This window comes from Caulobacter sp. HJHS_5, from assembly GCF_056683955.1.
This window is the reverse complement of the sequence record NZ_JBWZNC010000003.1, coordinates 384,974-436,071: the sequence shown is the minus strand read 5'-3', so window position 1 is coordinate 436,071 and position 51,098 is coordinate 384,974. Positions and strand designations below refer to the sequence as shown.

Genomic DNA, 51,098 nt, shown 5'->3' with positions numbered 1-51,098 from the left:
TGCTTCGCCTCGAAGGCCGGCGGCGGCGGAGGCGGCGGCGGCGGGGGAGGCGGAGGCGGCGGGGGAGGCGGCGGCGGCGGGGGCGGCGGCGGCGGGGGCGGCGGCGGGGGCGGCGGAGCCGCGAACGAATACCGCAGGCCGACCGTCAGCGACGAGTCCGCGTAGGAGCCGGTGAACAGGCCCGGCTGCAGCGCGGCCGAACCGGTCGACTTGAAGCTGAATTCGTCGCCGTCGAGATAGCGATAGGTGACGTCGACGTTCAGCTTGTCGGTGGCCTTCCACGACACGCCGGCGAGGGCCTGGTAGGCGAACACCGTGTCGTCGTCGTCGACGGTCAGGTTCTGGATCGCCGGGTTGGTCGGGCTGATGACGCCCGGGACCTGGGCGAACTGGCCCGAGATGTCGAACTTGCCGCGGTTCACGCCCATGCCGAGGCCGACGAAGGGGTTGAACGTCGAGTCCGGGGCGAAATCGTAGATCAGGTTCGCCATCAGGGTCGTGGAGTCGATGCTGCCGCTGGGGCTGCCGCAAGCCGGAGCGGCCGCGGTGCGGACGACGCCGGGGGTGCAGAGGCCGGTCGGCAGCGCGCCGTTGGCCGGGCCGCGGACGCCATCGATGTCGCCGGGGCGGTAGCCGAGTTCGGCTTCAACGCGCCAGTGCGGAGCGAAGCGATAGCCGCCACGCACGAAACCGGTCCAGTCGTCCTCGGTGGAGAAGTTCCACTTGTAGTTGGCGGTCGAGTCAGCCTCGACGCCTTGCATGGTGTGCCAGCCGAGATCGACGGCGCCGTACCAGCCGATGTCCTGGGCGGACGCGGTCGAGGCCGAAGCCGCGACGGCGGCGGCGAACGCCGCACCCGCGAGAAGTTTCAGTTTCATGGTGAGAAAAGCCCTTTCGCCCACATCAAACAGCCTGACGGCTTAGTTTCGGTTATAAACAAGGTGCGCCAGGCGCAAAAGTGACCGCGAGGACACAGTCTGTGTTTTCCCGGCCTCGGTCGGTCAGCGGAAGCCGATTTCCCATCTTCACCCCACAGTTCTTACCGAACGGCGAAGCGGTGATCGGTTGATCCACGGATCTGCTCATACAGCGACTTACGCCCAGCGCCGCGTCGCGCATTGGACGCGACGATCGACCAGACACTGATTGTATGACGTCGTGTGGACACCCCATCCCCCGGCCAGCCCACCGAACGATTGCGGTCAGGCTTCAATTGAAGCCGCTAATGCCGCGGAACGGCTTTAGTTCCGAAAAAAATTACTGCGTTTGCAGGCGATCTCGGGCGCGGCGACCCCTGGCGCCCAGGGCGTCGGGACGATTTAACGCCTTTCGGTATTCATCGCGCCGTTCGTGGATCGAGGCGATGACCAGGCCCATGGGCGTTCCGATATCGACAAGAACCGCCTCGGAAAGCTGCAGCGACGCCTCGATGGTTTCCGGCACCGCGTCGGTGGCGCCGAGTTCGTAGAGCCGCTTGGCGTGGCGCGCGTCGCGGGCGCGGGCCACGACCGTCAGGTCGGGCCGGGCCTCGCGGGCGGCGGCGACGATGGCCTCGGCTCCCTCCGGGTTGTCCATGGTCACCACCAGGGCGCGGGCGGTGTCGAGGCCGCAGCGACGCAGGAACTCCACGCGCGTGGCGTCGCCGAAGAACACGTCGTGGCCGGCTCGTCGCCCGGCCTCGATGAGCTTGGGATCGCGCTCCGCCGCCACCCAGGGGATGTCGTGGCGGCTCAGCATGTCGCCGACCAGCTTGCCGACCCGGCCGTAGCCGACGACGACGACGGCGTCGGCGGCTTCGGCGCCTTCGGCGTCCGCCTTGCCCTCCGGCGCCTCGCTGGGCGCGGCGCCCTCGGCCGGGCGGCCGGCGACACGGGCCCCGGCCATCGCCAGCAGCGGGATGCAGAACATCGACAGGGTCGAGGCGACCAGGATGGTCTGGCCAAGGCCGCGTTCGACGATGCCCTCGCCCATGGCCGTGTTCAGCACCACGAAGGCGAACTCGCCGCCCCCCGCCAGCAGCAGGGCGCTCTCCAGGGCCGGCCGCCAGCCGACCTGGAACAGACGGGCCAGCACGAAGATCACCGTGGCGTTCAGCGAGGTCACGCCGAGGGCCGTGGCCAGCACGGGGATCGGCTGAGCCACCAGCAACGAGAGATCGAGCTGAATGCCGACCGAGACGAAGAACAGGCCGAGCAACAGGCCCTTGAAGGGCTCGATGGTCACCTCGACCTCATGGCGATATTCGGTCTCGGCCAGCAGCACCCCGGCGATGAAGGCCCCCAGGGCCATGGACAGGCCGGCCGCGGCGCTGAGCAGGCCGGCGCCGATGACCACCAGCAGGGCGGCCGCCATGAACAGCTCCTCGCTCTTGGCCTTGGCCACCGAGCGCAGCATCGGCCGCAGCATCAGGCGGCCGAACACCACCAGGGCCGCGAGGCCGAGGGCGGCCGGCAGGAAGCTGAGCAGCAGCGTCGTCCACCGGAAATCGCTCTCCTGGCGGCCGAGCAGGGCCAGGGTGATCAGGATGGGAGCGACCGCGAGATCCTGAAACAGCAGCACCGAGAAGGTGGTGCGGCCAGCCTGGGAATGCTGCCGTTTCCGCTCGGTCAGCAGCTGCATGACGATGGCGGTGGACGACAGCGCCAGGGCGCCGGCGATGGCCGCCGCCGCCGCCAAGGGCTGGCCCAGCATCCAGGCCCCGCCGCCGATGGCGAGGCCGCAGATGGTCACCTGCAGGCCGCCCAGGCCGAAGACGAAACGCCGGAGCGCGCGCAGCCGCTCCCACGACAGCTCGAGCCCGATCATGAACAGCAGGAAGACGACCCCGAACTCCGCCAGCTGGGTGATCTGCTCCGGGTTGTCGATGGTGAAGGAGCGCAGCCAGGGGAAGGCGCCGCCGAGGGCGCCGAGGCCGAACGGACCGAGCGCCACGCCGGCCCCGAGGAAGCCCAGGACGGGGCTGATCTTCAGACGCTTGAACACCGGGACGACGACGCCCGCCGTCGCCAGAAACAGGACTACGTCCTTGTAGTGTTCCGCCTGAACCTCACCCGCCATGCCGCCTCCCTGCCCGTCGAAAGCGACTATGGGGTCGCCTGTCGCCTTGCGAAACCCCCGGCGGATGCGTATGGGCGGTCACATGAACGTCAGACAGACGTCATCGCGAGCGCTTTCGACCTGGGCGGCGACCGTCGCCCTGATCGCCGTGCTGTTCCAGGCCCTGGCCAGCGGGGCGATGGCCCACACGGTCAATGACCGCGGCGTCACCCTGATCGTCTGTTCGGCCCAGGGCGCCAACGCCATCGTCGTCGACCCCGACGGTCAGGCTCGCGTTGAGAAGGCCGACCAGGCCGAGAAAAGCAGCGACAAGACCAAGACCAAGTCGGGCCTGCCCTGCCAGGATTGCGTGGCCGCGCCCGCCGCCGCCCTGCCCCCGCCCGACCCCGCCGCCGCCCTGGTGCGCTACGCCCGCCAGGCCGACATCTGGCGGCGCGTCTCCGACACCGTTCACAGGCAGGCCCGCGCGCCCCCGCGCCCGCCGAGCCGCGGACCACCGACCGTCTGAAGCCTGACCTTTCGCCGCGGCCCGCCTCAGGCCCGCGCCTTGTCACGTCTTCAGGATTGCTCCTCCATGACCGCCCCTATCCGCCGCGCCCTGCTGGCCGGCGCCGCGCTCTGCGCCATCGCCCCCACGGGGGCCTGGGCCCAATCGGCCCCCATCGTCGACTCCGTGATCGTCACCGCCGCGCCAGATCCGGAAGACCCGCCGGTCGTCGGGGACGCCCGCCGCCGGCTTTCCGAGACGCCGGGCGCCGTCTCGGTGATCTCGCAGGAAAGCTATATTCGCCGCGAAGCCCTGGCCCTGGACGACATGCTGCGCGACGCCCCGGGGGTCTACGCCCAGCGCAAATGGGGCGGCGACATCCGCATCTCGATCCGCGGCTCCGGCATCGGCAACGCCAACCATAATCGCGGCCTGCTGCTGGCCCAGGACGGCGTGCCGCTGAACGACGCCGACGGCTATGGCGACAGCCAGGTCACCGATCCCCTGCTGACCCGTTACGCCGAGGTCTATCGCGGCGGCAACGCCCTGCGCTTCGGCGGCGCTCTGCTGGGCGGGGCCATCAACATGGTGACGCCCAACGGCCGGACGGCCGGGTTCGACAACCAGCTTCGTCTCGATGGCGGCTCGTTCGGCCTTCACCGCGAGAACCTGCAGCTGGCCCGCCGCGACGGCGACTGGGACGGCTTCGTCGCCCTGACCAACCAGAGGCAGCAGGGCTGGCGGCCGCAGAGCCAGCAGAACATCCAGTTCGCCTCGCTGAACCTCGGCCGCAATTTCGGCGACGAGCGCGAGGTGCGCCTGATCGTCAACGGCTCGAACATCAACCAGGAAATCCCCGGCGTGCTGACCCTGGCGCAATTCCGGGCCGATCCCCGACGGCCCGCGCCGGCCAACTACGCCAACGACCAGGGCCGCAACCAGCGAGGTTTGCGCACCTCGCTGCGGACCACCTGGCGGCTGAACGAGGCCCTGCTGTTCGAGGGCGCCGTCTATGGGACCTGGAAGGATCTGGACCACCCGATCTTCCAGGTGATCGATCAGGAAAGCCGCAACTGGGGCGGGTTCGGGCGGCTGAGCTGGAAGGGTGAGATCGGCGGCCTGCCGGCCGACGGCCATGCCGGGCTGTGGCTGCGGAAGGGCGATCTCGACAGCCACTTCTTCATCAACGCCAAGGGCGCGCGCGGCGCCCTGCAGTCGATCTCCTACCAGAACGCCGATGCGACCGACGTCTTCGCGGAGGGACGGCTGTTCGTGCTGCCGCGCCTGGCGGTGATCGGCGGGGCGACCTGGGGGACGGCGGGGCGCGACTATACGAGCGTCGCGGTCCCGGGCGTCGCAACGACTTTCAACCTGAAGGCCGCGAAGACCTACGACTGGCTCGCCCCGCGCGTCGGCCTTTTGTGGGAGGGGGACGACGGGGCGCAGTTGTTTGCCAACCTGACCCGCTCGGTCGAGCCGCCGAACTTCAACTCGATGTCGCCGACCAATGTGGGCTTCACGCCGGTGCGCGCGCAGGAAGCCTGGACCGGCGAAGTGGGCGCGCGCGGCCGCAAGGGGCCGTTCACCTACGACGTCACGCTTTACCGCGCCCATCTCGACGGCGAGATGCTGCAGTATCAGCCAGGCATCGCCGGCCCCGGCGGAACCGTGCCGGCCGCCACCTTCAACGCCGACAGGACGGTGCACCAGGGGCTGGAGGCGGCGCTCGACTGGCGGATCACCCCCGCGCTGCGCCTGCGGCAGACCTATACCTGGAGCGACTTCCGCTTCGACGGCGACGTGCAGTACGGCGACAACCGCCTGCCGATCGCGCCGGAGCACTTCTATCGCACCGAGCTTCGCTATGAACACGCCGCCGGCTGGTTCGTGGCCCCGTCGCTGGAATGGTCGGCCTCGGACATCTGGGTCGACTACGGAAACACGACCAGCGCGCCCTCCTACGCGGTGTGGAACCTCAACGCGGGCTGGACGGTCAACGAGTGGCTTTCGCTGTTCGTCGATGCGCGTAACCTGTTCGACAAGGCCTATGTCTCCAACGTCCAGGCCGCCGCCCCGACGGCCTTGCCCGCCGGAGGCTATTACTGGCCGGGCGACGGGCGGGCGATCTACGCCGGGCTGACGGCGTCGTTCTGAGGGCGAGCGCGATGACCGACACGCCTGTTTCCGTTTCCGGCGCCGTCTATCGGGCCTTCTGGCGCTGGCACTTCTACGCCGGGCTGCTGGTCATGCCGGTGCTGATGCTGATGGCCCTGACCGGCGGCCTCTACCTGTTCCGCGGCGCCATCGACGACGTGGTCTATCGGCCGCTGATGTTTGTCGAGGCGCGGGCGGCCCAGGCCTCGCCCGACGCCTGGGCCAAGGCGGCGCTGGCCGCCGTGCCCGGCCGTCTCGCATCGGTGACGGCGCCCGCCGACGCGGATCGCCCGGCCAAGCTGGTGGTCGAGACCCCGGCGGACGGCCGGCGCGCCGTCTATGTCGACCCGCACGACGCGCGAGTGCTGGGCGACATTCCCGACGGCGGGGCGATGGCCGTGGTGAAGCGGGTGCACAGCCTGGATATCGCCGGGCCGGTGTTCAACATCGGCGTGGAGATCGTGGCCGGCTGGGCCATCGTGATGGTGGCCACCGGGGTCGTGCTGTGGTGGCCGCGCGGGGGAAAGGGCGGCGTCGTCACGGTGCGCGGCGCGCCAGGCAGCCGGGTGTTCTGGCGCGACCTGCACGCGGTGACCGGCGTGTTAATCGGCGCCGTGATCGTGTTCCTGGCCGCCACCGGCATGCCGTGGTCGGCGGTCTGGGGCCAGCAGGTGCGCAGGATGACCACCGAGGCCGGCTGGGGTCGCCCGGCCGCGCCGGTCGCCGCGGCGGCCGGGCATGAGGGCCACGAAGGTCATGAGGGTCACGATGCGTCGCCGCCGGCAGTGCCGTGGGCGCTGCAAGAGACGAGCCTCGCCGCCAGCGCGGCGCCCGCCTTGCCGCTCGGGACGATGATGGGCCACGTCGAGGCGCTCGGCCTGCCGCGACCCTATACGCTGACCATCCCCAAGGCGCCGGGCGCGGCCTGGTCGGCGGCCTACATGCCCGACAAGGTGGAGGCGACCCGCACCCTCTATCTCGACGGGGCGACGGGCCAGGCAGTGGCCGACATCGGCTACGATCGCTTCGGGCCGGCGGCCAAGACCATCGAATGGGGCATCGCCGTGCACCAGGGCCAGCAGTTCGGCCCGATCAACAAGCTGGTCATGCTGGCCGGCTGCGTCGGCGTCTGGCTGCTGGGGATCTCGGCCCTGACCATGTGGTGGAAGCGCCGTCCGAAAGGCCGGCTGGCCGCCCCGCCCGCCCCGGCCGACAAGCGCGGCTATGTCGCCCTCGCCGCCGTGGTGATTCCGCTCGGCCTGCTCTATCCGCTGGTCGGGGCCTCGCTCGTCGTCGTCCTGACGCTCGACCTCGTCCTTCGCCGCCTCATCTCGGGACGGCCCAAGCCCGTGGAGGCGCAAGCCTGATGCGAACCCTGCTGATCCTCGCCGCCGCCGTCTGCGGCCTCGCCGCCTGCGCTAAGGCCGATGCCCCCCCCGCAGTGCAGGCGCTGGACCCCTGGTGCCGCCCGGCCCCCGCCGGCGCGCTGTCGGCCGCCTGCTACCTGACCCTGACCAGCAACGGCGACGACCGGCTGGTCTCCGTCGCCAGCCCGGCGGCCGAGACGGTCGAGGTCCACAGCATGGACATGACCGGGGGCATCATGCGGATGGGTCCCCTGAAGGACGGGCTGAAGCTGCCGAGGAACAAGGCCGTGGCCCTGACGCCCGGCACGGAGCACGTGATGCTAATCGGCCCCAAGGCCGAGGTGGCCCTCGGAACCAGCGTCAGCCTGACCCTGACGTTCGACAAGGCGCCGCCGCTGACGGTGACCGCTCCGGTGCGGCCGGCCGTGCTGCCGGGCGGTTAACGCAACCGGCGCGCGAGCGGCCATCAGGCTTAACGCCGAGGGCCGTTACGGCAGCGCTTGTTTTTGACTTGAGGCCTTAAAACGCCAAACCCGCCGCGGGGGATAATCGCGGCGGGTCCGGCTGTTTTGCGATCATTCGATCCAAGCGGGCGTTTCCTCCCCGAAACGCCGAAGAACCGAGCTCTCTGTCGGGCTCTTTTGTCCTTCTGACGGGATAGAAGCGTCAATTACGCGAGGCTGTCAACGCCTCAAACCCGCTTTTCACAAGGGGTTGATGCAAAAACGACGCTTTATTGACACACCCGGCAGAAATCACGGTGAATTTCACCACGTTTCTCTGACGACCGCGTCAATAGTCAGCCGACGGCGGTCCGCAGGGCCAGTTGCGCCGGCGAATCGGCGGCGAAAACATAGTCGGGACGGCTGACCGCCACCGGCTCGACCCCCGCCGCCGCCAGGGCGAAGGTCAGGTCGAAGAGGTCGTCCTGCGAGGCCATCACCCCGCCCGAGCGGCGCACGGCCCCCCGTGCGAGGAAGGGCGCGATCGGCGCCTCGGCGTCGGCGTCGCGGCTGGCCGGCCACGAGAGGCTGGCCAGGGTCTTGGCGCGGGCGCGGGCTTCCACAACCCCAAGGAGGCGCCGCGCCTGGGCCAGATGCGCCGGCGTCCAGGCGGCCGTCAGCGAGGCGGCGAGCTGCGCCTGGCTTTTCAGGATCACGCCGTCGCCGAGAATCTTCAGGCCGTTGGCGACCAGGGTCGCGCCGGTGGTGGTGATGTCGACGATGGCCTCGGCGGCGCCGGCGGCGGGGGCGCCCTCGGTGGCCCCGCTCGACTCGACGATGCGATAGTCGGCCAGGCCATGGCGGGCGAAGAAGCCGCGGGTCTGGGCCAGGTATTTGGTGGCGACGCGCAGGCGGCGGCCGGTGCGCGCGAGATGCGCGTGCGACACCGCGTCGAGGTCGGCCATGGTGTCGACGTCGAGCCAGCTCTTGGGCACGGCGACCACCAGGTCGGCGCGGCCGAAGCCGAGGGCGCGCAGCAACAGCACGCGCTGCTCCAGCTCGCCCGGCTGCTCGCGCAGCAGGTCCTCGCCGGTGACGCCGAGGTGAACTTCGCCGTTGGTCACGCCCGAGGCGATGTCGCCGGCCGACAGCAGGCGGACCTGCACGCCGGGCAGGCCGGAGAGCTCGGCGGTGTAGCCCCGCGCGCCCCCGGTCATCTCCAGCTTGAAGCCGGCGTCGGCCAGCCAGGCCTCCAGTTGCTCCTTCAGCCGCCCCTTGGACGGAAGGGCGAGGATCATCGGGTCGTCAGTCATCCCTCGCCTCCCACGGCGAACGCGCGCGCCGGGCGCACCATGCAGCCGACGGCGCCGCCGGCTCCGTTCTCGGCTCCGAGCTTGGTGAGCAAGCCGTCGTAGCGGCCGCCGGCGGCCAGCGGCTGCTCGTCGCCGAGCGCGGCGCTGCGCACCTCGAACAGCACGCCGTCGTAGTAGCCGAACTCGCGGCCAAAGGCCGTCGCCAGCGTCAGGGCCTCGACGGGGACGCCGAGCGCGGTCATGCGGGCGAGCCGCGTGCGCCAGGCCGCCGCCGCCGCCGACAGGGCCGCGCCCTTGTCGCCGGCCAGGGCCTCGATGGCCGCCAGGGCCGAATCGGGACGATCGGAAATGGCCAGGAAGGCGCGGACGGCCTCGGCCTGGGCGGCGTCGAGGCGGCCGGCGCGAGCGCCCTCGGCCCGCTCGGTCAGGCGATGCACGATCTCGGCCGGTCCGCGACCGCCGACCGGCTCGACGCCGGCCAGGGCCCACAGTTCCTGCAGCACGCCTGTCGCCTCGGCCTCCGGCAGGCCGGACAGGAGGTCGGCGAGACGGCTGGGGCGGTCGGCGCCCTCGGGGGCGTCGCCGGGGACGTTTTCGGCCAGCTCGGCCTTCATCAGGCGCGGGCGGGCGAAGGCGCGCTTCAGGCGGGCGGCGAGCGGAGCCGCGAGGTCCAGGCTGTCGACGAAGGCCGCGAACAGGCCGACGTCGCCGAACAGCATCGACAGGTCCCGGCGGCCGCCGGCGGCCGACGCGCGCCAGGCCAGGGCGGCGATCTCGGCGTCGCTCTCCACGCGGGTCGCGGCGTCGGTCCCGGCGACCTCATAGGCCTCGATGCCGATCTGCAGAAACTCCTCGGGCCGGTCCGAACCGGGCGGGGCCACGCGGAAGGCCTTGCCCTCATAGTAGTAGCGACCGGCGGCGGCGCCCGACGCCAGGTGCTGGCGGGCGACCGGCAGGGTGAAATCGGGCCGCAGGCAGGCGTCCTCCGCTCCCTCGGCCGAGACGGCGAACAGGCGGGCGCGCATCGCCTCGCCCGCCAGATCGAGCAGCAGGCCGAGCGGCTGCAGCACCGGCGGATCGACCGGCGCGGCGCCGGCGCCCTGGAACGGCGCGCGGACGGCGGCCAGGGCTTCGGCGGGAATCGGCGGTTCGAGCCTCATTGCTTGTCCCCGACAATGCATTTGACGGCGGCGATCATCTCGCCGCGCGGAAGGGTCTGCTGGCCCGGACGCTCGGCGCGCCAGGCGGCGTTGTCCTCGACGCCGGCGGCGCCGGCGCGGCCGAGGTCGAGGTCCTTGATGGTCACCGAGCCGGCGGCCAGCTCGTCGTCGCCGACGATGATGGCGGCGGGCGCGCCGCGGCGGTCGGCGTATTTCATCTGCGCCTTCATGCCGGACGAGCCGAGGTAGACCTCGGCGGCGATTCCGGCCGCGCGCAGTTCGCCGGCGATGGCGAAGTAGTCGGCCATGCGCTCCTGGCTGAAGGCGATGACCACCACCGGGCCCCGGGCGTCGGCCGCCGGGGCGCGACCGGCGGCGGCGAGCGCCGCGACCAGGCGCGAGACGCCGAACGAGAAGCCGGTCGCGGGCGTTCGCTCGCCGGTGAAGCGGGCCACGAGATCGTCGTAGCGCCCGCCGCCGCCGATGGAGCCGAAGCGCATCGGCTGACCCTTGTCGTCGACGGTCTCGAGCAGCAGCTCGGCCTCGAAGACGGCGCCGGTGTAGTACTCAAGGCCGCGAACCACGGCCGGATCGAAGGCCGCGCGGTCGACGCCGACGCCCATGCCGGTGAGGGCCGCGTCGATGCGGGCCAGCTCCTCCAGCCCCTCGTCGCCCTCGGCCGAGCCGCCGATGACGTCGGCGAGACGGTTGAGCACCACCGAGCGGTCGGCCCCGCCGAGGCCGGCTTGCGTGAAGGCGATCACCGACTCGATGGCCTTGGCCCCGAGGCCCGCGCCCTTGGTGAAGTCGCCGCTCTCGTCCTTGCGGCCCTCGCCGAGCAGCAGGCGCACGCCGTCCGGACCCAGGCGGTCGAGCTTGTCGACGGCGCGCAGCACGGCCAGCTTCTGACCGGCGGTCTCGACCCCCGCCGATTGCAGCAGACCGTTGAGCAGCTTGCGGTTGTTGATCTTCAGCACCGCCTGGCCGCGCGGCAGGCCGGCGGCCTCCAGGCCCTCGGCGGCCATGGCCACGATCTCGGCGTCGGCCTCAGGGCGGGCCGAGCCGACGGTGTCGGCGTCGCACTGGATGAACTGGCGGAAGCGGCCGGGGCCGGGCTTCTCGTTACGCCACACCGGACCGAAGGCGTAGCGGCGGAAGGGTTTGGGCAGGGTTGTCCAATGCTCCGCAGCGAAGCGGGCGAGGGGCGCGGTGAGGTCGTAGCGGAGCGCCATCCACTGCTCGTCGTCGTCCTGCAGGGCGAAGACGCCCTCATTCGGACGGTCGCTGTCGGGCAGGAACTTGCCGAGGGCGTCGGCGTATTCGAACGCGCCGGTGTCCAGCGCCTCGAAGCCGTAGCGCTCGTAGACGGCGCTGACCGCCTCGAGGATCGCCCGCTCGGCGCGCAGCACGGGCGCGCGCTTGTCGGCGAAGCCGCGCGGGGCGCGGGCCTCGGGGCGGAAGGTTTGGGCGGCGGTCTCGTCGGTCATGTCAGCGTCAGGTCCAGGAACTCAAGCGGTGGACGGGCGCCGATGCGGGCCCCGTCCGTCAGGCGGGGCAAAGGGTCGGTCTCGGCGGCGCTCAGGCCACACGGTCCCGGCCCGAGCCCCAGCGGGTCGGGTGGCAGTGGCCATGATGGTGGTGGCGAGGCGCGCACATGCGGCGGGCCTATAGCCGATCCGTTAAGGTGAGGCTACCGCTTCAGCCGATCGATCATCGCGGTGGTGGAGGCGTCGTGGTCGAGGCGGTCGCCGCCTTCCAGCTCGCCGAGCACGCGGACAGCCAGGGTCTTGCCCAGCTCCACGCCCCACTGGTCGAAGCTGTTGATCCCCCAGATCGCGCCCTCGACGAAGGTCTTGTGCTCATAGAGGGCGATCAGGGCGCCGAGGGTCTGGGGCGACAGGCGCTCCAGCACCACGGTGGTCGAGGGGCGGTTGCCGGTGAAGGTCTTCTGCGGGGCGAGGATGTCGATGGCGGCGGGCGTCAGGCCCTTGGCCCTCAGCTCGGTCTCGACGGCGTGCAGGCTCTTGCCGACCAGCAGGGCCTCAGCCTGGGCGACGACGTTGGCCAGCAGCTTCTCGTGCATGCCGGCCGGGCCTTCGTCGGAGCGGGCGACGGCGATGAATTCCAGCGGCACCACGTCTGTACCCTGGTGCATGGCCTGGAAGTAGGCGTGCTGCACATTGGTGCCGGCGTCGCCGAACACGGCGGCGGCCGAGCCGCGGGTCAGCCACCGGCCCTGCTTGTCGACGCTCTTGCCGTTCGACTCCATCTCCAGCTGCTGCAGGAAGGACGCGAGGCGGCGCAGGCGGTGCGAATAGGGCACGACCGAGCGCGAGGCGCGGCCGAGGCCGTTGCGGTTGTAGATCTGGGCCAGGGCCAGCAGCACCGGCGCGTTCCGCTCGAGCGGAGCCGAGGCGAAGTGGGCGTCCATCGCCGCGCCGCCGGCCAGGAAGCCTTCGAACACGTCCCAGCCGCAGGCGACGATCAGCGACAGGCTGACGGCCGACCACAGCGAATAGCGGCCGCCGACCCAGTCCCAGAAGCCGAACACCCGGGCTTCGTCGATGCCGAAGGCGGCGGTCTTATCCAACGCCGTCGAAACGGCGGCCATGTGTTCGCCCGCCTTGTCGGCGCCGACAGCCCCGGCGAGCCAGGCGCGGGCCGCCTCGGCGTTGGCCATGGTCTCCATGGTGGTGAAGGTCTTGGAGACGACGATGACCAGGGTCTCGGTCGGATCGAGATCGGCGGTCTCCAGCGCGAACTCGGCGCCGTCGACATTGGCGACGAAGCGCACGTCGATGACCGGCTTCAGCGGCTTCAGCGCATCCCACAACAGGCGCGGACCGAGGTCCGAACCGCCGATGCCGATGTGGACGATCGAGCGGAACGGGCGGCCCGTGGCGCCCTTGAGCTCGCCGTTGCGGACCTGCTGAGCGAACGCGGCCATGCGGCGGCGGACGGCCTCGACATCGGCCATCACCGGCTGGCCCTGGGCCTGGATGTCGGCCGTGGCGGCGGCGCGCAGGGCGGTGTGCAGCACGGCGCGGCCCTCCGAGGTGTTGATCGCCTCGCCGCCGAGCATGGCTTTGCGGGCGCCCTCGACATCCGCCGCCCGGGCGAGATCGAGGGCCGCGTTCAGCCCCGCCCCGGACCAGGCCTGCTTCGAGAGGTCGAGGGTGAGGCCGCAGGCTTCGATGGTGAGGGTGGCGAGCCGGTCCGGCTCGGCGGCGATGAAATCCTCGATGCGACCGGCGCCGTCGGCCTTGGCGGCGGCTTCAAGGGCGGTCCAGGCGGCGTCGAGGTCGGGCATCGCAAGCTCCACAGTAAGAGGTCGTTCACCATGTCGGCCGTAGCAAACAGGCGATCCAGCGTCTCGTCGCAACGCGTTCGGCGACGCGGACCATTACGAGGCCAGTCTTAGCAAGGATAGGTCAGATGTCTTGTGACGCCGTCGCGGTCGCCGCCACAATGTGGTTCGCCGCCTTCTCCCCCGCGCAGCAGACGCCCGCCGAACAGGCGCTGGGCGTGCAGCCGGCGGCCGTGATCCAGATCGCCGCCGCCCCGCCGAAAATCTCCGGCGAGCCGATGTATCGCGACATTGTCAAGCAGGCGAAGAGCCTGAAGGGCCAGGTCGACGCCTACATCAAGGCCAGCGCCAAGGCCGATCCCAACGCCGCCGCCGGGGCGCTGGCGGACTTCGACGGCTTCAAGGCCAGGATCGGCGTGCTGGCCGAAACCGACATGAAGGGCCACCTGGACCTCGCCGCCCGCAACCTCGACGGCGACCTGAAGTGCATCCTGCGCGGCATCGCCCAGGACCTGCCCAAGCGCCTCGACGAGGTGGCCGCCGCCAAGGACGCCCGCGCCCAGACGGCCGCCCTGAAGGAGATGGCCTATCTCCTGAACGACAACGTCGAGGTGATCACCGCCCCGCCGGCGCCGCCGGTCTAGGCGACCTGCGCGACGCCGCCTTGCGCCCGGAAGGCGTCGCGGCTATCTAGTTGCGAATAGTTCGCAATTAAGAGCGAGAAGCGTCGCAGGACGCGCGCCCGATGACCCATGCCTTGTCGCCGCCCCTGGAGGAGCCGACGCGCTCGACCCTGCTGGTCGAGGTGATCCGTTGCTGGCGGGCCGCCGGTGACGCCGGCCAGGCGGTGCAGCCGCGCCTCAGCGCCCTGCTGCATCGCCATGCGGGTGAGATGCTGGCCCCGGTGTTCGACAGCTTGCTGAGCCTGTTCGAGGCGGCGCTCGGTCGGCGTCTCGCGGTGGGGGTCGCCGGGCAGGTCTCGGAGGACGAACGGCTGGTGCTGGGCCTGCTCGACGGCTCGAAGAAGCAACGCGCCTGCATCGACTGCAGCGAGGGCGCGGCCAGCGCCCTGAGCTGCGCCGTCTGCTCGACCCGGGTGATGATGGCGATGGCGCTTTAGTTCGAAAGTGTGACCACAATACCATTCGTCATAGCCGGCCTTGTGCCGGCTATGACGGCAGAGGGGTGAGGTGGTGGCCCCCCACCCTCACCCCGCCGCCGCCTCCTTGATGGCCTTGGCCACCAGCCCGTCGGTGAGCAGCTGGGGCAGGACCTTCGGTGGTCCGCCCTTGGCCGGGTAGACGAGATAGAGCGGCACGCCGGCGCGGCCGTGGGCGGCGAGTTCGGCGGCGATCTCGGCGTTGCGGTTGGTCCAGTCGCCCTTGAGGTAGACCGCGTTGGCGGCGGCGAAGGCGTCGGCGGCGCGCTTGGTGGAGAGGGCGACCTTGTCGTTGACCTGGCAGGTGACGCACCAGGCGGCAGTGAAGTTGACGAACACCGGACGGCCCTGCGCCTGCAGTTCGGCGACCTTGGCGGGGCTCCAGGCTTCCGAGGGCAGCTCGGCGCTTTCGGCGGCGGCGGTCTGCGTTCCGTCGGCGACGGCCGGGGCCGCGTAGCCCCCGACGGTGACCCCGGCGATGGCGAGGACGAAGGCCACGGCGGCGAGGATCGAGAGGGCGAGGGTCGGCTTGCCCACGATCCGGCGGGCCTGCACCAGCCCGAACACCCAGGCGGCGAAGGCGGCGAGGATGGCGGCGCCGAGCAGACGGGCCAGACCCGTCGGCCCGCCCTGCTGGGCCAGCACCCAGACCAGCCAGGCGGCGGCGGCGTACATCGGGAAGGCCAGCACCTTGCGCAGGGTCTCCATCCAGGCGCCGGGCTTGGGCAGGCGCTTGAGCAGGCCCGGCGCGAACGACAGGGCGGTGAACGGCGCGGCGAGGCCAAGGGCCAGGGCCAGAAACACCGAAAGCGAGACCAGCGGCGGCTGGGTGAGGGCGAAGCCGATGGCTCCGGCCATGAACGGCGCGGTGCAGGGCGCGGCGACGACCACGGCGAGCACCCCCGTGAAGAAGGCGCCGGCGAGACCGCCCTTGGCGGCGAGGCCCGAGCCCGCGTCCTGCAGCGAGGTTCCGATTTCGAACACGCCCGAGAGGTTCAGCGCCACCAGCAGCATGACGATGGCGAGCACGGCCACCACCGCCGGCGACTGCAGCTGGAAGCCCCACCCCACCGCCTGGCCCGCCGCGCGGGCGGCCAGCAGGGCGCCGGCCAGGACCAGGAAGGCGGCAACCACCCCGACCAGGAAGGCGAGGCCCTGGCCGCGCACCGCGCCGGGCTCCTCATGGGCGTGACCCGCCAAGGCGGCGGCCTTCAGCGACAGCACCGGGAAGACGCAGGGCATCAGGTTGAGGATCAGGCCGCCGAGGAAGGCGAGACCCAGGGCGAGACCGATGCCGAGATCGGGCGCGGCGGGAGCGGTCGCGGCCTTGGGCGGGATGACGCCGAGACCGGCGGCGGAGGCCGGAAGCGGGCCCGCCTCGGCCGAGATCTCGTGGGCCTGACCGTCGATGACCACCACGCCGGCGAGGCTCGCCGGGGCCGGCCCCTGGCGGAACGAGAAGCCGGGGCTGAGGCTGAGGGTCAGGCCCTCCGGGCCGCGCTCGGCCTTCTGGACGGCGGCGTGGTCGATCACCGCCCCGTCGAACGGGAAGAAGTAGGCGTCCTGCACCTTGGCGCCGGCGGCGGCCGGGCCGGTGAGGGCCAGCTTCACGGCGGTGGGGTCGGCCGCGAAGACCGCCGTGAGGTCGCCGACCTTGGGCGCGGCGGCCAGGGCCTTGGCGATCTCGTCGGCGGCGGGCGCCTTGGCGGTCGAAGGCGTGGCCGTGACCGGCAGGTCGAGGGTGAGGGTCACGTCCTCGGGGACGCAGATGTCCGAGCAGACGAGATAGGCGATCTCGGCCTTCAGGGTGACCGGACCCGGCCGGGCGCCGGCCGGAATCTCCAGCGGCACGGGCAGCAGGACTTCGCCCTCGAAGCCGTAGTTCATCAGCGGGCCGACCGGCAGCCTCGTCGGGGCCGGCCAGACGATATCGCCGGCTTTCCAGCCGGCCGGCAAGGTCCAGGCGATCTTGGTCGCGTCGCCGCTGTCGCCCGGGTTGCGCCAGTAGGTATGCCAGCCCTTCTGGATCTTCTGGCGCAGGGCCACGATCACCGTCGAGCCTGGAACCGCCGAGCCCTCCTGGGCGACCAGTTCCGACTCGATATGACCGCTGTTGACCAGGGCCGCCGCGGCCGGCGTGGCCAAGAGGGCCAGAAGAACGAGCGGGGCGGCGAGCAGCCGCGTGAGCAGACGGGGGATCATGCGCGCAACATAGTCAGTTACGATGGCGCGCGCGAGGCGGCGCTCGACAAGCGTCGCCGCGCGCTCATGATCGACGAATCGACCCACGGAGCCCGTTCAGCCGCATGCCCGCGCCTTTCGACGACATTCAGATCGGTCAGGTGGTTTCGCTGGGAGTGGCGGCCGTGGAGCCGAAGGCCCTCGACGCCTTCATCGCCGCCTTCGCCCCCGGGTGGGATGCGGCGCGCGGCGCGCCGGACGCCTTCGTCTTCGCGCTGTGGACGCGGCTGGACGGCGAGGCCTCGGAGCAATGGCCGCAGACCAAGCGCCTGGGCGTCGACGCCCTGCGCTGGGCGCGCAATCCGCCCCCGGGCGAGCTGCTGCGGGGGCGGATGACGGTGATGGGCAAGGACCCGGTCGGGGAAGGCAAGGGCGTGGTGATCGCCCAGCACGACCTGCTCGATGAAGCCGGTCGCCTGGTGTTTTCCTGCCTGACCCGCTCGGTGTTCGCGCGGTAGCCCGAGCCGCCTTAAGCGTTGTTCGCCGGGGCGGCCTTGGCCGAGGCGATGGCGATCAGCTTGTCCCAGTTGTTGAGCGACAGCAGGTGGGCGTAGATCTGGCCCAGGGCGCCGTTGTCGCGCAGCTCGATGAACTTGTCGGCCGGCAGCTTGCTGAGCTTTTCTTCCGAGACGCCCCAGAACTCGGCGATCAGCTGCGGCTGGCCCGGCTGGCCGTTCGGCAGGGTCGGGGTGAACTGCGACTGGGTGCGCTCGAGCAGGTCGAGATCGGTGAGCAGCTTCACGAAGCTCTCGGTGCGGCGACGCTCGGTCTCGAAGTCGTCGCAGAACTTGATGGCGTTCTGGGTGTATTCGGTGGGCTGGCCCTTGTCGTCGAACAGGGGCTGCTCGCCGCCGTCCTCGACCAGCAGGTCCGAGCCGCGGTCGATGCAGACGATCATGCGCTGCTGGCCTTCGTCGTTGGCCAGCACGAACGGATAGCGGCGGATATAGGCCGGGATGTAGGCGCCGGTGGTGTAGCTGCCATCCTTGCCGGCGAACAGGCTCTCGCCCGCGTTGAGGCCCAGCACGCCGACCGGGGTCTTGTCGTCGCCGACGAAGATGATCGGGAAGGAGCCCGAGGCGTTGGCGAATTCGGTGACGGTGAGCGGCGTCATGTGGCCCTCGGCGGCGAAGCCGTAGGGGCGATCTTCACGGCGCAGGCCGAGCTTGCCGTGCTGTTCGACGCTGAGCGGCTGCGGGGCCTTGTAGAAGAGAACCGTGCCGGTGATGGCGTCGTCGGCTTGGGCGGGCGTGGTGGCCATGGCGATAACTCTGGATCGGTGACGGCGCCCCGCGGGCGGCCAAGGATCGGCGCTTCTAGCCGATCCCTGGAACGGCGGCAAACCCCGGCGGCCGCTAGAGCCTTTTAGGGCCAGATGGAATCATCTGGCCCGTTGAAAAAGGCTCTACTTTCTAATGTTTAGAGCGCGCCCGGGCGGGTTAACCGCGCACACTTAACCCTGGCGCGCTCTAGAAGCGGTACGCGACCCCGGCGCGGAACGAGCGGCCCGGCGCCAGGACGATATCCTTCAGGAAGGACACGTGCTCGCGGGCTTCCTCGTTGGTGAGGTTGCGGATGTCGGCGAACAGGCGGACGTCCTGATCCGCGAACGGCTTCACCGAGGCGGTAAGGTTGACCAGGGTGTAGCTGTCGGTCGGCAGCTCGAACTCGGCCAGGCGATCGGCCTTTTCGACGTGGCGGACTTCCAGCGTCGTGTTCAGGCGATCGGAGGCCCAGGCCAGGCGGCCGGTCACGCCCGGCGGCGGGCTGCGGGCGGGCGCCCCGAGATCGGTTTCGCCCCGCACCCAGTCGTAGGCGGCCTCGGCGCGCAGGCTCTTGTCGCCGGAGCGCCACAGGGCGTAGCCGGCCTCCAGCTCCAGGCCGGTGAACTTGGCGTCGGTCTGCACATAGCGGAACACCGGCAGACCTTCCTCGGGATCGACGCCGCCGGTCGGGCGCTGGTCGATGAAGCCATCATACTTGGCGCCCCAGAGATGGCCCTCGAGGTTCAGGCGCTCGCCGGTCCAGCGGGCGGTGGCCTCCAGCGAGACCACGATTTCGGACTTCAGGTTCGGATTGCCCAGTTCGAACCCGCCGGTGCCGGGGTGCGGCCCGTCTGCGAACAACTCGAACTCGGTCGGGGCGCGGCCGTTGCGGGACAGGGCCAGGGCCAGGAAAGTGCTCGCCGTCGGCTTCACATAGCCGCCCAGCGAGGCGGAAACGTTCTCGAAGCTGCGGCTCTGGGCGGTGGTCGCCCAATCGACGCCGAAGTCCTGCGCCACCTCGCTGGTCTCGCGCCCCGCGAGGCTGGAGGACAGCTTGCGGCGATCGAAGCGGATACCGCCGTCGACGCCCCAGGTCTCTCCGTCGTAGCGCTGCAGGGTGAAGACGCCGGCTTCCTCGATGTCGGTCTCGGGCACGATGGCCTCGTCGCCGATGGCCTGGAAGTTCCGCTTCAGCCCTTGAAGGCCGACGGCGCCTTTCCAGCCGTCGCGTTCCTTCTGCACCAACTCCAGCCGACCCTCCTTGCCGTCGGAGAGGAAGGTGGTGCCCACCTCGCCGTCTTCCCGCGAGACTTCCGAGTGATCGTACTCGGCCTTGCCGGCGGAGAAGCGGACGGTCTCGAACGGGCCGAGATCGAGGCTGTACTGGCCGCGCAGGTCGTAGCGCGTCTGATTCATGTGGATGCCGACCGGGCCTTCGGCGTCCGGATCGATGGGGGCCAGGATCTGGGCGTAGGGCACGCCGTATTCGGTGGAGGTCTTGCGGGCGGCGACGCCGATGAAGCCCTTCTCGCCGATGTAGGAGACGCCGGCCCCGTAGGTATCGACCTCGGTGTCGCTGTTGCGCTGGGTCTTGGAGGGGTCGCGCTCCAGGCCGTCGGCGGTCGCCAGGCGGCTGGAGACCGGGACGCCGGGGATCTTGTAATCCTCGGTCTTGCGGTGATCGCCGTCGAGCGAGAACACCAGCGGGCCGGCCGCGAAGGTGAGGCCGCCGCCGACGGACGCGCCGTCGTCGACGGTCGAGCCGGAAGCGGTGATACGGCCTTCGTAGCCCTTGTCCGGCGCCTTCTGCGGCACCCGGTCGTCGATCACATTGACCACGCCGCCGATGCCCGAGCCGCCGTAGGCCAGGGCCGAGGGGCCGCGCAGCACCTCGATGCGCGAAGCCTCCGCCGGGTCGGAGGCCACCGCGTGGTCGGGCGACAGGGCGCTGGCGTCGATCTGGCCGAGGCCGTTCTGCAGCACCAGCACGCGGGGACCGGAGAAGCCGCGGATGACCGGGCGGCTGGCGCCGGGACCGTTGGCGCTGGAGCGCAGGCCCGGCAGGGCGGCCAGCACGTCGCCGAGGCCGGCGGGCGGCGCCGTCTCCAGGGTTTCGCGCTTCAGCACGTCGACGCTGGTGGTCGCGGTCTCCAGCGACACCGCGTAGGGCGCGGCGGTGACCACCACCTCGGCGACCGTGCCGCTGTGCGAGCTGCCGGCCGTGTTGGCGCCCTGGGTCTGGGCATGGGCCGCGCTGGCGACGGCGCAGGCCGCGACGGCGGCGAACAGCAGGCGACGGGAGGAAATGGACATGGCGACGACCCCAAGAAGCGGATGCCGACGTGTTATGAGATAACATTATAGGGCGCAAGCCCCGATCAATCTCTAACTTGAGCCAGGTAGTCCGCTGCCTGCATTTCCTGCAGGCGGGAGACGGTGCGCTCGAATTCGAAGGCGCCGTCGCCGGCCGGATAGAGGGCCTCCGGTTCGCCCGCCGCCAGGACGACCAGCTTGGCGCCGGCCTCGTAGAGCGCGTCCACCAGGGTGACGAAGCGCTTGGCGGCGTCGCGGTTGGCGGGGGTCAGCAGCGGCACGCCTTCCAGGAAGACCGTATGAAAGCGTTCGGCGAGGGCGAGATAGTCCTGCGGCCCCAGCGCCTGGGCGCAGAGGCTGGCGAAGGCGGCGCGGACCAGGCCGCCGGCGGCGCGCGGCAGCTGCAGCTTGCGGCCCAGCACCTCCAGGGTCGCGCCGGTCTCGGGCTGGCCGTCGAGCATCTCGGCCCACAGCTTGTCGAAGGCGGCCTCGGTCTCGCGGTTGACCGGCGAGAGCCAGACGCGGGCGCCCTTCAGCCGGTCGAGGCGGAAGTCCTTCGGCCCGCGCACGGCCACCACCTCGAGGTGGGCCTTCAGCATGTCGATGAAAGGCTCGAAGAGCTGGCGGTTGAGGCCGTTCTTGTAAAGCTCGTCCGGCGGCCGGTTGCTGGTGGCGACCCAGGTGACGCCCTCGGCGGTCAGCGCCTCGAACAGACGGCCGAGGATCATGGCGTCGGCGATGTCGGTGACCTGGAACTCGTCGAAGCACAGCAGGCGCGCCTCGGCGGCGATGGCCGCCGCCGTCGGCGGGATGGGATCGTCGCCCTTGGCCTGGCCGAACCGGGCCTTGCGGGCGGCGACGTCGCCCTTGCGCCAGGCGTCGATCAGCCGGTGGGTCTCGGCCATGAAGACGTGGAAGTGGATGCGCCGCTTCTTCTTCACCGGGGCGCTGTCGAAGAACAGGTCCATCAGCATGGACTTGCCGCGGCCGACCGGCCCCCAGAGGTAGACCCCGCGCTGGGCCTTGGCCCGACGGAAGAAGCCGGGCTCGCCGGCGCCGTTGAGATCGCCCTCCAGGCGGGCCAGGGCCTCGACGGCCGCCGCCTGGGCGGCGTCGGGCCGGATGTCGCCCTCGGCGAGGCGTTGACGATAAGCGGTGCGGACGGAGGTGGACATCGAGGTCAGGCGTTAGCGCGACCCGGCCGCGCGGAAAAGTCGGAACGGCGCCGGCGAACGGGCCGTTGGTCAGGCCTCACTCGAGGAGACCCGCCATGGCCGACCCAAAGTCCCACGACGAAGACCGCACTTTCGATCCGTCCACGCCCGAGACCAACCGCAGCATCGACCAGGGAAACGGCGTCGGCGCCCGCGAGCTCGACCGCCAGGCCAGCCCGACCGAGCGCACCGAGCAGGACCCCTTCAAGGAAAAGCAGGAGCGCGCCCAGCAGGACACGCAGGACCTGCCCATGCCCGCCGGCCAGAACGACCTCGCCTAGGCCTTACGACCCGGGCGCCAGCTCCTTCATGACCCGATCGTATTTCACGCCCTCGCGCCAGGCGAAGGTGCGCATGTTCCCCGCCTTGTCCCACCAGATCAGGGTCGGATAGGCCAGCGTCACGCCATTGGCTCTCAGCAGCGGCGTGAGGTCGGCGATCATCTTGCGGCCGGCCTCGACCACCGCCGTGCGGGCGATGTCGCCGTCGGCGGGCGGGATGCCTTCGGCCCGCCAGCCGTCGATCGGCGTGGCGTCCCAGCGCTCGGAGAGCGCCCAGGAGCGGTTGATCCACAGCTCGGCCACCGTGGCCCGCTCCACCGGCGTCGACTTCGGCACGCCATTGTGGTCGGCGCGGGCGATCTCGATCAGGCGGGTGTCGACCTGGGCGGCGTGCAGGCGCGGATAGTAGGTCTTCTTGAAGACGATGCAGTCGGGGCAGGAGCGGAAGCTGATCATGTAGAGCTTCGGCCCGGCGAGCTTGGGCGAGACATAGCCGGCGCCCTCGAGAATGCGGGTGATCTCGGCCTGGTTCTTGGTGATCGTCTTCGGCCGCCATCGCAGGTCGGTCTTCCACCACCACCAGCCGCCCGCGGCCACGAGGCCGATGATCAGGATGGCCAGCACCCAGCGCCCGAAAATCTTCATGCGGTTCGTTCCCCTGGCCTCGGCCCGTATCAAGCCTGACTTACCATCCGCCGCCGGCCTCATGCTAATCAAGGGCGGATGCACATCGTCGACGAACTGATCGCCGAACGCGCGCCGAGCCTGTCCGGCTCCCCGACCTGGCCGCTGCTGCGGCCCGCGCTCTACGCCCTGCTCGGCTACGGCAAGGCCCGCGCCATGGCCGACGCCGTGGCCCCGATGGATGGCCGCGCGGCCTTCGACCACGTCTCGCGCCTGCTGGACCTGAAGGTCGAGGCGACGGGGCTGGAGCGCATTCCGCGCCAGGGGGCGGCGATCCTGGTGTGCAACCACCCGACCGGCATCGCCGACGGCTTCGCCCTGTTCGACGCGGTGCGGCCGATCCGGCCCGACGTGATCTTCTACGCCAACGCCGACGCCCTGCGGGTCGCGCCGCATCTGGGCGACAGCGTCATTCCGGTGGAGTGGGTGGAGGCCAAGCGCACCCGCGAGAAGATGAAGTTGACCCTGGCCGGCACCCGCGCGGCGCTGGAGGCGGGCCGCGCCCTGGCGATTTTTCCCTCCGGCCGCCTGGCGCGGGTCGAAGGCGGCGTGCTGACCGAGGAGCCGTGGGCGGGCACGCCGATCTCGCTGGCCCGCAAGTACGACGCGCCGGTGCTGCCGATCCACATGAGGGGGCCCTACTCCACGCTGTTCCACCTGTTCGACAAGGTCTCGCACGAGCTGCGCGACATCACCCTGTTCCACGAGATGCTGAACAAGCACGGCGGCCGCTTCACCCTGACGGTCGGGCCGCCGATCGCGCCGGACGACCTGCCCGAGGACATCGCGCCGTTGCAGGCCTATGTGGAGCACACCCTGCCCAAGCATCCCGACCAGCCGTTCGCATGAGCTCCAGCATCTTCCTGGCCGACGAGGCCGCCACCGCCGACCTCGGCCAAGCGCTCGCGGCGCATCTGCGGCCGGGCTGGGCGGTGTGCCTGCGCGGGCCGCTGGGAGCCGGCAAGTCGACCCTGGCCCGCGCCCTGATCCGCGCCCTGACCACGCCGGACGAGGAGGTCCCGAGCCCGACCTTCACCCTGGTGCAGGCCTATGAGGGGACGATCCCGGTCAGCCACTTCGACCTCTATCGGCTGAACTCGCCCGAGGAGGCCTATGAGATCGGCTTCGACGAAGCGCTGCGGGACGGCGCGGTCATCGTGGAGTGGCCGCAGCGGCTGGGCGAGGCGCAGCCGGCCGACCGGCTGGAGGTCGAGATCGAGCCTGAGGGCGACGGTCGGCGGGCGAGACTGACGGCGTTCGGGGCTTGGGTCGGGGTGGAGCTCTAGGGCAGCGGGCCGATCGAGGCGGCGAGGACGGCGTACCATTCGGGGCGGGTCCACCGCACTTTCCAGACCTCGGCGATCTCGGCGATGCGCGACGGGGTCTGGGCGCCGACCAGGGGGATCGGGCGGGCGGCGTGGGCCATGATCCAGCTGTAGGCGGCGACGGCGCGTGAGACGCCGGCTTCCCCGGCCTTCACGTCGAGGGCCTCGGCCACCGCATTGGCGTAGTCGTCGCGCGGACTGGCCAGGCGGCCGCCGGCCAGGGGCGACCAGGCCAGCACGGTCATGTCGCGGGCGATGGCCTGGTCGAGCACGCCGTCGGTCATCGCCTGGGTGCGGACGGCGGAGAACTCCGGCTGACAGGAGACGATGGGCAGGCGCAGGTGGGCCGCCAGCGCCTCGACCTGGCGAGGCGTGAAGTTCGAAACCCCCACGGCGCCGATCTTGCCGGCCGCGTGGGCGTCTTCCAGGGCGCGGGCGGTCTCGGAGGGGTGGGTCAGGACGTCCGGGCGGTGAATCTGCCAGAGGGCGACCTGCTCGACGCCCAGGCGCCGCAGCGAGGCCTCGATGGCGCCGGTCAGGTAGTCGGCGCTGGAATCGTAGGGCCAGCCCATGCGGATGCCGCCCTTGGTGGCCAGCACCATGCGGGCCTTGAGGCCGGGCTCGGCGGCCAGCACCCGGCCCAGCAGGGCCTCGGCGGCGCCGAACGGCTCGCCGTTGTCGGGGCCATAGATGTCGGCGGTGTCGAACAGGGTGACGCCGGCGTCGAGGGCGGCGTGCACGCGGCCGGCCGCGGCGGCGACATCGTCGCCCGCGAAACGCCACATGCCCCAGGCGATGGAGCTGACCTCGGGACCGCCGGCATGGAGCGGACGGGTCGGCGAGGGCGGGGCGATGGTCTCGGTCACGGCGGGGCTCCGGAAAGGCGCCGCGCTTGATCGCATAATCGCCGCGGCCGTCCAACGGCGCTGGCCTCGGAGTCGGCGGGTGGTAGAACCGTGCGGGGCAAATCAGTCGAAAGGCGCTGCGCTTTGAGTTCGGACCGCGAGGCCCTGAAGGCCGCATTTCTCGAGGCCAACGGCTTCGGCGACGCCCGCCGCGAGCCGCTGGGCGGCGACGCCTCGACCCGCGCCTACGAACGCCTGCATCAGGACGGGGAAACCTACATCTTCATGGATCAGCCTCCGGCCCTGGAGAGCGCGCCCTGCCCGCCGAACGCCACCGCCGACGAGCGCCGCGCGGCCGGCTACAACGCCCTGGCCCGGCTGGCGGCCGGGCGCGTGGACGCCTTCATCGCCTGCGCCCTGTACCTGAAGGGCCAGGGGCTTTCGGCCCCCGATATCCTGGCCGCCGATCCCGGCGCGGGGCTGGCGGTGCTGGAGGACCTGGGCGACGATCTGTTCGCCCGGCTGCTGTCGGCGGAGACGGCCGACGAGGCCGAACTCTACGACGCCGCCATCGACGCCCTGCTGGTGCTGCACAAGAAAACGCCGCCCGCCATTCTGCCGCCCGGCTGGCCGCTGCTGAAGTATGACGACCTGGCGCTGGAGACGGCGCAGAACGTGTTCGTCGAATGGATGCCGAAGCTGCACGAAAGCCTCAACTTCTCGTCCAAGGCCCTGGCGGAATGGGAAGCGATCTGGGCCCCGATCCGCGCGCGCGGCGAGGCCGGCGCCACGGTGTTCTGCCACCGCGACTACCACGCCGAGAACCTGATCTGGCTGCCCGAGCGCAAGGGCGCCGCGCGGGTCGGGATGCTCGATTTCCAGGACGCGGTGCTGGCCCACCCGGCGTGGGACCTTTCGATGCTTCTGCACGACGCGCGGCGCGACGTTTCCTCGGCGCGCGAGGCCGAGAGCCTGGCGCGCTACCTGAAGGCCCGGCCGGAACTCGACGCCGACGCCTTCCTCGCCGACTTCCATGCGCTGGGCGCGCTGAACGTGGCGCGCATCCTCGGGATTTTCGCCCGCCTGGTGACGCGGGACGACAAGCCCCGCTATCTCGCCTTCATGCCGAGGCTGTGGGACTACCTCGACCGCTGCCTGGCCGACCCCAGCCTGCATGACCTGAAGCTGTGGTTCGAGCGCCATGTGCCGGAGACGGCGCGATGAGCGGCGTCGTTCCCAAGACCGCCATGGTGCTAGCCGCCGGGCTCGGCACCCGGATGCGGCCGCTGACCAACGACCGGCCCAAGGCGATGGTCGAGGTCGGGGGCAAGGCCCTGATCGATCACATGCTGGACCGGCTCGGCGAGGCCGGGGTCGAGCGGGCGGTGGTCAACGTCCACCATTTCGGCGACCTGCTGGAAGCGCACCTGGCGTCCCGGACTGTCGCACCGCGCGTGGAAATCTCCGACGAGCGCGCCGCCCTGCTCGACAGCGGCGGCGGCATCAAGCACGCCCACGACCGGCTCGGGGAGGAGACCGCCTTCATCGCCAATATCGACAGCGTCTGGACCGAGGACGGCGCGCCCGCCCTCGCCTCGATGGCTGAGGCCTGGGACCCGGCGGCGATGGATTGCCTGCTGCTGCTGGCCCGCATGGAGGCGACGCTGGGCTTCGACGGCCCGGGCGATTTCTTCATGGACGACGACGGCCGCCTGACCCACCGGGGCGCGGCGCCCAGCGCGCCCTACGCCTTCATCGGCGTGCAGATCCTCAAGCCGGGGGTGATCTACGCCGAGCCGGAGGACAGGTTCTCGATCTTCCCGCTGTGGATGCGGATGGCCGCCGAGGGGCGGCTGCACGGCGTGGTGCTGGACGGCTTCTGGATGCACGTGGGCGATCCCGCCGCGCGGGACGCGGCCGAAGCGCGGCTGCGGTGACGGCGGAAAGCGACCGGGGGGCAGGCTTCCTCTCGAAGCCGGGGCGGCGCTGGTTCAGCATTCCGGCGCATCGCCCGTTCCTGACCGACCTGGCGCTCGGCCTGCGCGAGGCGCTGGACGACGACGCGCTTTCGCAAGCCGTGGTGCTGACGCCAAACCGACGGGCCGCCCGCGCCCTGGCGGAGGCCTTCGTGGCCACGGCCGCCGGAGGAGCGATCCTGCCGCCGCAGATCCGGGCGCTCGGCGACCTCGACGAAGGCGAGCCGCCGTTCGAGCCGGGCGACCTGGCGCTGGATCTGCCGCCCGCCGTTTCGCCCTGGCGGCGGCGGTTCGAACTGGCCTCGATCTGCGCCGAGCACGCCCATCGCCTGGGCTACGAGCTCGGCGGCCCGGCCGCGCTGGACATGGCCCAGGCCGTCGGCGGCCTGTTCGACAGCCTGGCCATCGAGGAGGTGGAGGCGACGGGCCGCATCGTCGCCTTGGCCGAGGCCGACCTCGCCCAGCACTGGAGCCGCTCGGCCGATTTCCTGGAGGCGATGCTGGCCGCCTGGACGGCGCGGCTGGAAGCGCTGGGACGCGTCGACGTCTCGGTGCGCCGGGTCGCCCTGCTGCGCGGCCTGGCCGGGCAATGGCGCGAAAAGCCGCCGCACGGCGCGGTGGTGGCGGCGGGCTCGACCGGCACCGCCCCGGCCACGGCGGCCCTGCTGGCCGTGATCGCCGACATGCCGAAAGGCGCCGTCGTGCTGCCCGGACTCGACGAAGGCCTGGCCGACGCCGCCTGGGCGAAGATCGACGACCAGCATCCGCAGAACGCGCTGAAGCGCCTGCTGGAGACAGCGAGGGTGACCCGCGGCGAGGTCTCCCCCTGGCGACCGGGCGTGGTCGCGGCCGGCGACATGGCCGGACGCTGGCGGCGGCGGATCATCGGCGAGGCCATGCGACCGGCCGAGGCCACCGCCGACTGGCTGGCGCAGATCGAGACCCTGCGGGCGGAGGCGGCGGAGGGCGAGCATGGCGGCGTGGACCCCATCGTGGCGGGCCTGACCGGCCTGTCGGTGATCGGCGCCCGACACGAGGACGAGGCGGCCGCCGTCTGCGCCTTGCTGATGCGCGAGACGCTGGAGACCCCGGGCAAGACCTGCGCCCTGATCACCCCTGACCCCGACCTCGCGCGCCGCATCTCCGCCCGCCTGACACGCTGGGGCCTGCTGCCCGAGGGGGCGGCCGGAACGGCGCTGGCCGCCAGCGGGCCGATGCTGCTGGCCCAGAGCCTGGCGGGCCTGGCGCTCGATCCCTTCGATCCGATCCTGTGGCTGGCGGTGCTGAAGCATCGCGCCGTCCGCCTGGGCCTGGACGCCGAGGACATCGCCGCCCGCGCGGTGGTCGTCGAGCGCGACGCCCTGCGCGGCCCGCGTCCGCGCCGGCTGGCGGAGATCGAGGCCCGGCTGACGCGGAAGGCCGGCGAGCACGCCGAGGCGGCCATCGACCTCGTCCGCCGCCTCGACGCGGCGCTGGCGCCGCTGCGGACCCTGTTCGACGCCGAGGTCAGCCCAGCCCTCGCCGCCCGGCGACTGGTCGAGGCGATGGAGGCGGTCGCCGGGGCCGAGCTGTGGTCGGGGAACGGCGGCGAGACCACCGGCGCGCTGCTTTCCGCCGTGATCGCCGAGGGCGACGCCCTGCCGCCTGTCAATGCCCGGGGCTTCGACGACCTGCTGCGCCGCCTTTCGGCCGGCGAGACGGTGCGCACCGGCGGGCTCGCCCACCCGCGCCTGTCGATCCTCGGCGCCGTCGAGGCGCGGCTGGTGCGGCCCGACCGGATCATCCTGGCGGGCCTAGAGGAAGGCGTCTGGCCGCGCGGAGCGGAGATCGACCCCTTCCTCTCGCGCCCCATGCGGGAAAAGCTCGGCCTGCCCTCGCCCGAGCGACGGGTGGGCCTGCAGGCCCACGACTTCGCCCAGGCCGCCGCCGCCCCCGAGGTGGCCATCGTCCATGCCGAGCGGCGCGGCGGCGCGCCCGCCGTCGAGTCCCGCTGGCTGTGGCGGCTGCGCACCCTGGCTCAGGGCGCCGGCGTCGCCCTGCCCGGCCGCCCCGAGGTGCTGGCCTGGGCCCGCGCCCTCGACGCGCCCGCCATCTACAAGCCCACACCGCGCCCCGCGCCGGTCCCGCCCGTCGAGGACCGGCCGAAGGTGATGGCCGTGACCCGCGTCGAGGCCCTGACGCGCGACCCCTATGCGGTGTGGGCGCGGGACATCCTGCGGCTCTATCGCATCGACCGGCCGGACGAGCCGACCGACGCCCGGGCGCGCGGCACGGCGATCCACAACGCCTTCGAGCGGCTGGCCGAGGATTGGGACAAGACCGACGACCCGGCCGCCCATTTCGAACGGCTCTACCTCGACGCCCTGGAGGCGGCGGGCGCCCCGGCCTCGGCCCTGGCGCGCGAACAGGCCCTGGCCCGCGAGGCGGCCCGGTGGGTCGCCGACCTCGAACGCCGGCGCCGCGCCGACGGACGGCGGATCATCGTCGAGCAGAAGGGCGAGCTGACGCTGGACCTGCCGGGTGGACCGTTCACCATCAACGCCCGCGCCGACCGCATCGAGCTGACGCCTGAGGGCCAAGGCGACATTCTCGACTACAAGACCGGCGCGCCGCCGTCCGCCAAGATGGTCGAGACCGGTTTCTCGCCGCAGCTGACCCTGACGGCGGCGATCCTGATGGCCGGCGGCTTCGAAGGCTTAGGCCGGGCGACGCCGGGCGACCTGACCTATCTGCAGGTCAGCGGCCGCAAGCCGGCCGGGCGCGAGGAGGTGCGCGTGCAGGGCGGCGAGGCGGCCACGGCGGCGGCGGTGAAGGCGCTGGACGGGCTGCAACGGCTGGTCATGGCGTTCCGCGATCCGGGCCGAGGCTATGCGTCGCGCACCGCTCCGCAGTTCGTGCACGACTACGCCGGCGATTATGGCCACCTGGCGCGGGTGTTCGAATGGTCGACCAGCGGCGAGGAGGACGAATGACCTCGCTCGACACCGACCCTCAGCGCATCGCCGCCGACCCCAAGCTTTCGGCCTTCGTCACCGCCAACGCCGGCTCGGGAAAGACCAAGACCCTGATCGACCGCACGGCGCGCCTGCTGCTGGAAGGGGTGAAGCCGGCGGCGATCCTCTGCGTGACCTATACCAAGGCGGCGGCGGCCGAGATGCAGACGCGGCTCTACGACCGGCTCGGCCGCTGGTCGGTGATGGCCGACGCGGCGCTGCGTGAGCAGCTGGCCGAGCTGCAGGGCCGCCGGGCCGACGACTTTGATGATGCGGACTTCTCCACGGCCCGCGCCCTGTTCGCCCACGCCCTGGAGACGCCGGGCGGGCTGAAGATCCAGACCATCCACGCCTTCTGCGAAAAGCTGCTGCGGCGCTTCCCGCTGGAGGCGGGGGTTTCGCCGAGCTTCAAGGTGATGGACGACGCCGACCAGGCCGCCGTCTCCAAGGCCGCGCGCGACGCGGTGGCCCATGCGGCATTGGCGGGCGCGGGGCCGGTGGCCGAGGCCTATGCTCGCCTTTCCATCGCGCTGGACTTCCAGAGCTTCGAGAACCTGTTCCGCGCCTTCGAGGAGCGGCGCGGCGGCCTGACCGCCTACTTCCGCGCCTGCGGGGGTCTGGAGGGCGTGCGAGTCGATGTCTGGACCGCCTGCGGCTTCCCGGAGCCGACCGACGCCGACGCGGTGGCGGCGGACTACGTCGCGGGTCTGGACCGGCGGCTGTGGCGCGAGGCGGCCGAGGTGCTGGCGGCGGGCGGGGCGACAGACAACAAGTGCGCGGCGCTGCTGAAGGCGGTGGCCGACGATCCATTGGCCACCTTCGACCAGGCGCTGTCGGCCTTCTTCACCGCCGGGGGCGAGGGCGCGCCCGCGACGTGGGTGGCCAAGACCTCGGGCCTGAAGACCCGCGAAGACCTGCGCTTCGCCCTGCTTGACGAGCAGGACGCCCTGGAGAAGGCCCGTGAGCGGGTGCGGGCGGCGCGCGTGGCCGCCGAGACCACCGACGTGCTGACCCTCGCGGCGGCCTACATGGCGACTTATAAGCTCGAGAAGGACTACGCGGGCGCCCTCGACTTCGCGGACCTGATCGACCGCACCAAGGATCTGCTGGTCGAGCGCGTCGACGCGGCCTGGGTGCTGTTCAAGCTCGACGGCGGCGTCGACCACGTGCTGGTCGACGAAGCGCAGGACACCGCGCCGGAGCAATGGGCGATCCTGCGCGCCCTGACCGGCGAGTTCTTCGCGGGAGCGGGGGCCGAGCGGCGGGGCGAGGCCCCAGGCAAGCCCCGCCTGCCGCGCACGCTGTTCGTGGTCGGCGACGACAAGCAGTCGATCTATTCGTTCCAGGGCGCGCGGCCCGAGAAGCTAGCCGAGGAAACCCAGGCCTTCCTGACCGCCATCGCGGCAGTGGGCGCGCGGGGCGAGCGGGTGATGCTGGCCAAGTCGTTCCGCTCGGCGCCGCCGGTGCTGAACTTCGTCGACGCGACGTTCGACGACCCTGTGCTGCTGGCCGGGGTGCAGCCGGCCAACGACAGCCCGCTGGTGCACCTGGCCCACCGCGAGGGCCACGCCGGCTGCGTCGATTTCTGGCCGCTGGAGCGCGAGGTGAAGGGCGACGAGCGCGAGGCGTGGGACGCCCCGCTCGACCTGGAGAGCGAGGGCAGCGCGAACCGCCGGCTGGCGGCCCGCATCGCCGAGGAGATCCGGGCGCTGGTCGCACGCGGCGACCAGGTGTTCCACGGGGCGTGGCGGGCGGCGGGATACGGCGACGTGCTGATCCTGGTGCGTCGGCGCGGGGCGCTGTTCGAGGACATCCTGCGCGCCCTGAAGCACGCCGGCGTGCCGGTGGCGGGGGCCGACCGCCTGCCGCTGTCGCAGCATATCGCCTTCGACGACCTTCTGGCCCTCTCGCGCTTCGCCCTGTTCCCCGAGGACGAGCTGAACCTGGCGGCCCTGCTGAAGTCGCCGTTCTGCGGCCTGGACGACGAGAGCCTCTACGCCCTGGCGCACGGGCGCGGGAAGATCGGCCTATGGCGACGCCTGCAGGATCGGGCGGGCGAGCGCGCCGACTGGTCGGGCGCGCTGGACTTCCTGCGATGGGCCTGGGGCTGCCGGGCGGCGACGCCGTTCGACTTCTTCGCCCGCGCCCTGGAGCGCGCCGACGCGCAAGGCCGCTCGGCCCGCGCCCGCTTCCTGGAGCGCCTGGGCTCGGAGGCCGAGGACGCCCTGGCCGAATTCCTCAGCCAGACCCTGGCCGCCGAGCAGCGCGGCGCGCGCGGCCTGGAGGCCCACGCCGACGCCTTCGCCGGCCTCGACATCACCGTGAAGCGCGAGATGGACAGCGCGCGCGGGGAGGTGCGGGTGATGACCACCCATGGCGCCAAGGGCCTGGAGGCGCCGATCGTCTTCCTGCCGGAGATGACCTTCGCCGGTTCCAACCGCGGCTCGCCGCTGATGGAGACGGAAGCCACTCCAGAAAGGCCAACCGGCGGCTTCCTCTGGTGCGCCTCGCAGAAGGCCGATTGCGAGGCCTCGGCGGCGGCGCGGGCCCGGCGCAAGGCGCGGGAAGAGGCCGAAAACCTCCGCCTGTTCTATGTGGCCCTGACCCGCGCGAGGGATCGCCTGGTGTTGTGCGGCCGCATCGCCGCCAACGCCAAGGAAGAGAACATCGCCGGCTGGTATCGCGCCGCCGCCGGCGCCTTCGCCCACGCCCGTATCGCCCCGCACACGCGCGACGCGGCCAGCGGCGACTTCACCTTCCAGCGGTTCGGCGACGATCCTTTGACCACGACGCCGGACCTGCCCCTGCGCGGGGGCGGCGATCATCCCCTGCCCGCCTGGGCGAGCGAGCCCCCGCCGGCCGAGCCGGTCGGCCTGCGCTACGCCGCGCCGTCCGCGCTGGCGGATGTGGATCGCGGGCCGGCGCCCTCGCCGCTGGCGGCCGTCGCCGGACTGGGCCGCTATCGTCGCGGCGACCTGATCCACCGGCTGCTGCAGATTTTGCCGGACCTGCCCCCGGCCGAGCGCCCGGCGGCGGCGCAGCGCCTGCTGGAGGCCGAGCGGGACCTGACCGCCGAGCAGCGGGTCGAGATGACCGCCGCCGCCTTCGACGTGCTGGACGATGCGCAATTCGCCGAGGTGTTCGGCCCCGGCTCGCGGCCGGAGGTGGCTATCGCCGGCCGCGCCGCCGCCCTGCCGCCGGGGCTGGCGATCAGCGGCCGCATCGACCGGCTGGTGGTGCTGCCGGACCGCGTGCTGGCGGTCGATTTCAAGACCCATCGCCCGGCGCCGGCGCGCATCGAGGAGGCCGACCGGGCCTATCGCCTGCAGATGGCGGCCTATGCGGCGGTGCTGGCGGAACTCTATCCCGGACGTCGCATCGAGGCGGCTCTGGTGTGGACGGATGGGCCGAAACTGATGACCGTACCAGAAAAGGTGAGGATCGAAGCCCTGGCTGAACTGGCCGGCGCCGGTTGATGGGACTGAGCCCTGCGCCTACATCGTTTCGCTGAAGGCGTTCGCTCGGCGGACGCAATAGGAGTCAAACATGAGCACCTTGAAGGTCACCGACGAGTCGTTCGAGAAAGACGTGCTGCAGGCCGACGGCGCGGTCCTGGTGGATTTCTGGGCCGAGTGGTGCGGCCCCTGCAAGCAGATCGCCCCGGCGCTCGACCAGATCTCCGAGGAACTGGCCGACCATCTGACGGTGGCCAAGGTCAATATCGAGGACAGCCCGACCACCCCGTCGCGCTACGGCGTGCGCGGCATCCCGACCATGATGCTGTTCCGCGGCGGCCAGATGGCCTCGATGAAGGTGGGCGCCATGCCCAAGGCCAAGATCCTCGAATGGCTGAGCGAAGCCGGCGTGCAGGTTGCGACGGCCTAAGGCTTTGCGTCCCCTTCGACGCCGCCTGTGGCGTCGCTCAGGACAAGCTTCGACACGGCCGCTCGTGCGGCCTGCTCAGGATGACGAAGTCAGCAGGCGACAATAACCCACGTCATGCTGAGCGCGCGTAGCGCAGTCGAAGCACGCACAATGTTGAACCCCTCGCCCTCGGCGGGGGGTTTTTCATTGCGGCCAGGTCTCGGGGCTCATCGCCAGCACCTCGCCAGCCAGGTAGAGCGAGCCGCAGATCAGCACATGCCCGCCGGGCGCGGCCCGCAGGGCCTGGGCGAGCCCGTCCGACACATCCTTGCAGGCCTCGGCCTGGAGACCGGCCGCGCGCGCCGCCTCGGCGATGGTTTCGGGCGCGGCCGCCGCCTCGGCCTCGAAGCCGACGGCGAACACCGGCGGGGCGAGATCGGCGAAGGCCGCGAAGACGCCCGCCGCATCCTTATTGCCCAGCAGACCGACGACCAGGGCCTTGGGGCCGGCGATGCCTTCCAGGGTGCGGGCGACCGCCGCCGCGGCGTGGGGATTGTGGCCGCCGTCGAGCCACAGGGTGGCGCCCACCGCCTTGGCCATGTCGAACAGGGGACCGGCGGTGAGCCGCTGAAATCTTGCCGGCCAGATCGCCGAGACCATGCCCTCGGCGATGGCGGTCTCGTCGATACGGACATCGCCGAGCCGCACCGCCGCCGCGACCGCCAGGCCGGCGTTGGCTGCCTGATGCTCGCCGAGCAAGGCGGGCGGCGGCAGGTCGAGCAGGCGCTCGCCAAACGCCTTACCCAGGGAGACGACGAGGCGGCCACGCTCGATCCAGGCGTCGAAGTCCTGGCCCATGGCGGCCAGGGGCGCGCCGAGCGCGGCGGCGCGGGCGGCGATCACCGCCTCCGCCTCGGGCGGCTGGCGGGCGACCACGGCGGGGACGCCGCGCTTGAGGATGCCCGCCTTCTCGCCGGCGATGGCCTCCAGGCTGTCGCCGAGAAACTCGCGGTGGTCGACATCGACCGGGGCGATGACGCTGACCGCCGGAGCCTCGATGATGTTGGTGGCGTCCAGCACTCCGCCGAGACCGACTTCGAGCAGCAGCAGGTCGGCCGGCGTCTCGGCGAAGGCGACGAAGGCGGCGGCGGTGGTCACCTCGAAGAAGGTGATCGGCTCCCCGGCGTTGGCCGCTTCAACCCGCGCGAGGATTTCGGCGAGGTGATCCTCGGCGATCAGCTTGCCGGCCAGGCGGATGCGTTCGGCGAAGCGGACGAGGTGCGGCGAGGTGAAGACGTGGACCTTCAGGCCCGCCGCCTCGGCGATGGCCCGCAGATAGGCGACCGTCGAGCCCTTGCCGTTGGTGCCGGCGACATGGATCGTCGGCGGCAGGCGCCGCTCCGGATGGCCGAGCGCGGCCGCGAGGCGGCGCATGCGGCCGAGGGAGAGGTCGATGCGCTTGGGATGCAGGGCGCGCAGGCGCTCCAGCGCCGCGTCGTGCGGTCTCAGGTGGTCGCTCATGGAAAAAGCGGGCTTAGGCCGCCTTCCGCTGCCGTCCCATGGTCAGGGTCTTGAGGATCGAGCCGAGGACGGCCGGCAGTTCGTGGCGGGTGACCACGCGGTCGACCATGCCCTTCTCGACCAGATATTCCGAACGCTGGAAGCCCGGCGGCAGGGTTTCGCGGATGGTCTGCTCGATCACGCGCGGGCCGGCGAAGCCGATCAGGGCGTTGGGTTCGGCCAGGTGGATGTCGCCGAGCATGGCGTAGGAGGCGGTGACCCCGCCCGTCGTCGGGTCGGTGAGCACCACGATGTAGGGCAGGCCGGCCGTCTTCAGGCTTTGGATGGCGATGGTCGTGCGGGCCATCTGCATCAGCGACAGGGCGCCTTCCTGCATTCGGGCGCCGCCGGCGGCGGTGAAGATCACCAGCGGGGCCTTGCGGGCCACGGCGGCTTCGGCGGCGGCGATGAAGCCCTCGCCGGCGGCCATGCCCAGCGAGCCGCCCATGAAGGCGAAGTCCTGCACGAGGACCACCGTGTCGAGGCCGCCGATCCGGCCGACGGCGATGGCCATGGCGTCGGTCTCGCCGGTGGCCTTGCGGGCCGCGGCGATGCGGTCCTTGTAGGGCTTGCCGTCGGAGAACTTCAGGGGGTCTTCGAACACCTTGGGCGCGGGCAGCTGTTCGAACTCGCCGCCGTCGAAGGTGAAGGCGAAGCGCAGCTTCGGCCCGATGCGCATGTGCCGGCCGGACGGGGTGACCCACTGGGCCGCCTCCAGGTCCGAACGGAAGATCATCTCGCCCGTGTCGGGGCACTTCACCCAGAGGTTTTCTGGGGCCTCGCGCTTGACGAGGTTGCGCACGCCGGGCGCGATCTTCGAGAACCAGCCGCCGCGCTCCCGCGCGCCCGCCGCATTCCGGGTCGGTTTCCGGCCGTCGTTTTCCGCCATCGCCATCGTCATAGCCTTTCCGCTACGGGACTCGCGCTGCACGCACAGCCTTAGCCAAGGTTTCCACCTTGGAAAGAACGTCCGAGGTCACGTTTTCGTTTGCCGACCCGACAACTTCCACCAGGGCCGACCCGACCACGACAGCGTCGGCCACCCGGGCCACCGCCGCCGCCCGCTCGGGCGTCCTGATGCCGAAGCCGACCGCCACCGGCAGGCCCGACGCCGCGCGCAGGCGCGTGACATAGGGCGCGACCGCCGCTTCGTCGGCTTCCTTTACCCCCGTCACCCCGGCGACGGACACATAGTAGATGAACCCGGAGGTGCGGCGAACCACCACAGGCATGCGCGCCTCGTCGGTGGTCGGCGTGGCCAGGCGGATCAGCGAGACGCCGGCCGCGTCGAGGGCGTCGGCCAGCGGATCGGCCTCTTCCGGCGGGCAATCGACCATGATCAGGCCATCGACGCCGGCCTCGGCCGCGGCCTTGCCGAAGGCCTCGTAGCCGAAGTTGAACACCGGATTGAGGTAGCCCATCAGGACGATCGGGGTGTCCTGGTCGGCCTTGCGGAATTCGCGGACCAGTTCCAGCACGCCCTTGGTGCGCATGCCGCCGTCCAGGGCGCGGCGCGCCGCCAGCTGGATGGTCGGGCCCTCGGCCATGGGATCGGAGAAGGGCAGGCCGAGTTCGATGACGTCGGCGCCGGCGGCCGGCAGGCCCTTGAGGATCTCAAGCGAGGTCGCCAGGTCCGGGTCGCCGGCCATGACGTAGGCGACGAAGGCGGCGCGGTCTTCGGCCTTGCAGGCGGCGAAGCGGCGGTCGATGCGGTCTTTCACGATTTCGGTCCGCTACAGCTTACGACCGAGGTGATCGGCTACGGTAAATATATCCTTGTCGCCGCGGCCGGAGAGGCACAGCGCGATGACGCCGTCCTTGCCGATCTCCTTGGCGACCTCGCCCAGTTTCGCCAGGGCGTGGGCGCTTTCCAGGGCCGGGATGATGCCTTCCAGGCGCGAGCAGAGCTCGAAGGCCTCAAGGGCTTCGTCGTCGGTGCAGGTGAGGTATTTGGCGCGGCCGATGTCGTGCAGGAACGCGTGCTCCGGCCCGATGCCGGGGTAGTCGAGGCCGGCGCTGATCGAGTGGCCTTCGAGGATCTGGCCGTCGTCGTCCTGCAGCAGATAGGTCTTGTTGCCGTGCAGGACGCCAGGACGGCCGCCGGTGAGGCTGGCGGCGTGCTTGTCGACGGTGTCGAGCCCGAGGCCCGCGGCCTCGACGCCGAAGATCTTCACCTCGGCGTCCTCGAGGAACGGGTGGAACATGCCGATGGCGTTCGAACCGCCGCCGACGCAGGCCATGACGGCGTCGGGCAGGCGGCCTTCGAGCTCGAGAATCTGCTGGCGGGTTTCCGTGCCGATCACCGCCTGGAAGTCGCGGACCATGGCCGGATAGGGGTGCGGCCCGGCGGCGGTGCCGATCATGTAATAGGTGTCGGCGACGTTGGTGACCCAGTCGCGCATGGCTTCGTTCATGGCGTCCTTGAGGGTCGCGGCGCCGCTGGTGACGGGGCGGACCTCGGCGCCGAGCAGGTTCATGCGGAAGACGTTGGGCTTCTGACGCTCGACGTCGACCGCGCCCATGTAGACCACGCAGGGCGCGCCGAAGCGGGCGGTGACGGTGGCCGAGGCGACGCCGTGCTGACCGGCGCCGGTCTCGGCGATGATCCGCGTCTTGCCCATGCGCCGGGCCAGCAGCATCTGGCCCATGCAGTTGTTGATCTTGTGCGCGCCGGTGTGATTCAGCTCCTCGCGCTTCAGATAGATCTTCGCCCCGCCGAAGTGCTGGGTCAGGCGTTCGGCGAAATAGAGCGGGCTCGGCCGGCCGACGTAATGGGTCAGGTAGCCGCGCAGCTCGGCCTGGAACGCGGGGTCGGCCTTGGCCTCGGCGTAGGCGCGGTCGAGCTCCAGCACCAGCGGCATCAGGGTCTCGGGCACATAGCGCCCGCCGAACTCGCCGAAACGGCCGTTGGCGTCAGGATAGGCGGAATAGGCGTTGGGCTGGGCGGTCACGCTTCTAACGGGCTTGGCGGATTGGAAATCAGGCGCGTCTGGCGGCGTCGAGAAAGGCCGCGATCAAGGCGGGGTCCTTTAGGCCCGGACCGCGTTCGACGCCAGAGGAAACGTCCACCAGGGGCGCGCCCGAGGCGGCGACCGCCTCGCGCACGTTCCACGGATCGAGGCCGCCGGCCAGGAAATGCGGGCGGGCGTAGCGCCGGCCGGCCAGCAGCGACCAGTCGAACTTGGCGCCCACGCCGCCCGGCAAGGCCGCGTCCTTCGGCGGGCGGGCGTCGAACAGCAGATGCTGGGTCACCGGCTCGAAAGCCGCGGCCGCTTCGAAATCGACGGCCTCGGAGACGGCGATCGCCTTGATCGCTTCGGCCTTGGCGCGGGCGGAGGCCTCGCGCACCCGCGCCGGGGTCTCGTGGCCGTGGAACTGGACGAGATCGGGCTTCAGGTGGGCGGCGATGGCCTCGATCAGGGCGTCGTCGGGATCGACGACGATGGCGACGAGCTTGATTCCCCGACCGCGCACCGGCTCGGCCAGGCGCGCGGCGGCCTCGGGCGTCACCGCCCGAGGACTGCGTGGATAGAAGTTGAACCCGAGGAAGGCCGCGCCCCCATCGGCCGCGGCCGCGACGGTCTCGGCCGTCGACAGTCCGCAGATCTTTACTGACGCCATGGAACCCCGGGTTACTTCGCCTTCGGCGCCGGCTTCTTGGCGGAGGCCTTGGCCGCGGGCTTCGCGGCCGGCTTGGCGGCGGCCGGTTTCGCGGCGGCGACCTTCGGAGCGGGGGCGGCGACGGCCGCGACCGGCGCGGGGGCCGGGGCCTTCAGCAGGTCGCGGATTTCGACCAGCAGGCTCTCGGTCGGCGTCGGCGGGGCGGCCTCGGCGGGCGCCTCCTCCTGATTGCGACGGGCGGCGTTGACCAGCTTCACCAGCAGGAAGACCGCGAAGGCGGTGATCAGGAACTGGATGATGGTGTTGATGAAGGCGCCGTACTGGATCGAGACCTTCTCGACCGCCTCGGCCGCGGCCGTCGCCGCGACGGCGGGCTTCAGCACCCATTCGAGCCTGGAGAAGTCGATGCCGCCGGTGGCCAGGCCGATCGGCGGCATGATCACCTGGTCGACGAAACTGCCGACGATCTTGTTGAAGGCCGCGCCGATGATCACGCCGACGGCGAGATCGATGACGTTGCCGCGCGCGATGAACTCGCGAAACTCTTTGACGACGCTCATGGACAGCTCCCCTTGCCTGAGCGGAGCCTAGAGCGACATGCCGATTGTGGAAAGTCCGGAGGTTATTCGCTGTCGGCGTTGAGCCGGGCGCGCAGTTCCTTGCCGCTCTTGAAGAACGGCACGTGCTTGGCGGCGACGTCGACCGCCTCGCCGGTGCGCGGGTTGCGACCGGTGCGGGCCGGGCGGGACCGCAGGGAGAAGGCGCCGAAGCCGCGCAGTTCGACGCGGCCGCCGTCCTCGAGGGCGACGATCATCCGGTCGAGGATGACGGCGATCACCCGCTCGACATCCTTCTGGGTCAGGTGCGGGTTTTCCGACGCCAATCGCGCGATCAGTTCAGACTTGATCATCCTAACCCCCCGCCCTGAAACGACAATCCAGGCGCTGGACCCTATGCCTTCGCCGAACGGAGACTTCAATAGGCTAAGCCGCAAAAGGAAACGGCGGACCGGTTTCCCGATCCGCCGTTAACTCAGAAAGCCGAGCTGGCGCCCGCTTCTTAGTCCTTCGAGGCCTTCTCGCGCAGCGCGGCGCCGAGAATGTCGCCGAGCGAGGCGCCCGAGTCGGACGACCCGAACTGCTCGATGGCTTCCTTCTCTTCAGCCATTTCCAGCGACTTGACCGACAGCGACACGCGACGGGCGGCCTTGTCGATGTTGGTCACCTGGGCGTCGAGGCGGTCGCCGACGGCGAAGCGCTCGGGGCGCTGCTCCTGGCGGTCGCGCGACAGATCCGACTTGCGGATGAAGGCGGTCATCGGCGCGTCGTCCTCGCCGAACTTCACCTCGATGCCGCCCGAGGTGATTTCGGTCACCGTCACGGTCACCGTCTGACCCTTGCGATAGGTGTCGCCGGTCATCGGGTCGCCGCCGAGCTGCTTCACGCCGAGGCTGATGCGCTCCTTCTCGACGTCGACGTCGAGAACCTTAGCCTTGACCATGTCGCCCTTCTTGTAGCGGGCGATGGCTTCTTCACCCGACATGGTCCAGTCGAGGTCCGAAAGGTGGACCATGCCGTCGATGTCGTTGTCGAGGCCGATGAACAGGCCGAACTCGGTGGCGTTCTTGACTTCGCCTTCGACGGTCGAGCCGACCGGGTGGGCTTCCAGGAACGCTTCCCAGGGGTTGTTCTGGGCCTGCTTCAGGCCGAGGCTGACGCGGCGCTTCGAGGCGTCGACGTCCAGCACCACCACATCGACTTCCTGCGAGGTCGACACGATCTTGCCGGGGTGGACGTTCTTCTTGGTCCACGACATTTCCGACACGTGCACTAGGCCTTCAACGCCGGCTTCCAGCTCCACGAAGGCGCCGTAGTCGGTGATGTTGGTGATGCGGCCGGTGAAGCGCGCGCCGACCGGGTACTTGGCTTCGACGCCATCCCACGGATCGGACTGCAGCTGCTTCATGCCGAGGCTGATGCGCTGGGTGTCCGGGTTGATCTTGACGATCTGCACCTTCACCGTGTCGCCCACGGCCAGCACCTGCGACGGGTGGTTGACGCGCTTCCAGCTCATGTCGGTGACGTGCAGCAGGCCGTCGATGCCGCCCAGGTCCACGAACGCGCCGTAGTCGGTGATGTTCTTGACCACGCCTTCGCGGACTTCGCCTTCCTGCAGCTGGCTGACCAGCTCGGTGCGCTGTTCGGCGCGGGCTTCTTCCAGGATGGCGCGACGCGACACGACAATGTTGCCGCGCGGACGGTCCATCTTGAGGATGGCGAAGGGCTGTTCCTTGCCCATCAGCGGGCCGACGTCGCGCACCGGGCGGATGTCGACCTGCGAACCCGGCAGGAAGGCCGAGGCGCCGCCGAGATCGACGGTGAAGCCGCCCTTCACGCGGCCGACGATGGCGCCCATAACCGGCTCGTTCAGCGCGAACACGCCTTCCAGGCGGGTCCAGGCTTCTTCGCGCTTGGCCTTTTCGCGGCTGATCACCGCTTCGCCCAGGGCGTTCTCGACGCGCTCGAGGAAGACTTCGACCGTGTCGCCGGCCTTCACGGTCGGCTTGCCGTCTTCACCGACGCCGAATTCCTTCAGGGCCACGCGGCCTTCGGTCTTCAGACCGACGTCGACGATGGCGAAGTCCTTTTCGATCGCCACGATCTTGCCGTGGACGACCGAACCTTCGGCGAAATCGCGGCCGCCAAAGGCTTCGTCGAGGAGCGCGGAGAAGTCGTCGCGCGAGGGGTTGAGGCTCATGTCATCAGCCATGCGTATTGTTCAGTCTCGGTTGTGGGACGCGGAATCCGGGATGGAGTCCGTGCGTCGCAGGATGTGAAAGGATTTGTGACCCGCGGGGACGAGGGAATGGCGCGGTTGGATTGCCTTCGGGCCTCAAGACCCTAGTTGGCGCGCGCCGCCTCGACGATACGGCGGGCCGCATCGAAGGCGGCTTCTATAGTCAAATGACTGGTGTCGAGCAAGACCGCGTCGGCGGCCTGCACCAAGGGCGCGGAGGCCCGGCCGCTGTCGCGCTCGTCGCGAATGCGGATGTCGGCGAGCACATCCTCGAAGGCGATGTTCTCGCCCTGGCCGCGCAACTGCTTCCACCGACGCTCGGCGCGCACCTCCGGGCGGGCGGTGACGAACAGCTTGGCCTGGGCGTCCGGCGCGATCACCGTGCCGATGTCGCGGCCGTCGAGCACGCTGCCCGGCTCCTGGGCGGCGAAGCTGCGTTGCAGGTCCAGCAGGGCGGCGCGCACCCCCGGATGCACCGCCACGCGGCTGGCCGCCTCGCCCGCGGCGCGGGTGCGCACTTCCGGCCTCTCCAGCTCCGAAACGTCGAGCGCGCGGGCGATGACCTCCGCCGCCGCGGCGTCTTCAAGGTCGCCCCGGTCGGTCTGCAGGCGCCAGCCGACGGCGCGGTAGAGCAGGCCGGTGTCGAGATAGGGGTAGCCGTAGTGGGCGGCCAGGCGGCTGGCGACCGTGCCCTTGCCCGAGGCGGCGGGGCCGTCGACGGCGATCACGAAGCCCATGGTCAGTTCTCCGAGATATCGCCGCCCAGGCGGCCCATCAGATCCACGAAGCCCGGGAAGCTGGTGGCGATCATCCCCGGCTCATCGACGGTCACCGGCGCGTCGGACGCGAGACCCAGCACCAGGTGGCTCATGGCGATGCGGTGATCGCCGTGGGTGGTCACCGTCGCCCCGCCCTTCGGCGCCTTGCCGGCGCCGCGCACCGTGAAGCCTTCCGGCTCCTCCTCGACCTCGACGCCGCAGGCCTGCAGGCCGGCGGCCATCAGGGCGATACGGTCGCTTTCCTTCACGCGCATCTCGCCGATGCCGCGCATCACCGTCTCGCCCTCGGCGAAGGCGGCGGCCACGGCCAGGATCGGATATTCGTCGATCATCGACGGCGCGCGCTCCGGCGGCACCACCACGCCCTTGAGCGCCGAATGCCGGACCACGATGTCGCCCACCCGCTCGCCGCCGGCGATGCGCTCATTCTCTATGGCAAGGTCCGCGCCCATCTCGACGAGGGTGTCGAACAGGCCGGTGCGGAGGGCGTTGAGCAGCACGCCCTCGACCGTGACCTCCGAGCCCGGGACGACCAGGCCGGCGACGATCGGGAAGGCGGCGGACGACGGATCGCCCGGCACCGGCACGTGCGTGCCGGTCAGCTTTTGGCCGGCCGGCAGGCGGATGGATCGGCCCATGACCCCATTGGCGCCGGCGACGTCCGCGAACTCCAGCCTGGCGCCGAAGGCGGTCAGCATCAGTTCGGTATGGTCGCGCGAGCGTTCGGGCTCGATCACCTCGACCCCGCCCTCGGCGTGCAGGCCGGCCAGCAGCACGGCCGACTTCACCTGGGCCGATGCCATCGGCAGGCGATAGGTGAAGCCGCGCAGGCCCCCGCCCTTCAGCGTCAGCGGCAGACGGCCCCTGTCGCGCCCCAGCCAGGTGGCGCCCATGCGGGCGAGGGGTTCGAGCACCCGGCCCATCGGCCGACCGCGCAGGGAACTGTCGCCGGTGAAGGTGGCGCACAGCGGGAAGCCCGCCGCCGCGCCCATGATCAGGCGCACGCCGGTGCCGGCGTTGCCGCAATCGACCACGTCGGTCGGCTCGGCGAAGCCGCCGAAGCCCTCGATGCGCCAGCGGCCCTCGCTCTCGCGCTCCACCCGCGCGCCGAAGGCGGCCATGGCCGCGGCCGTGCGCCGCACGTCGTCGCCCTCCAGCAGGCCTTCGACCGTGGTGGTGCCGCCGGCCAGGGCGCCGAGGATCATCGCGCGGTGGGAAATCGACTTGTCGCCGGGCGCGCGCACGACGCCTTTGAGGGGGCCGGCGCGCCTGGCGTTCAGGGTGGCTCCGGGCGCGGTCGAGGGTGCGGTCACGAGAGGCTCCGAAAGCTGGGCGAAAACCACGGGCGGCTGACGGCCGGCCTCGCGGGGTTTTGCTTTTGACAGCGGCCCCATCGCGTGGCAAGGGAGCCGCCGCTTTTCGAAAAGGGCCTATGCCTTGGCGAACCCCGAACTGGGCTCCAAACAAATCTGCCCCACCTGCTCGGCCAAGTTTTACGACCTCGGCCGTCGTCCCGCCGTCTGCCCGAAGTGCGGCGAGAGCTTCGATCCGGAAGAAGCCCTGAAGACGCGCCGCGTGCGCGCCCGCTCGGCCGCCCCGGATTACGAAGACGAGGCTGAAAAGCCGGTCAAGGCCGCCGATCCCGACGCCGACGGCTTCGAGGACGAGGCCGACGATACGCCGGAGATCGACGCCGAAGCCGAGCCCGATGTCGTCGAGACCGACGAAGACGGCGACGACGCCGCCCCCGCGCCCTCCGGCGGCGACGACCTGGGCGTCGACTTCGCCGAGGAAGAGGTCGAAGACGACGCGGAAGACGTTCCGTTCCTCGAGGAAGAGGACGAAGACGACTTCGATGGCGACGATATCGAGGGCCTTCCGGGCGAAGGCGAGGACGACAACTAAAAAGGGTCAAAAAATCGCAGCGCGGACGCTTGATCGGGAAACGCTCCCGAACTAGGTTCCGCGCCTCCTCGGGGACCAGCCCCCAGGGAGATGCGATCTGGGGCTATAGCTCAGCTGGTAGAGCGCTTGAATGGCATTCAAGAGGTCAGCGGTTCGACTCCGCTTAGCTCCACCATGAAGCCCCGCCGGTAACGCCGGCGGGGCTTCTTCTTTTTCGGGCCTGGGCAGGCGCGCTGCGCTATGAGCGCACATGCCCGACACGCACCCCCTCGACCACGCGGTCTGGTCCGCCCTCACCGGACGGCAGGCGCATCTGGCCATCGTTCGCGGCGGCGCGCGACGATTCGATCCGGCGTATGGCGTGTTCGCGGCGACGGCGGACGCATCGCCCGGGACGGTCGCCGACCTCGCGGCCGTGCTTTCAGCCCATGGCGATGTCGCCTTCCTGCAACCGGCACCGCCGCCGGAGGGACCGGGCGTAAGCGTCGTCTCGCAGGACCTCGGGGTGCAGATGACCGCCGCGCGGCTGACGGCGGCGCCGGCGCCGGGCTTTCAGATGCGGCCGCTGACCGACGACGACGGACCGGAGATGCTGGCCCTGGCGACCCTGACGGCGCCGGGACCGTTCTTCGAGCGCACGCACCAGCTCGGCGATTTCTTCGGGGTGACGGTCGGAGGACGGCTGGTGGCCATGGCCGGCGAGCGGATGAAGCCGGATGGCTTCACCGAGGTCAGCGGGGTCTGCACCCATCCCGACCACCGCGGGCGCGGCTACGCGGGCGCGCTGATGCGGCAGGTGGCCCGGCGCATCCTCGACCGGGGCGAGACGCCGTTCCTGCACGCCTACGCCAGCAACACCGGCGCCATCGCGCTCTACGAGAGCCTGGGTTTCGTCATCCGCCGCGAGGTGCTGATGACGCGGCTGACCTCCGGCCAGGGTGGGCGCTAGAGCCTTTTAGGGCCAGATGGACTCATCTGGCCCGTTGGAAAAGGCTCTACTTTCTAATGTTTAGAGCGCGCCCGGGCGGGTTAACCGCGCACACTTAACCCTGGCGCGCTCTAGAAAGCGCTGGCCCGCCCTGGCCAGGGGACCAGGGCGGGTTTAGCGACGCGCCGGGCACCACCCCGGCGCGCAGGGGGCGCCTGCTCTAGAACAGGATCCCGGTTTCGATCAGGGCGCGGGTCTGCGACTTGTCGGTCCCGTTCGGGCCGAGGCCGGAGCCGGCCGCGAAGTCGTCGATCTTGATGTAGGCAAGCTCGCCCCGAACGAAGAAGGTCCCCTTCTGGAAGGTCGGGGTCAGGGTGAAGGTGGTCGCCTTGCTCTGCGGGCCGTAAAGCAGGTTGGTCGTGGAGCCGCCGTCGGTCGAAATGTGCTCGAACCGACCGGCCAGCGAGAAGGTGTCGCTGAAGCTGTACTTGCCGATCACCGCGTAGCCCGTGGTCGTGGCCTCTTCCGTCACGCCCAGCGACGGCATGGCCGGCACCTTGGTGTACTGGAAGTACGGCAGGACGGTCAGCGGACCGTTGGTGTGGGTCCAGATCAGGTTGTAGATCTCGGAGTTGTTCTGCAGCAGCGGCGTGGCCGAGGTGGCCACGTCGACCTCGTCGTCGAAATTGGCGCCGCCGGCGAAGGCGACGACGTTGTTGTCGTTGACGGCGTAGGACACCAGGGCCGAGCCCCAGCTGTACTTGTCCGAATAGAAGCCGTCGTTCAGCGCCGCCGAGATGCTCAGCGGACCGGACGCCCAGTTCACCTGCACCCCGCGATTGACGAGGTTTTCCTGGTTCCACAGCTGGCCGCGGCTGATGTTGGCGTTCTGGAAGGTGAAGCTGGTCTCGACGCCGATCAGCGTCGGCAGCTTGCCGACCATGATGCTGAAATTGTCGCTCGGCACGAACTTCACGAAGGCCTGCGGCATCAGGCCGAAGGTGTTCTTGGTGTTGTCGCTGGCCTTGGTGTAGGGCACGCCGACGGTGCCGAACGAGTAGCCGCCGAACTGGGCGAAGAACTGCACCGGCCCCTCGGTGGTCTGCACGAAGACCTGGGCGTTCGAAATGTCGGCCCGGGCGTCGACATCGCTTCCGACAGCGTTGTCCTGCAGGTAGCCGACGGCGCTGACCGCGCCGGTGACATAGACATTGCCCAGCGGGCCGGCGTCGTACGTCGTCGGCTCCGGATTGGCGGCCAGCGGCCAGCTCATGGCGGGCGTGGTCATGGGTTCGGCCAGGGCGGCCGCGGGCGTTGCGAGTCCGACGATTGCGAGCGCGGCGCCGGCGAACCAGGCGCGTGACTTTGGAACAGTCATTTTTTGTATTCCCTCGAAGACGATGGCTCCGGGATCGCGACCGGGGAGGAGATCGCGGGCCAACGGTTCAAGGCTGATGACGAATACTGCCGCAACGAAGTCGAACCGAACGCTCACGGCTCAGCTGCACTCCGAACGCGCGTTTTTTAGGCGCGTTTGCACACAAATAGCGCGCGCATTGGGCGCTCGAAAGTGAAATATATCTTATATTTGCTATAAAGTTACAAAGTATGTATAGCCTGGCGGCGTCCCGGCAGCCGCGGACATCCATGGCGGGCTGACCGCCCCGGCGCCCAACAGCAGCCGAGATTCAGGCGGCATGGCCTATTCGGCCGCCTCGCCCTTCCAGACGCGGACCATGACGGCCCAGCCGATGGCGCCGAGCATGGCGGCGGCGGCGCCGGCCCATTGCACCGAGTTCATCCCGTCGCGGGCATGGTCGCCGACCAGGGCGCCGACCACCACCACGGCCGACGCCGAAGCCCACTCCGCCACCAGGGGCGACCGCAACCCGTTGCGCATGGAGCGCCTCCCAGCCCCGGGACGCCCCAACGCCCGTGTGAAATAGTGAGCGTGCTGCATATGCGAAGTCGGCGGGATTTCCTCTGCGACAAGGCTTCGCAGCCCACCCTTGCGAGGGAGGCGGCCAATATCCACATCTTGGAGACCGCCAGGCGGCGCCGCTTCAGGGCCGCGCGGCGGGAGTCGCTCGAGGAGGACTCTGCCCATGACCACACGCGCCCTGCTTTTCGACAGTCCGTTCCTGCTGGGCTTCGACCACACCCGGGCCCTGATCGAACGGGCGGCGAAGGCCGCCGGCGAAAGCTATCCCCCTTATAATGTCGAGGCGCGCGGCGAACGCGGCGTCCGCATCACCCTGGCGGTGGCCGGCTTCTCGCCCGACCAGCTGGAGGTGACCGTTGAGGACCGACAGCTGACCATCGCCGGACGCCGAACGGCGCCCGAAAGCGAGGCCGAGCGCGAATACCTGCATCGCGGCATCGCCGCGCGGGGCTTCGTGCGCAGCTTCGTCCTGGCCGACGGCATGGAGGTGGAGGTCGCCCGGCTCGAGCACGGACTGTTGCACATCGATCTGACCCGGCCGGAGCCGGAAGGCCGCGTGAAGCGGGTTCCGATCGTTTCGACGGACTGAGACCCATTTACCCGCACCGCCCTGGCGTCGGCTGAACCGGCGGCGCCCCCGCGCGTTGCTTTTTCAAGGAGGTGGTCGTCATGACGCCTGAACTGAACACTTCGATCTTCAGCCGCGAGGCCTTCGCGGCCTTGGGCGCGCCCGACCTGGTCTATGTGCGCCCGATCAAGGCGGCCGAGATTCTCGCCTCGACGCCCATCGCCGCGACCGAGGGCTTCACCCTCGATCCCAACCAGACGCTCTATGCCGTCCACCGCGCCGACGGCGAGCGGCTGGCCGTGCTGACCGACCGCGAGGCGGCGATGGCCGCCGCCCTGGCGCATGAGCTGGCGCCGGTGTCGGTGCATTAGATAAAATGCCCCGCTCATCCCCGCGAAGGCGGGGACCTAGGCTTTTTTCTGAAAAGCGTGGAGCCGTGAATGAGGCCGTCGGAAGTAATTCCGGCGGCCTCTTGCGTTCGATGACAAAACACCTGGGTCCCCGCCTTCGCGGGGATAAGCGGGTGTTCGCTCTAGGCGGCTGTGCGCAGGTTGTGCGCCAGCAGGGCGTAGACGGCGTCGACGCCCTCGGCCTCGCGCAGGTGCTCGCGCAGGGCGGGCTGGCGCATCAGGCGGGAGACGCGGGCCAGGGCGCGCAGATGCTCGGACGTGGCCTCCGGCGGGGCGAACAGGGCGATCATCAGGTCGACCGGCTTGCCGTCGATCGCCTCGAAATCCACCGGCTGTTCCAGCCGCAGGAACACCGCGCGAACCCGGTCGACGCCTTCCAGCCGCGCGTGCGGCAGGGCGACGCCATGACCGACGCCGGTCGTGCCGGCGGCTTCCCGTTCGAGCAGGCCCTGAAGGGCGACCGCGGCGTCGACGCCGAAGACGCGGGCCGCCGTATCGGCCGCGATGGCCAGAGCTTGTCGGCGATTGGACGCCGAGACGCGAGCCACGGTCGCGGCCGGGTCCAGCAGATCTTCGATGCTCATACGCTCAGACGCCCAGAAAGTTACGCTACGGCCAGGGGCCCCGGCTCCCCGGTTCGGAACCGGAAACCCGTTGCAGGCTTTCTGGTTCCGTCAGGAAACGCCGTTCTTTTTTGACCCGTTGAGGCCTTTCAGCCGCTCCGGATCGATCCAGCCGATGTTGCCGTCGGGGCGTCTATAGACCACCGATATCCCATCGTGAGCCGCGTTGCGGAACACGATTGTCTGCGATTCGGTCAGGTCGAGCTCAAGAACCGCCATGGAAACGGTCATCGTGCGCAAAGGCCGCTCGGTTTCGGCGATGACCATGGCGCCCGGCGCCTCTCCGTCGCCGGTCCAATCATGGAAATCCTCGTCGATATTCTCGTCGTCCGCCGGCGCCCGCAGGACGTAGAAGGCGGCCGTCTCGGCCTGTTTGGCGTTGGCCGCGACCGAGTGGCTCTTCAGGCGCCGCTTGTATCGTCGGATGCGGGTTTCGATCTTGCCCAGGGCGGCGTCGAAGGCCCCGTGGGCGTCGGAGCCGAGGCCCTGACTTTCGAGGTGCTGGCCGCTGGCCAAGTGCACCGAACAATCGACTTTGAAGGAGTGGCCTTCGCGGCTGACCACGACCTCGGCGTCTCCGCCCCGGTCGAAATACTTGCCGATGGCCCCGGTGATTTCGTCGGTGACCCGCTCACGCAGGGCCACGCCAACGTCGACATGCTTGCCGGAGATCTGGACTTGCATGGCCATAGCGAACGCTCCTGTTTTGTGGGTGTCAAGCGGGTCCGCGCTTCTTTCGCGGAGGTTATTCTTAAAGGCCTGCCGACTCCCAAAGCCGCCAAAGCGCCATGAGGAAGGCGCTGCCTCCGAGACCGATCAGGCCCAGGCCGACAGCGGCCACCGCATGGCCGACGAGGACGAGCGCGCCGTCCCTCTGGAAGAGGCCGAGCCCCAGGAGAGCAACGGCGATGGCGGGCACAAGGTTGCCCAGCGGAATGGGCAGGATCAGGGCGAAGGCCAGCACCGTGCAGACCAGGCCGATCATCCGGTCGCCCACCGCCCCGAACACGAAGCCCCAGCGCGCGCGGGAGACCTTCTCGATGCCCTCCACCCCCTTGATCACCCGCGGCAGGCCCTTGCGCAGATCCGACCGTCGCAGCCGTCGGTCATCCAGCTTCCGCGGCAGCCAGGGCGCATTGACCCCGATCAACACCTGCGGCGACAGCAACAGCAGCGGCAGGCCGAGAATGGTGGTCGAACCCGGCGGCAGGGGCAGAAGGTTGGGGATGGCGAAGGCGAACAGCAGCGCCCCGAAGGCCCGGCGGCCGAACAGGTCGACGATCTCGCCCACCGTGATGTGTTCGTCCGGCCAATCGCAGATTTCGCGCAGGACCACGGACAGGGTCCGGCCCGAGGCTTGCGGTTCAGGGGGCGACATCGCGGAGCGGGGACTCACGAGAAAGATATGTGAAGCTTTAGCGGCTGAGCCGCCGGAGCGTTGCGCTTTTTATCAGGCCACGCCGCGCAGCAGGCGCCGCCGCTCCACCGACGACGGAATGCGCATGGCTTCGCGATACTTGGCGACCGTGCGGCGGGCGATGTCGACGCCGGTCTCCTTGAGAATCTCCACCAGGCGGTCGTCCGAATGGACATTGGCCTCGCTGGTTTCGGCCTCGATCAGTCCCTTGATCTTGTGGCGCACCGCCTCGGCCGAGTGGGCCTCGCCGCCGTCGGCCGAGGCGATGGCCGAGGTGAAGAAAAACTTCAGCTCGAACACGCCGCGCGGGGTGGCGATGTATTTGTTGGAGGTGACGCGGCTGACCGTGCTCTCGTGCATGCCGATGGCGTCGGCGACGGTCTTCAGGTTCAGCGGCCGCAGGTGCTCGACGCCGAAGGCCAGGAAGCCGTCCTGCTGGCGCACGATCTCGCTGGCGACCTTCAGGATGGTCTTGGCCCGCTGGTCGAGGCTCTTGACCAGCCAGTTCGCGCTGGCCAGGCAATCGGAGACGAAGGCCTTCTCCTGATCGCTGCGGGCCCCGCCCGAGACACGGGCGTGGTAGCGCTGGTCGACCAGCACGCGCGGCAAGGTGTCTGTGTTCAGCTCCACGTGCCAGAGGCCGCCGAGGCCTTCGCGCACGTGCACGTCGGGCGTGACGCCCTGCACCGGCTCGCTGCCGAAGGCGGCTCCGGGACGGGGAGTCAGGGCCTTCAGCTCGGCGATCATCTCGCGCAGGTCTTCGTCGTCGACGCCGCAGGCCTTCTTCAGGGCCGACATGTCGCGGCGGGCCACCAACTCCAGATTGTCGAGCAGGGCGGCCATGGCCGGGTCGTAGCGGTTGCGGTCCCTCAGTTGCAGGGTCAGGCATTCGCGGACGTCGCGGGCCAGGACGCCGACCGGCTCGAAGCCCTGCAACCGCGCCAGGGTCGCCTCGATGGCCGCGAGATCGCAGCCGAGACGCTCGGCCATCTCGCCGAGGTCGGCGCGCAGGTAGCCGCCCTCGTCCACCGCGTCGATCAGCACCGTGGCGATGGCGCGTTCGCGGCCCTCCAGGCCGGCGACGGCCAACTGGTCGTGCAG

46 protein-coding genes, 1 tRNA gene and 1 pseudogene (1 of these 48 cut by a window edge) are annotated in these 51,098 nt (G+C 70.5%); 20 read left to right on the top strand and 28 right to left on the bottom strand.

Annotated elements, in window-relative coordinates; genetic code table 11:
* Together ACFLIT_RS08370 and ACFLIT_RS08365 are read right to left on the bottom strand one after the other, a co-directional pair.
* Window positions 1–878: outer membrane protein (locus tag ACFLIT_RS08370; protein ID WP_479910750.1), on the bottom strand; the 878-nt coding region annotated here is incomplete at its 3' end.
* A 379-nt stretch (window positions 879–1,257) separates the two neighbouring features.
* A complete protein-coding gene (locus ACFLIT_RS08365; RefSeq protein ID WP_479910749.1) occupies window positions 1,258–3,057 on the bottom strand; it encodes a cation:proton antiporter domain-containing protein in 1,800 nt (599 codons plus the stop codon).
* 82 nt (window positions 3,058–3,139) lie between these two features.
* Here ACFLIT_RS08365 and ACFLIT_RS08360 point away from each other — a divergent pair, with 82 nt between their 5' ends.
* The 4 genes from ACFLIT_RS08360 to ACFLIT_RS08345 all read left to right on the top strand — a co-directional run bounded on the left by ACFLIT_RS08360 (window position 3,140) and on the right by ACFLIT_RS08345 (window position 7,508).
* A complete protein-coding gene (locus ACFLIT_RS08360; protein WP_479910748.1) occupies window positions 3,140–3,565 on the top strand; it encodes a DUF2946 family protein in 426 nt (141 codons plus the stop codon).
* A 66-nt stretch (window positions 3,566–3,631) separates the two neighbouring features.
* Window positions 3,632–5,698, top strand: a complete 2,067-nt coding sequence (locus ACFLIT_RS08355; RefSeq protein ID WP_479910747.1) for a TonB-dependent receptor family protein — start codon at window positions 3,632–3,634, stop codon at window positions 5,696–5,698.
* 11 nt (window positions 5,699–5,709) lie between these two features.
* Complete coding sequence (locus tag ACFLIT_RS08350) at window positions 5,710–7,065, top strand: PepSY-associated TM helix domain-containing protein (RefSeq protein WP_479910746.1); 1,356 nt, start codon at window positions 5,710–5,712, stop codon at window positions 7,063–7,065.
* Window positions 7,065–7,508 carry a copper chaperone PCu(A)C gene (locus ACFLIT_RS08345; RefSeq protein WP_479910745.1) on the top strand — a complete coding sequence of 148 codons (444 nt, stop codon included), beginning with the start codon at window positions 7,065–7,067 and terminating at the stop codon, window positions 7,506–7,508. The genes ACFLIT_RS08350 and ACFLIT_RS08345 overlap by 1 nt, the downstream gene beginning before the upstream one ends.
* Before the next feature lie 356 nt (window positions 7,509–7,864).
* Here the strand turns inward: ACFLIT_RS08345 and hisG are convergent, their stop codons facing one another.
* The 4 genes from hisG to pgi form a co-directional block, all read right to left on the bottom strand.
* A complete protein-coding gene (hisG, locus tag ACFLIT_RS08340) occupies window positions 7,865–8,821 on the bottom strand; it encodes an ATP phosphoribosyltransferase (RefSeq protein WP_479910744.1) in 957 nt (318 codons plus the stop codon).
* Complete coding sequence (locus tag ACFLIT_RS08335; protein WP_479910743.1) at window positions 8,818–9,981, bottom strand: ATP phosphoribosyltransferase regulatory subunit; 1,164 nt, start codon at window positions 9,979–9,981, stop codon at window positions 8,818–8,820. The genes hisG and ACFLIT_RS08335 overlap by 4 nt, the downstream gene beginning before the upstream one ends.
* Entirely contained in the window at window positions 9,978–11,468 is a 1,491-nt protein-coding gene (gene hisS / locus ACFLIT_RS08330) for a histidine--tRNA ligase (protein WP_479910742.1), read from the bottom strand. The genes ACFLIT_RS08335 and hisS overlap by 4 nt, the downstream gene beginning before the upstream one ends.
* 203 nt (window positions 11,469–11,671) lie before the next feature.
* Entirely contained in the window at window positions 11,672–13,291 is a 1,620-nt protein-coding gene (pgi, locus tag ACFLIT_RS08325) for a glucose-6-phosphate isomerase (RefSeq protein ID WP_479910741.1), read from the bottom strand.
* A gap of 125 nt (window positions 13,292–13,416) precedes the next feature.
* Between pgi and ACFLIT_RS08320 the strand changes: the two genes are divergently transcribed.
* Both ACFLIT_RS08320 and ACFLIT_RS08315 read left to right on the top strand, forming a co-directional pair.
* A complete protein-coding gene (locus ACFLIT_RS08320) occupies window positions 13,417–13,932 on the top strand; it encodes a hypothetical protein (RefSeq protein ID WP_479910740.1) in 516 nt (171 codons plus the stop codon).
* A gap of 101 nt (window positions 13,933–14,033) precedes the next feature.
* Complete coding sequence (locus tag ACFLIT_RS08315) at window positions 14,034–14,408, top strand: hypothetical protein (protein ID WP_479910739.1); 375 nt, start codon at window positions 14,034–14,036, stop codon at window positions 14,406–14,408.
* 87 nt (window positions 14,409–14,495) lie between these two features.
* On the opposite strand, the gene ACFLIT_RS08310 is transcribed toward ACFLIT_RS08315, so the two are convergent.
* The gene (locus ACFLIT_RS08310; protein ID WP_479910738.1) at window positions 14,496–16,649 is read right to left on the bottom strand and encodes a protein-disulfide reductase DsbD family protein; all 2,154 of its coding nucleotides are present in this window, start codon (window positions 16,647–16,649) and stop codon (window positions 14,496–14,498) included.
* A gap of 104 nt (window positions 16,650–16,753) precedes the next feature.
* On the opposite strand from ACFLIT_RS08310, the gene ACFLIT_RS08305 reads away from it, so the two are divergent.
* A complete protein-coding gene (locus tag ACFLIT_RS08305) occupies window positions 16,754–17,146 on the top strand; it encodes an acyl dehydratase (RefSeq protein WP_479910737.1) in 393 nt (130 codons plus the stop codon).
* An 11-nt stretch (window positions 17,147–17,157) separates the two neighbouring features.
* Here the strand turns inward: ACFLIT_RS08305 and ACFLIT_RS08300 are convergent, their stop codons facing one another.
* The 3 genes from ACFLIT_RS08300 to zapE all read right to left on the bottom strand — a co-directional run bounded on the left by ACFLIT_RS08300 (window position 17,158) and on the right by zapE (window position 21,441).
* A complete protein-coding gene (locus tag ACFLIT_RS08300; protein ID WP_479910736.1) occupies window positions 17,158–17,949 on the bottom strand; it encodes a SapC family protein in 792 nt (263 codons plus the stop codon).
* A 208-nt stretch (window positions 17,950–18,157) separates the two neighbouring features.
* Window positions 18,158–20,266, bottom strand: a complete 2,109-nt coding sequence (locus tag ACFLIT_RS08295; RefSeq protein ID WP_479910735.1) for a TonB-dependent receptor — start codon at window positions 20,264–20,266, stop codon at window positions 18,158–18,160.
* A gap of 65 nt (window positions 20,267–20,331) precedes the next feature.
* On the bottom strand, window positions 20,332–21,441 hold the full coding sequence (gene zapE, locus ACFLIT_RS08290) for a cell division protein ZapE (RefSeq protein ID WP_479910734.1): 1,110 nt from the start codon (window positions 21,439–21,441) through the stop codon (window positions 20,332–20,334).
* Between the two features lie 95 nt (window positions 21,442–21,536).
* Between zapE and ACFLIT_RS08285 the strand changes: the two genes are divergently transcribed.
* A complete protein-coding gene (locus ACFLIT_RS08285) occupies window positions 21,537–21,761 on the top strand; it encodes a hypothetical protein (RefSeq protein ID WP_479910733.1) in 225 nt (74 codons plus the stop codon).
* Window positions 21,762–21,764: 3 nt separating this feature from the next.
* On the opposite strand, the gene ACFLIT_RS08280 is transcribed toward ACFLIT_RS08285, so the two are convergent.
* A complete protein-coding gene (locus tag ACFLIT_RS08280) occupies window positions 21,765–22,406 on the bottom strand; it encodes a hypothetical protein (RefSeq protein ID WP_479910732.1) in 642 nt (213 codons plus the stop codon).
* A 78-nt stretch (window positions 22,407–22,484) separates the two neighbouring features.
* Here ACFLIT_RS08280 and ACFLIT_RS08275 point away from each other — a divergent pair, with 78 nt between their 5' ends.
* A complete protein-coding gene (locus ACFLIT_RS08275) occupies window positions 22,485–23,294 on the top strand; it encodes a 1-acyl-sn-glycerol-3-phosphate acyltransferase (protein WP_479910731.1) in 810 nt (269 codons plus the stop codon).
* Entirely contained in the window at window positions 23,291–23,731 is a 441-nt protein-coding gene (gene tsaE, locus ACFLIT_RS08270; protein ID WP_479910730.1) for a tRNA (adenosine(37)-N6)-threonylcarbamoyltransferase complex ATPase subunit type 1 TsaE, read from the top strand. The genes ACFLIT_RS08275 and tsaE overlap by 4 nt, the downstream gene beginning before the upstream one ends.
* Here tsaE and ACFLIT_RS08265 read toward each other — a convergent pair.
* A complete protein-coding gene (locus tag ACFLIT_RS08265; protein WP_479910729.1) occupies window positions 23,728–24,636 on the bottom strand; it encodes an aldo/keto reductase in 909 nt (302 codons plus the stop codon). The genes tsaE and ACFLIT_RS08265 overlap by 4 nt on opposite strands.
* A 123-nt stretch (window positions 24,637–24,759) precedes the next feature.
* On the opposite strand from ACFLIT_RS08265, the gene amgK reads away from it, so the two are divergent.
* From amgK to trxA, 5 genes are all read left to right on the top strand, one after another.
* The gene (amgK, locus tag ACFLIT_RS08260; protein ID WP_479910728.1) at window positions 24,760–25,839 is read left to right on the top strand and encodes an N-acetylmuramate/N-acetylglucosamine kinase AmgK; all 1,080 of its coding nucleotides are present in this window, start codon (window positions 24,760–24,762) and stop codon (window positions 25,837–25,839) included.
* Window positions 25,836–26,552 (top strand): nucleotidyltransferase family protein, encoded by a 717-nt coding sequence (locus tag ACFLIT_RS08255; RefSeq protein ID WP_479910727.1) that lies wholly within the window; start codon window positions 25,836–25,838, stop codon window positions 26,550–26,552. Before amgK ends, ACFLIT_RS08255 begins: the two co-directional genes overlap by 4 nt.
* Window positions 26,549–29,563, top strand: a complete 3,015-nt coding sequence (gene addB / locus ACFLIT_RS08250) for a double-strand break repair protein AddB (protein WP_479910726.1) — start codon at window positions 26,549–26,551, stop codon at window positions 29,561–29,563. Before ACFLIT_RS08255 ends, addB begins: the two co-directional genes overlap by 4 nt.
* Window positions 29,560–33,060, top strand: a complete 3,501-nt coding sequence (gene addA / locus ACFLIT_RS08245; protein WP_479910725.1) for a double-strand break repair helicase AddA — start codon at window positions 29,560–29,562, stop codon at window positions 33,058–33,060. Before addB ends, addA begins: the two co-directional genes overlap by 4 nt.
* Before the next feature lie 70 nt (window positions 33,061–33,130).
* Window positions 33,131–33,469: a thioredoxin TrxA gene (trxA, locus tag ACFLIT_RS08240; protein ID WP_479910724.1), complete on the top strand. Its 339-nt coding sequence runs from the start codon at window positions 33,131–33,133 to the stop codon at window positions 33,467–33,469.
* A gap of 183 nt (window positions 33,470–33,652) precedes the next feature.
* Here trxA and ACFLIT_RS08235 read toward each other — a convergent pair whose 3' ends face one another.
* From ACFLIT_RS08235 to aroA, 10 genes and pseudogenes are all read right to left on the bottom strand, one after another.
* Window positions 33,653–34,969, bottom strand: coding sequence for a bifunctional folylpolyglutamate synthase/dihydrofolate synthase (locus tag ACFLIT_RS08235; RefSeq protein WP_479910723.1), 1,317 nt, complete (start codon window positions 34,967–34,969; stop codon window positions 33,653–33,655).
* Between the two features lie 13 nt (window positions 34,970–34,982).
* Entirely contained in the window at window positions 34,983–35,903 is a 921-nt protein-coding gene (locus ACFLIT_RS08230) for an acetyl-CoA carboxylase carboxyltransferase subunit beta (protein ID WP_479910722.1), read from the bottom strand.
* A 16-nt stretch (window positions 35,904–35,919) separates the two neighbouring features.
* Window positions 35,920–36,732, bottom strand: a complete 813-nt coding sequence (gene trpA / locus ACFLIT_RS08225) for a tryptophan synthase subunit alpha (RefSeq protein ID WP_479910766.1) — start codon at window positions 36,730–36,732, stop codon at window positions 35,920–35,922.
* Between the two features lie 9 nt (window positions 36,733–36,741).
* The gene (gene trpB, locus ACFLIT_RS08220) at window positions 36,742–37,959 is read right to left on the bottom strand and encodes a tryptophan synthase subunit beta (RefSeq protein WP_479910721.1); all 1,218 of its coding nucleotides are present in this window, start codon (window positions 37,957–37,959) and stop codon (window positions 36,742–36,744) included.
* 28 nt (window positions 37,960–37,987) lie between these two features.
* Entirely contained in the window at window positions 37,988–38,629 is a 642-nt protein-coding gene (locus ACFLIT_RS08215) for a phosphoribosylanthranilate isomerase (RefSeq protein ID WP_479910720.1), read from the bottom strand.
* A gap of 152 nt (window positions 38,630–38,781) precedes the next feature.
* A pseudogene (gene mscL / locus ACFLIT_RS08210) lies at window positions 38,782–39,189 on the bottom strand (large-conductance mechanosensitive channel protein MscL); the annotation flags it as partial.
* Window positions 39,190–39,251: 62 nt separating this feature from the next.
* Window positions 39,252–39,539, bottom strand: coding sequence for an integration host factor subunit beta (locus ACFLIT_RS08205; protein WP_479910719.1), 288 nt, complete (start codon window positions 39,537–39,539; stop codon window positions 39,252–39,254).
* 149 nt (window positions 39,540–39,688) lie between these two features.
* Window positions 39,689–41,398 carry a 30S ribosomal protein S1 gene (gene rpsA / locus ACFLIT_RS08200; protein WP_479910718.1) on the bottom strand — a complete coding sequence of 570 codons (1,710 nt, stop codon included), beginning with the start codon at window positions 41,396–41,398 and terminating at the stop codon, window positions 39,689–39,691.
* Between the two features lie 131 nt (window positions 41,399–41,529).
* On the bottom strand, window positions 41,530–42,162 hold the full coding sequence (cmk, locus tag ACFLIT_RS08195; protein ID WP_479910717.1) for a (d)CMP kinase: 633 nt from the start codon (window positions 42,160–42,162) through the stop codon (window positions 41,530–41,532).
* A gap of 2 nt (window positions 42,163–42,164) precedes the next feature.
* Window positions 42,165–43,484: a 3-phosphoshikimate 1-carboxyvinyltransferase gene (gene aroA, locus ACFLIT_RS08190; protein WP_479910765.1), complete on the bottom strand. Its 1,320-nt coding sequence runs from the start codon at window positions 43,482–43,484 to the stop codon at window positions 42,165–42,167.
* Window positions 43,485–43,641: 157 nt separating this feature from the next.
* Between aroA and ACFLIT_RS08185 the strand changes: the two genes are divergently transcribed.
* From ACFLIT_RS08185 to ACFLIT_RS08175, 3 genes are all read left to right on the top strand, one after another.
* Window positions 43,642–44,109 carry a TIGR02300 family protein gene (locus ACFLIT_RS08185; protein WP_479910716.1) on the top strand — a complete coding sequence of 156 codons (468 nt, stop codon included), beginning with the start codon at window positions 43,642–43,644 and terminating at the stop codon, window positions 44,107–44,109.
* 99 nt (window positions 44,110–44,208) lie between these two features.
* Window positions 44,209–44,284, top strand: a tRNA-Ala gene (locus ACFLIT_RS08180).
* Between the two features lie 75 nt (window positions 44,285–44,359).
* Window positions 44,360–45,058: a GNAT family N-acetyltransferase gene (locus ACFLIT_RS08175; RefSeq protein WP_479910715.1), complete on the top strand. Its 699-nt coding sequence runs from the start codon at window positions 44,360–44,362 to the stop codon at window positions 45,056–45,058.
* A gap of 199 nt (window positions 45,059–45,257) precedes the next feature.
* Here the strand turns inward: ACFLIT_RS08175 and ACFLIT_RS08170 are convergent, their stop codons facing one another.
* Both ACFLIT_RS08170 and ACFLIT_RS08165 read right to left on the bottom strand, forming a co-directional pair.
* Complete coding sequence (locus tag ACFLIT_RS08170; protein ID WP_479910714.1) at window positions 45,258–46,415, bottom strand: outer membrane beta-barrel protein; 1,158 nt, start codon at window positions 46,413–46,415, stop codon at window positions 45,258–45,260.
* A 324-nt stretch (window positions 46,416–46,739) separates the two neighbouring features.
* Window positions 46,740–46,937 (bottom strand): hypothetical protein, encoded by a 198-nt coding sequence (locus ACFLIT_RS08165; RefSeq protein WP_479910713.1) that lies wholly within the window; start codon window positions 46,935–46,937, stop codon window positions 46,740–46,742.
* Between the two features lie 205 nt (window positions 46,938–47,142).
* Between ACFLIT_RS08165 and ACFLIT_RS08160 the strand changes: the two genes are divergently transcribed.
* Complete coding sequence (locus ACFLIT_RS08160) at window positions 47,143–47,568, top strand: Hsp20 family protein (RefSeq protein ID WP_479910712.1); 426 nt, start codon at window positions 47,143–47,145, stop codon at window positions 47,566–47,568.
* Window positions 47,569–47,648: 80 nt separating this feature from the next.
* Window positions 47,649–47,918, top strand: a complete 270-nt coding sequence (locus tag ACFLIT_RS08155; protein ID WP_479910711.1) for a DUF1150 family protein — start codon at window positions 47,649–47,651, stop codon at window positions 47,916–47,918.
* A 161-nt stretch (window positions 47,919–48,079) separates the two neighbouring features.
* Here ACFLIT_RS08155 and ACFLIT_RS08150 read toward each other — a convergent pair whose 3' ends face one another.
* From ACFLIT_RS08150 to rpoN, 4 genes are all read right to left on the bottom strand, one after another.
* A complete protein-coding gene (locus ACFLIT_RS08150; RefSeq protein ID WP_479910710.1) occupies window positions 48,080–48,541 on the bottom strand; it encodes a PTS sugar transporter subunit IIA in 462 nt (153 codons plus the stop codon).
* A gap of 90 nt (window positions 48,542–48,631) precedes the next feature.
* Window positions 48,632–49,264, bottom strand: coding sequence for a ribosome hibernation-promoting factor, HPF/YfiA family (gene hpf, locus ACFLIT_RS08145; protein ID WP_479910764.1), 633 nt, complete (start codon window positions 49,262–49,264; stop codon window positions 48,632–48,634).
* A gap of 67 nt (window positions 49,265–49,331) precedes the next feature.
* Window positions 49,332–49,958: an exopolysaccharide biosynthesis protein gene (locus ACFLIT_RS08140; RefSeq protein ID WP_479910709.1), complete on the bottom strand. Its 627-nt coding sequence runs from the start codon at window positions 49,956–49,958 to the stop codon at window positions 49,332–49,334.
* A gap of 72 nt (window positions 49,959–50,030) precedes the next feature.
* Window positions 50,031–51,098 carry the 3' portion of an RNA polymerase factor sigma-54 gene (rpoN, locus tag ACFLIT_RS08135; protein ID WP_479910708.1) on the bottom strand. It continues 432 nt past the right edge of the window, so the window shows 1,068 of its 1,500 coding nt (coding positions 433–1,500); the start codon falls outside the window, past its right edge; the stop codon is at window positions 50,031–50,033.

Coding starts and splice junctions, on each gene's coding strand:
- ACFLIT_RS08365 (WP_479910749.1), bottom strand. CDS start 3,057: ATGGCGGGTGAGGTTCAGGCGGAACACTACAAGGACGTAGTCCTGTTT.
- ACFLIT_RS08360 (WP_479910748.1), top strand. CDS start 3,140: ATGAACGTCAGACAGACGTCATCGCGAGCGCTTTCGACCTGGGCGGCG.
- ACFLIT_RS08355 (WP_479910747.1), top strand. CDS start 3,632: ATGACCGCCCCTATCCGCCGCGCCCTGCTGGCCGGCGCCGCGCTCTGC.
- ACFLIT_RS08350 (WP_479910746.1), top strand. CDS start 5,710: ATGACCGACACGCCTGTTTCCGTTTCCGGCGCCGTCTATCGGGCCTTC.
- ACFLIT_RS08345 (WP_479910745.1), top strand. CDS start 7,065: ATGCGAACCCTGCTGATCCTCGCCGCCGCCGTCTGCGGCCTCGCCGCC.
- hisG (WP_479910744.1), bottom strand. CDS start 8,821: ATGACTGACGACCCGATGATCCTCGCCCTTCCGTCCAAGGGGCGGCTG.
- ACFLIT_RS08335 (WP_479910743.1), bottom strand. CDS start 9,981: ATGAGGCTCGAACCGCCGATTCCCGCCGAAGCCCTGGCCGCCGTCCGC.
- hisS (WP_479910742.1), bottom strand. CDS start 11,468: ATGACCGACGAGACCGCCGCCCAAACCTTCCGCCCCGAGGCCCGCGCC.
- pgi (WP_479910741.1), bottom strand. CDS start 13,291: ATGCCCGACCTCGACGCCGCCTGGACCGCCCTTGAAGCCGCCGCCAAG.
- ACFLIT_RS08320 (WP_479910740.1), top strand. CDS start 13,417: ATGTCTTGTGACGCCGTCGCGGTCGCCGCCACAATGTGGTTCGCCGCC.
- ACFLIT_RS08315 (WP_479910739.1), top strand. CDS start 14,034: ATGACCCATGCCTTGTCGCCGCCCCTGGAGGAGCCGACGCGCTCGACC.
- ACFLIT_RS08310 (WP_479910738.1), bottom strand. CDS start 16,649: ATGATCCCCCGTCTGCTCACGCGGCTGCTCGCCGCCCCGCTCGTTCTT.
- ACFLIT_RS08305 (WP_479910737.1), top strand. CDS start 16,754: ATGCCCGCGCCTTTCGACGACATTCAGATCGGTCAGGTGGTTTCGCTG.
- ACFLIT_RS08300 (WP_479910736.1), bottom strand. CDS start 17,949: ATGGCCACCACGCCCGCCCAAGCCGACGACGCCATCACCGGCACGGTT.
- ACFLIT_RS08295 (WP_479910735.1), bottom strand. CDS start 20,266: ATGTCCATTTCCTCCCGTCGCCTGCTGTTCGCCGCCGTCGCGGCCTGC.
- zapE (WP_479910734.1), bottom strand. CDS start 21,441: ATGTCCACCTCCGTCCGCACCGCTTATCGTCAACGCCTCGCCGAGGGC.
- ACFLIT_RS08285 (WP_479910733.1), top strand. CDS start 21,537: ATGGCCGACCCAAAGTCCCACGACGAAGACCGCACTTTCGATCCGTCC.
- ACFLIT_RS08280 (WP_479910732.1), bottom strand. CDS start 22,406: ATGAAGATTTTCGGGCGCTGGGTGCTGGCCATCCTGATCATCGGCCTC.
- ACFLIT_RS08275 (WP_479910731.1), top strand. CDS start 22,485: ATGCACATCGTCGACGAACTGATCGCCGAACGCGCGCCGAGCCTGTCC.
- tsaE (WP_479910730.1), top strand. CDS start 23,291: ATGAGCTCCAGCATCTTCCTGGCCGACGAGGCCGCCACCGCCGACCTC.
- ACFLIT_RS08255 (WP_479910727.1), top strand. CDS start 25,836: ATGAGCGGCGTCGTTCCCAAGACCGCCATGGTGCTAGCCGCCGGGCTC.
- addA (WP_479910725.1), top strand. CDS start 29,560: ATGACCTCGCTCGACACCGACCCTCAGCGCATCGCCGCCGACCCCAAG.
- trxA (WP_479910724.1), top strand. CDS start 33,131: ATGAGCACCTTGAAGGTCACCGACGAGTCGTTCGAGAAAGACGTGCTG.
- ACFLIT_RS08235 (WP_479910723.1), bottom strand. CDS start 34,969: ATGAGCGACCACCTGAGACCGCACGACGCGGCGCTGGAGCGCCTGCGC.
- ACFLIT_RS08230 (WP_479910722.1), bottom strand. CDS start 35,903: ATGGCGATGGCGGAAAACGACGGCCGGAAACCGACCCGGAATGCGGCG.
- ACFLIT_RS08215 (WP_479910720.1), bottom strand. CDS start 38,629: ATGGCGTCAGTAAAGATCTGCGGACTGTCGACGGCCGAGACCGTCGCG.
- ACFLIT_RS08205 (WP_479910719.1), bottom strand. CDS start 39,539: ATGATCAAGTCTGAACTGATCGCGCGATTGGCGTCGGAAAACCCGCAC.
- rpsA (WP_479910718.1), bottom strand. CDS start 41,398: ATGGCTGATGACATGAGCCTCAACCCCTCGCGCGACGACTTCTCCGCG.
- cmk (WP_479910717.1), bottom strand. CDS start 42,162: ATGGGCTTCGTGATCGCCGTCGACGGCCCCGCCGCCTCGGGCAAGGGC.
- ACFLIT_RS08175 (WP_479910715.1), top strand. CDS start 44,360: ATGCCCGACACGCACCCCCTCGACCACGCGGTCTGGTCCGCCCTCACC.
- ACFLIT_RS08170 (WP_479910714.1), bottom strand. CDS start 46,415: ATGACTGTTCCAAAGTCACGCGCCTGGTTCGCCGGCGCCGCGCTCGCA.
- ACFLIT_RS08165 (WP_479910713.1), bottom strand. CDS start 46,937: ATGCGCAACGGGTTGCGGTCGCCCCTGGTGGCGGAGTGGGCTTCGGCG.
- ACFLIT_RS08160 (WP_479910712.1), top strand. CDS start 47,143: ATGACCACACGCGCCCTGCTTTTCGACAGTCCGTTCCTGCTGGGCTTC.
- ACFLIT_RS08155 (WP_479910711.1), top strand. CDS start 47,649: ATGACGCCTGAACTGAACACTTCGATCTTCAGCCGCGAGGCCTTCGCG.
- ACFLIT_RS08150 (WP_479910710.1), bottom strand. CDS start 48,541: ATGAGCATCGAAGATCTGCTGGACCCGGCCGCGACCGTGGCTCGCGTC.
- hpf (WP_479910764.1), bottom strand. CDS start 49,264: ATGCAAGTCCAGATCTCCGGCAAGCATGTCGACGTTGGCGTGGCCCTG.
- ACFLIT_RS08140 (WP_479910709.1), bottom strand. CDS start 49,958: ATGTCGCCCCCTGAACCGCAAGCCTCGGGCCGGACCCTGTCCGTGGTC.